The sequence below is a fragment of the Buttiauxella agrestis ATCC 33320 genome (assembly GCF_000735355.1).
Lineage (GTDB): Bacteria > Pseudomonadota > Gammaproteobacteria > Enterobacterales > Enterobacteriaceae > Buttiauxella > Buttiauxella agrestis.
Window position 1 is genome coordinate 1 of sequence record NZ_JMPI01000036.1, and the last position, 57,671, is coordinate 57,671.

The window sequence follows — 57,671 nt, forward strand, 5'->3', positions numbered from 1 at the left end:
CTCCTGGGGGAGAGGGTTAGGGTGAGGGCATAATGCGTTGCCGAATAACCACTGCCGGATTTCCCCGGCAAACGGCATTTGCCGGTAACGATTTATAAATACTGCTGCGAGCACCGACGACGGTGCCATTTCCAATCGTGACGCCAGGTGAAACAAAGACATCCGTGGCAAGCCAACATTTCTCACCAATAACAATTGGCGTGGCAGTAATATCGAAATGTTTGCTCATATAATCGTGACTGCCGGTACATAAATAACATTTTTGTGAAACGACAGAATTTGCTCCAATCGTTATTTCACCCAGCGTATATAACACGGCGTCATCGCCTACCCAGGCATAATCCCCGAGGGTTAATTTCCATGGGTAAGTAATTTTCACTGACGGACGAATCACAACACCTTTACCGATTCGTGCGCCAAACAAGCGTAATAAAAATGCCCGCCAGCGATATAACACTTGTGGTGACCAGGCAAATAATGTTGCTTGTACTGCCCACCAGAGTTGAACCTTAATAGAGTTTGCACCCCGAAAACCTTTCGGCACCGAGAAGCCATTCAATTCCTGCATAATATTTCCTACTTTTTCGTCGGATGTCGCTGACGCTAATCCGACCTACAGAATCAGGCTTTGTTATATAATGCTTTTGATTTTCCGGTGGTGCGTAAGCGGAGCTTATAAGACAACTCCGCAATAAAGCCTGGGACGTGTAATATTCTGCGCTGCACGCTTCTCGCATCACGGCACAACTCAATATTATTGGTGGTAGAAACACCGCCCATTGAAAATTCGGAGACAATCCCCTTGACGCGTTTAAATGCATAACCGCCTTTATACATTTTGGCCGCCAGGGCGTAATCCGAAGATACTTTGTATTGCAGGTCATACGGGTATTTGAGCAGACCATCCATAGGGAAAAATATTGCCTGATGGCTTGCTGGCAAACTGTGGTAAATATACCAACCCTGCTTTGCCCGACGCTCTATTTTTGTGCCGTCGCCAAAGTCTAATAATGCATCGCCAATGATCATGGCATTTTCTGTCAACGGCCTTTCAGCAAGCTGGCGGGCGACATTTACGATATCCTGATGGAAAACATCACCTGAGTTAAGGAACAACGCATAACGGCCCTGAGCCATATCAATGCCTTTGTTCATCGCATCATAAATGCCGTTATCTTTCTCACTCACGAACCGTAAGTTGTACTGCCCATTCAGGTTTTCCAGAAACTCGGCGGTACCATCTTGCGAGCCACCATCAACCACAATCCACTCAAATGTGATACCAGGCGCCTTCGCTAAATGGGCCAGCGACTGCCAGGTTTTTTCTATTCCGGCAAGATTTTTATAAGCAACCGTGATGACACTTAGCAGCATTGTTATTGACCTCAGGTGTTCGTAATATTGAGTGCTTTACGTAAAATAAACGGGCAAACAATTAAGAACGCATATTCAGGGCTAAAAATTGAACCGGTAAAAAACAGTGATACAGGGGTAAAGAGCCATAATTGCACACGGTAATTTTCATTATTACCAAATGCCGTACGCATCATTTTAATGACTTTCCACATATACCAAATTGTTAGTAATACCGCGAGCCATGAAAAATAAATAATTAGCAGATACAAACCATTGTCTACTGTTTTACCGACATCCGCACCGTTAAAGATTCCGAATGATGCGACATATTCATATAAAGATCCGAACCGCACTACCCCATCAATATTGGTCAATGAATGCCCGACCATCGCCAGAGGGCCAATAATACGATAATACGATGACGAACCTTCCGTTCCCAAATCACCGAGGCGTGTGGCGATATAAGGGAATGCGAATATTAACCCTACTAAAAACACGGAGAGAGAAATTATCGCTAATGGTAACTTCTTCTTTATTGCATTTTTATTAAGGTATTGAAATGCCCACTCAAGCAAATAGAACAGGATAAAAGTCATTACCCCTGAAAACGATCCGGAAAGCACTATCCCCAAAAGAATCATACCATCAGTTTTTGGTGTTTTGATACCGAACTGTTTGATACTGAGCCAAATTGAGATTAACGCCAGAGCGAAGAACGCCGGTTCAAAATAAAGAGCCGTGGTACGCTTACCGCCGAAGCTAATAAAGTTCAGAACATAGCTGTTACTGTATATAAGAAACTTCGAAATTTTCTCAATCAGGCTACTGCCACCAGTAAGGATAATCTGAGCCATTTCTGCTGCTGCCAACATCACAATAATGCCGACGACACCATAAAATAACCTTAATAACTTACGGTGATTACGTTGGGAAATAGTTTTGAAGCGGCAGCTCCACGTCATCGCCATGATCAGCACGATATAAACAAACAATAATGTCGAGGTGACATATTTGCTGGCATCCAGCGATTGACCAAAGATGTAGTTAAATGCGGTGAGTCCCGCACCGATGCCCAAAGCAATCATCAATTTTTTGACGCTAATGCGTTCAATGTACAAAAAGAGAATGGCGGGCAAGAAGGTGACTATCGTTATCGGGAAACTTTCTCCGAGTGAGGCCAACTTGACGTTGACCACCAGATAGATGAACGGCAGCAGCAGATAACTACAGATTCTGATAGAACGAGACATATTCCTCCAGCATCTGTTGTCCACTGAACGCCTGGCGACTCGCAGTTTTGAAACTCTGCAAATCCTTGCCAAACACCTGCTGGGCGAGCGCTTCTTTTGGCATTTTCACCAGTTCCAGCACGCGCATATCGCTAAAGGTTTTACCGTCGACTTTGCGCAGCACTTCATCGGCGGCGTCACTTTGTGTGGCGATAACCGGCACGCCAATCGACAGCGCTTCGCACAAAATCAGCGGGTAGTTATCCACCTGCGAACTGAACACCAGCGAGTCCATTTCATTAAGCTCACTCATCAGCGCTTTTTTGTCGCTCATGTAGCCGTGATTCACGACGTTCGGGCCATTAAACGGCGAGAATTTCCCGAAGGTGTGCAGTTCAATTTCATCCCCCAGCGCCATAATCGCCTGCACCAGCTGCTGGTTGGTTTTACCGTCATAACGTAAATCGTGTGCCACCACGGCCACTTTGGGCTTGTCACCCGCCGCACTCGTCAGCGGCAGTTCAGCCAGAATCGCTTCAGTTGCGACGTCGATTCCGTTGTTGATAATTTTGCAGCGCCCTGCCCCGTAGATACGATTAAAAGCATCAGCCACATGCTGGCTCGGGGAGATAAACTGGCAGCCCAGCGCTAACATTTCGCGGAACAACTGGCGTTTGGTGTCCACCAGCAAATGGGCGCGATCGGTTTTCACCGGCGGATAGTTATTTAGCGTCGGGCATTTCTGACAGCCGGTTTTCCAGCCATCGCATCCATCGAGGAACGCACAGCGCCCGGTAATGCTCCAGTGGTCGTGTAGCGTCCAGACAAAAGTGACATCTGCTTTATGGGCTTTCACGCGCTGGCAAAACGTCACCATCTCTTCCAGATTCAGCCAGTAGCTGTGGACCACATGGAAATGCAGAACCACCGGGCCGATGCTTCGGGTCACTTTGCGATACAGGTTATTGAGGTTGCCAAACGGGTCGCGGTTGAAAAAGCGGAACAGAATAATGTTGGCAATCGATGTGAGTCGCGGCGTGTGTTTTACTACGCCCGGGAATTTATCGTGGCTGGCGCTTTTCTTTCCGCCTTTGCCGTAACCATAGATAAAACGGGAGCTAAAACCGGCGGCGTTGGCGCGCTGATGAAGATCCAGCGCGACACCTGCCGCCCCGCCTTCAGCCAGGCGCACGTTGAATTGTAAGATATTCATTTTATAACCTTTACTTGCGCTTTCTGGCCGACGACCAGCGCATTGTCCGGCACGTTGTCCAGCACCACACTTCCTGCACCGACCACCACGTTATTACCCACCGTGATATCACCAATAATCACCACATTCGCGCCGAGTTCGACACCATTGCCAATCACCGGGCAATCATTGCTTTTGCTGCGATTGCCAATGGTGACGCCGTGGCGAATAGTGAAATCGTCTCCGGCAACCACGAACTTATTGATGACCACGGCATAACCGTGATGAATAGTAAAACGACGCCCGATGGTGGCGCCTGCCTGGATTTCATAGCCAAACAGGCATTCGGTGATAAAGCGATAAAGCAGGATGACCGGTGCCGCCCAGAGATTGTTGATGACGCTTTTTTTGCGCCACACCGAGCAAAAATGCGCGATGCGATAAGCCATCACCATGCAGCACGGGCGCAGGCTCCAGGAATTTGCGCGCAGATCTTCAAGCACGGTTATTTCCCCCGTAGTCCGTCGGCAAGACGTTTGGTGTTACGCACGCTCAACAGCGCTAATAACGTGCGTAAAGACATGCGTTTATTGCGGATTTGGTAGAGGGTAAACAGCTGGTATTTCTTGCTGGCCCGATCGAATTTATCTTTGTGTTTTCGGTAGAAGTGGAAGTACCCGGCGAATTTTTTCGGCGATTTGGTGATCTGCATTTCACCGTGATTAACATGCAAAATTTGCGTGGCTTCTTCCACTTTCCAGGGTTGACCGTACTCGACCACCATTCGCAGGAAGATGTCGTAGTCCTGAGCCGCAGCCAGTGTGGTATCAAACAGGCAAGCCTTGAAGCGACTGGCGTAGGTAAACACCTGATTACCAATAATATTTCGCTTATAAAACAGCTTTAATGAAAACGGTGATTTTGGGTACAACGGCAGACTGGCGGGCTGGGAATAAACCTGCCCTTCGCAGACGTAGTCGTTGGCGTATAAAAAGGCGTGTGTCACCAGTTGGTGTTTGTGCTCCAGAAAAACGGACAGGCGATTAGGCGTCCATTCGTCATCATCATCAATACCCGTGATCAATTCGCCCGTCGCCTGGCTGATGGCCTGGTTACGCACTGAACACGCGCCGGAGTTGAAATCATTGCGGGTGTAACGCACGCGCGCGTCACCGAGTTCTTCCACAAAGCGTTGGAGCTGTTCGTAGGATGAAGAGCAGTCGTCAACGATTAACATTTCCCAGTGTTCATAATCCTGGCGCAACACGGATTTAATGGCGCGGATTGCCAGCTGCTGACGATTCCATGTCGGCATATAAATAGAGATAAGTGGGTTATTCATGGCGCTCCCCCGAAAATCGTTTTTATTTATTGGTGGATGACGCTATCGCTTATCCACCCTACAGGGCGTGAAATGTAGGGCGGATAAGCAAAGCGTCATCCGCCAGCTGATGCCTGACTATTTCGCATCGGACTTATATTCGTATTCGTAGTAACCGTAATCTTCATATCCCGCCGCACGGCGGAAGATGGAGTTCAGGATAACGCCGCGGACGTTGATACCGTTTTGTTCAAAGCGGCTAAGGCTGGTTTCGACTTCTTTGAGCGTGTTCACCGCATAACGCGCCACCATCAAAGTGGTGCCTGCGTGGCGGCCCACAACGGCAGCATCGGTCACCGCGAGAATTGGCGGGGTATCGATCAATACCAGGTCGTAGTTCTTGCTTGCCCATGCAATCAGCTCGGCAAAGCGCTCGCTCATCAGCAGTTCAGAAGGGTTTGAAGGCACCACACCGCGCGGGATGAGGTCGAAATTAGGCACTGACGTTTTTTGCGCACAGCGGGTGATTTCCGCCTGCCCGGTCAGCACTTCGGCCAGGCCATTGTTGTTGGTGGTTCCGAGCAGTTCGTGGGTGTAGCCTTTGCGCATATCGCAGTCGATAAGCAACACGCGTTTGTTGGTCTGGCTAATTACGGCGGCCAGGTTGGCGCAGACAAAGGTTTTACCAATCGACGGGCTGACACCGGTGAGCATCAGAACATTGTTCGATGCCTGCATCATGGCGAAGTGCAGACTGGTGCGCAGGCTGCGAATGGCTTCGATGGCGAGATCCGTGGGATTGCCCACCGCCAGCAGTTGGCTTTGTTTATTGCGCTTCGCCGCTTTCACACCGCGAACCGTGGCGTTATCACGAGATTTCTGCCATTCGGAAAGTGGAATGCTGGCGTAAACACCAATCCCCGCCTCTTCCAGCACCGCCGGGCTTTCGATGCCACGGTTGAACAGCGAGCGTAGCAGCACGCCCATAATAGAAAGCATCAGGCCAAGAATAATGCTGCCGAGAATAATCAACGCCCGTTGCGGTTTAACCATTCCAGGCTGCGCAATCGCCGCATCAACAATGCGTACATCGCCCACGGTGCTGGCTTCGGTGATTTTCAGCTCTTGCTGTTTGTTCAGCAATTGCATGTAAACCTGCTGGCCGGATTCCACATCACGCGTCAAACGCACGATTTCTTGTTGGGTTTTCGGCATGGCCGTCACACGACCATTCAGACGCGCTTTCTCATCTTCCAGCGTTTTACGTTTTTCCAGCAGCGTGCGGTACGCCGGGTGAACTTTGGTATATAGCTTGGAAATTTCAGCTTCTTTGAAGGTCAACTCGTTAAGCTGCGCGTCAATGTTCACCATGGTGTCGAGCACAGATTTCGCTTCAAGCGACAAATCAACCGAATCTTGCTGTTGGCGATAGGCGTTGAGCTTGTTTTCAGCGGCATCCAGACGCGTGCGCACTTCTGGCAATTGTTCGGCAAGGAACTTCAGGCTTTTCGCCGCTTCTTCCGATTTGCGCTGTACGTTCTGCTCAAGATAATTGCGCGTGATGCTGTCGAGGATATCGCGAATTTTATCCCGGTCTTCACCGGTGTAAGAAAGGCTTAATACCCCGGTATCTTTACCGTTTTCAGCGACCACCAGGTTGCCCTGTAGCTGGTTGATCATGCCAAGCGTGGAATATTTTGTGACGGTAAAGGTATCGCCCACTTGCGCTTTAATCGCACTCACGTTCATGGTGATGCCATCTTTGCTGAGGGTTTGCCCGACCTGCCCTTTGGCGCTAAATCCGTTATCACTGGTGAGCTGATATTGCGTTGGGCTAGTGACTTCGACGGTGAAGATATTTTTGCCCTGCCCCGCTGGGAGGTTAAAAGTATCGACCACAACGGTGTCATTTTGGCGACCCTGCAAGCGGTCCCAACCCGCGCCCAATAACCAGAAGCTGTTTTTCTCCACCGCAATATCAAGGTTGAGATCGTCAACCGTTTTGCCTAATACCAGGCGCGATTGAATCAGCTGCATTTCCGCAGCAGATGCTGGCGGTTTGTTTGAGAGCGCGGAGCTGATGTCGTTGACCAGCGAGTTACCGGCGTTTTGTTCAATTTGCACCAGCGCATCGGCTTTATAGATGGGTGTGGCAAACATCGCGTAGACGGTGGCAAGAATGGCGAAGACGGCGGTGATCCCCAAAACCCACCAGCGGGCTTCGAGAACCGTGCCAAACAATCGGCCAATATCAATTTCGTCATTGCCCTCAGTCGGGGCGCTCGGACGGCGTGATTTTTCTGTCATTGTTATCCCTGATGAGCGTTGAGTGCGTTAGCCCATTTCTGAGCGCTCTGGTCCAGAAGACCGTAAACCGCTTCAAAAGCGTCGTGGCTTTTGCGATACGGATCGGGAATTTCCCGTTCCGCATCCCAGTGACCGAACAGCATCACTTTGCCGCGCATCTCTGGAGCCATTTCGCAAATTGCGGAGATATGGCGTTTTTCCATGGCGAGGATCAGGTCGTATTCGCGGCACATTTTTCCGGAGACCTGCTTCGCACAATGCCCCTCAAGCGAGAGGTTGTGCTGCTCGGCCACGCGGATAGCGCCCACATCCGCCCCTTTTCCCACCAGCGCCCCAAGCCCTGCGGAAGTCACAGTAAGCTGCGGATGGTAATTTTTTAATAACCGCTCAGCGGTTGGGGAACGGCAAATATTCCCCACACAAACAACCAGAATTTTGTTGAACATAGCGCGTTACCAGGTATGGATATCTTTGGCGGTATCCGTCATATAACGAACGCCACTGATGGTTGGCAGCAGTTGGTTGATCAGGCGATTCCAACGCGTGACTGGTGCGGTGGTCACATACACCACGTCGTAAGGTTGCAGCTGGAATTCGGTGCCCATCACCAGCGAGGTCGCATCGGACATATCAAGCTGATAAATGTTGGCGATTTTGCCGCCCTGCTTCTCTTTGATTGGGCGAATAACGAAGATGCCGCTGGCATTAGATGAGGTCATATCCAGACCTTCGGCCTGGCCGAGCGCTTCGGTCAGCGTCATGCCGCTGAAGTCCATTTTGAGGGTGGTTTGTTTCTTCACTTCACCCATCACGAACACTTTCAGGTCGTCATTGCGCGGCACGAATAAAATGTCGCCAGGGTACAGAAGATGGTTCTGGCTCAGGTCGCCGTTTTGCATCAGGGCTTGCAGAGAAATGCGCTTTTCCTGGCCGTTGTGCGTCAGCACCACGTTGCGCCAGTCGGCGGCATCCGTCAGGCCACCTGCGGCATTGATCGCATCCAGAACGGTAAGCGGAACGTTGGTAATCGCCTGTTGCCCTGATTTGTTGACCTGGCCCGAGACGTAGGCTTTTTGAGATCTGAACCCAGCGATATTAACGTCCACCTGCGGGTCTGCGATGTACGTCGCAAGGCGGCTGGTAATATCACTACGAATTTCAGAAAGGGTTTTACCCGTGACTTTTACTTTGCCGACATACGGATAGAACATCGTGCCGTCAGACTGCACCCAGTTACCGGCATCGCTTGAGCTACGATATTGGCCCGCAGGTGTGGTGAGTTCCGGGTGATCCCAGACGGTGACGTTCAGGACATCCCCTGGGCCAACACGATATTGGTAAGCTGCAATCTCCTGGTCCAGAGACATATTTGGCTGTGCCACCGCAGGGCGTACGCGTAATTGTTCAACCAGACGCGGCGTTAACGGATAAACGTTAACCATGCGATCCAGATTGAAGTCTGAATCCTGTTGCTTGATAACATCTTTCCCCATCGTAGACATATTGCTACCGGGGAGCACTGTGCAACCACTCATAAGGGTTACTGACACCAATAAAGGCATCAATTTAAGTTTGTATTTTATCATTGAGTATTTATCACTATGGCAGAGTAATTATCCTGAGCGAATAAAATAAGTGACTCGTTAGGTATTTGAATGAGGTCTGAATTTAAACCTGGTTGCCGCAGAAATATCTGGCATCAATCCTAAAAAAACTCTTATTTCCCGACATCCTATTGACAGAATAATTGAGGCTTATTCTCTGGCCTTCGGGCATGCTACCGCCCCTGGCTTACAGTCACCAACCTACTGAAAAAAGACAAGTTATAATGGGCAATCGTTACAGAAATTAAATTCAAAGAATTATCTTAGAAAATAAAACCTGCGGTGCCAGGTTAAATATCATGGCTTCAGCGAATATAAAAAATACATCTAATATCAGACACCGATATCGATTGTTACAGCTAACCCTATATCAGGCAAGGTTCCGCAGAAGGAGAACCTGACTTTTAAGATTAGTATTAACAGCACATTTACACGCGTTTAGGATTTTCTTTATATTGACAGAAAATTAATAAGTGATACGCCGAAAGGGAATATACAGAACTATCTCATGTAATTTTTAATATAAGAAAAGGCAATTACCCTTTATTTAGCAAAATATTAATTATTTACCCTGGTGATTAAGTGGAATTAAGCGAGGCAGGCACAATAATTCAGCATGAATGGATTATTCCCGCATCTGGCATTGCAATTTCCCCGGTGAGTATCCATCATTTCATTGTGACATTTGTCATCTTTAATGAGGTACTGACCGGCGTATGGAATGGATTGTCGACCCCTCAATCTGGGCAGGACTGGTGACTCTGGTCGTTATTGAATTGGTTCTGGGTATCGATAACCTGGTGTTTATCGCAATACTTGCCGAAAAACTTCCCCCGGCTCAGCGCGACCGTGCTCGTGTCACGGGGTTGATACTGGCGATGTTAATGCGTTTGCTGTTGCTGGCTTCTATTTCCTGGCTGGTAACGCTGACCCGTCCGCTGTTTCATCTCGGTGAACTGGCATTCAGCGCCAGGGATTTAATCATGCTGTTTGGCGGCCTGTTCTTGTTATTCAAAGCTACCGTCGAGCTAAACGAACGCCTTGAAGGTAAAGACAGCGAATCCCACACGCAGCGACGGGGGGCGCGCTTCTGGCCAGTGGTCGCACAAATCGTCGTTCTTGATGCGGTGTTTTCTCTCGACTCAGTGATTACCGCTGTGGGGATGGTCGACCATTTGCCCGTCATGATGGCTGCGGTGATCATCGCCATTTGTCTGATGCTGCTTGCCAGCAAAGCCCTGACGCGCTTTGTGAACAATCACCCAACCATCGTGATTTTGTGCCTGAGTTTTCTGTTGATGATTGGCTTTAGTCTGGTGGCCGACGGTTTTGGTTACCATATTCCGAAGGGCTATCTGTACGCCGCAATTGGTTTCTCGGTGATGATTGAGAGCCTGAATCAGCTCGCCATTTTCAATCGCCGTCGCTTCTTATCAGCCGACCAGTCATTGCGCCAGCGCACCGCCGAGGCTGTTTTAAGGCTCCTTAACGGTAAAAAGGAAGAAGCGGAGCTGGATGCGCAAACGGCATCGTTGATTGCTGACCACTCGCAACAGGATGAAATTTTTGAGCCTCAGGAACGATTGATGATTGAACGAGTGCTCAATCTGAACCGGCGTACCGTCAGCAGCATCATGACGTCACGCCATGATGTCGAGCACATCAAACTTGGCGATCCAGAGGAACAAACGCGCGCGTTGCTGGACAAAAATCAGCATACCCGCGTGGTCATTACTGGTGAAGGCGATGAAATTTTAGGTGTGGTGCACGTCATTGATTTGCTCCAGCAGTCGCTGAAGGGCGAGCCGCTTAATCTTGAGGCATTGATTCGCCAGCCACTGATATTCCCGGAAACGCTGCCGCTGTTGGCCGCGCTGGAACAGTTTCGCAATGGGCGCACGCACTTTGCCTTTGTGGTCGATGAATTTGGTTCCGTCGAAGGTGTGGTGACATTAAGTGACGTGATGGAGACCATCGCCGGTAACTTGCCCAACGAAATCGAAGAGATTGATGCGCGCCATGATATCCAGAAAAACCCGGACGGCACCTGGACAGCCAACGGGCATATGCCGCTCGAGGATTTAATCCAGTATGTGCCGCTGCCGCTTGATGAGAAACGTAACTATCACACCATCGCCGGTTTGCTGATGGAGTTACTGCAACATATTCCGGTTAGCGGGGAAGCAGTCCAGGTGGGGGATTTTCTGTTGCGCACGCTGCAAGTGGAAAGCCACCGGGTGCAGAAGGTGCAAATTGTGCCGCTCGAGGATGATGAAGAGATGGATTACGAAGTGTAAAACAAAAGAGAGAACCTTTCGGTTCTCTCTGAGGGTGATGACAAACTTGTCGTAGGTCGGATAAGCGCCAGCGTCATCCGACAAAAGCCGACATACATGGTGAATGACGTCTACGACTTATCCACCCTACAAAACAACGCTACAGATTATTTAGCAACTCTTTCACGTCTTTCGAATTTTTGCTGTCTTTGTGCTTATCCAGCCAGTCATTCAACCGACGTTTCGCTTCGCCCTGCAACTGCTTGCGCAGTGCCTGATCCACTTGCAGAGAGTAATTTAGCTTCTGCCACGGGCCGTAAACCCGAAGCGGAATAGGCGTGGTTTTCAGCACTTCAATCAGCTTGCTGTCCCCTTCCCAGCCTCCCAGCACCGTGACGTTAAACCGCGTGTCGCACTGCTGCTTAACCAGGTCCAGCGTCCCTTTGCCAGTGAGTTCCAGCATTGAAGACTTGCCCGACATGTTGCCGAGGGTGAGTTGACCGTTATCAAGGCTCGCCTGCGCTGCAAAACTTTCAAGCGTGGTGACGTTGTCATAGTTTTGCTGGGCCTGCACATCGCCATTACTGCGGGCAACGGCCTGCTGAATCATTTGCTGGAAGTTCATCCCCTGCATTGTGGTATTCGACATGGTGATGTTCGCATCGCCCTGCCAGCTGCGGCGGAATGCATCAGCATTGAGCTTGTCACCGCTAAAGTCGCCCTCCATCGACAGCAATCCTGTCAAAGCAATCGGATAATCGAAGGCAGTGAGGATCGGCCCAATTTCGATGTCAGTGACTTTCGGATTGAAGTTTAAACTCGGCTCGTTTTTACGCGCATCCAGAACGCCGGGGAATGACATGCTGCCTTTACCAAACTTGCCTGCCAGCTCTGAAACTTTCAGCAAACCATATTGGTTAGTCATCGCCGACTGAACATCGGTGAAGTCCAGCCCGCGCCAACGCACATTTCCCGCAGCAATTTTCACCTGTGCGCTGAAACCGCGCAGGCTCTGATAAGTGTTATCGTCTACGCCGGAGGCAATCACCGGGCGTGGCAAACTGCTTTGCTGTTGCGCCTGCTGCACGACTTTTGTGCTGGTCACGGCATTTTCAGCAACCAGCGCATCAAGATTCAGTTTACTGGAGCGCAGATCGAGCTGCCATTGAGGCTTATCTTCGAGCACTACACGCCCGTTACCTTGCAGGTCGCTATCGTTTGCCGTCAGTTGCAGCTGGTTAAATTCAAGAAGATGTTGCGGATCAGACCAACTGGCTGCGAAGGTCGCATTCCCGGCAATGCCACTGACCGGAAGGTCGGCACCGCGTAACTGGTAATCCAGCTTCGAGATATTCGCCGTGAGCTGTTGAGGGTAATTACTGGCGTCGAGGTCAGCCACCATAGAAAAATTCAGGTCGCGCTGATCGCGGTTAATGCGGCTGCTAAGCTCAATGTGCGCCAGCTTTCTGTCATTTTGTTCCATTTGCAGATTGATATTGCGCACGGTGATTTGTTCATCGCCGTCATGCTGAAACACCAGCACACTATCGGCAACTTTTAGCTTCGCAATATCAAACGACCAGCCACGGTCTTCAGCTGGCGGGGTAATGCCGGTTGATGGCCCAACGGGCGCATCTTTCGGACGACGCTCTTCAGTTTGCGGAGTGAGTTGAATCACCGCACCTTTGAGCATCACCTGCTGGACTTTCAACTGATGGGATAACAGCGGAACTAAAGCCACGTCGAGGCGCATGTTATCGGCACTGACCAACGGCTGGCTTGCCCCTGGAGCCGTCAGCGACATACGCCCTGATAAAATACTGAGCTGCGGCCAGACATGCCAACGCAGCGGGCCATCCAGATGAAGCTGATAACCGCTACGGGTTTCAACCTGGCGCACCATATATGCACGAAAATCATTGGGGTTAACCAACAATACCAACGCAGAAAGGCCGGCCACCAGCACGACCAGCAATATCATCAGCGTGGTTATAAATCGTTTCATACAGCCCTCATACAGATGGGAACTCAGTCCTTATCAATACGGCTTGCAACCGCACCTTGCTGATCGCGATACTTTGCATCCTGGCGGCTGTTGTAAGGACGTGCAGCCGGGCCAGAAAGGGGTTCAAAGCTTAGCGCGCCAATCATCATACCAGGACGTAAAGCCAAAGGCAGTTTACCGGAATTAAAGAACTCCAGTACGATGCAACCATGCCAGCCTGGGTCGATGCGGTGAGCCGTAACGTGAACCATCAAGCCTAAACGCGCTAAAGATGAACGGCCATCTAACCAACCGACTAAATCAGCAGGAATGGTCACGGACTCAAGCGTTACCGCTAAAGCCAGTTCGCCTGGATGCAGATAGAAAGCATCGCCTTCGCGGAGAACAATTTCGTCACTCATCACGCGCTCTAATGCTTCGCTCACTTCATCTTTAGGTCCGCTTAAGTCGATAAACGGAGCAGTATGGCCGCTGAAAGTACGGAATTTATTCCCCAGGCGCACATCAACGGTAGCACCGCTAATGCGTTCAACTGGCGGACGAGGGGTAATCGTTAAGCGCCCGTCATCAAGCCAGGCCTCTATATCGCGGTCACACAAACGCATTTCAGATGCTCCTTATCTCAAGCTCAGTTTTGTTTACCCTGCCACAGCGCGGCGCAGATAGCCACGCAACGACGGGTAAATAGCGGAATTTCATGATACCCGTCGTCTTTCACATTGCAGGTGCGGTGGTTTTTACGCCTGGAGATTACTCAAAGAACTGACTGATTTTCGCCTTAAGAATATCAATGGCAATACGGTTTTTACCCCCGCGCGGCACGATGATATCGGCATACTGCTTAGAAGGTTCAATGAATTGCAAGAACATCGGGCGAACGGTTTTCTGATATTGAGCCATAACGGAGTCCATGGAGCGGCCACGTTCGTTAACGTCACGCTTCATGCGGCGCATCAGGCAAATATCCAGCGGCGTATCAACAAAAATGGAGAAGTTCATCTCTTCGCGCAGACGGGCATCCGTCAGCAACAAAATCCCTTCCAGAATGATGACTTTCTTCGGCATTAAATGAACAGTGTTACCCGTGCGGGTGTGTTCCACGTAGCTGTAAACCGGGAGTTCAATTGGGTTTCCGGCTTTAAGCATTTGCAGGTGTTGGAACAACAAATTGTGATCCATCGCGTTAGGATGGTCATAGTTGGTCTTAACTCGTTCTTCCATCGAAAGATGGCTTTGGTCTTTGTAGTAACTGTCTTCTGGAATGACACCAATGTGTTCATCACCAACCTGATCGCGCAGTTCGCGATACAGTGTGCTGGCAATAAGACTTTTTCCTGAAGCCGACGCACCGGCTATCCCGATGATGACGCATTGATGGGACTTGTCAGTCATGTTGTAACGAGCCTTGTTGACTTAAATGTTGAGGAAGGGGGACGCAGATGCGTCAAACGCGGCAATTATAGGGAGATCCGCCCGCTGATACCAGAGCAATGCACGTTGGCGGGTGATTTTAGCTTTCAGGGTTAATCCAGCAATGCCCTTCCAATAACAGGGACAATTATCAAGAGATGAAAATAAGTATGTCTAATATCACTTTTTATTACCTCTTAATGTTAAATTATGACCAACCGACATAGGAAATGTAAATTGTTTGTACTAGCATAAACCGAAACTTATCTTTTTATTTGCATCCGGGCATGGCACCTGGCGGCACGCCTTAACGGATTTGCGGTAATGATCAAACAAAACACAAAAGAATTAATCGCAATGCCTTCCTTCATACTGCCAGTGGTATTAGGGTTTCTCAGCTTTATATTTACCCTGTATTCACTCGAATTATCCCTGGTTGGAACTGTTTTAGCGCCGCTTTGGTTCCCGACATCTCTCATGATGGTGGCTTTATTCCGCAATTCACTCCGTCAGTGGCCCATGGTTATTGGGGTTTGCGCTGTGGGGAGTTTATGCGCCACAGCAGTATTATTTCCCCTAAACGAAATTAATTTGGGCTATACCGCTATCAATATTATTGAAGCGGTGCTTGGTGCAACATTAATGCGCCGCCTGCTGCCACAGCATAATCCTCTCCAAAATTTGCATAATTGGGTTCGGCTGGTGATGTGCAGTGCCGTCATCCCGCCGATTGTCGGCGGTATACTGGCGGTATGGTTAGCCGGACCTGATGGCGGAAGCGTTGCCAAAACTTTTTTCGTCTGGATGCTATCCGAAATGATCGGCAGCCTGGCGCTGGTGCCCACCGCTTTATTGTTTAAACCCAGCACCCTTTTACGCCATAAAAATCCAAAATTATTATTAGAAACAATATTCACTTTTGTCATTACCCTGACGTTAAGTTATCTCGCCCTGCGTTATATGCCGTGGCCATTTACCTTTATTATTGTTTTCCTGATGTGGAGCGCTATTCGCCTGCCCCGCCTCGAAGCCTTTATTGTTTTCCTCGGCACGCTGATGGTGGTCTCATTAATGATGACCACCAACGGTCACATCGCGATGCAACAACCCCACACAACCGTCATGGATAATGCACCGTGGCTGCCGTTCCTGATGATTCTATTGCCTGCCAATGTGATGACCATGGTGATGTATTCATTTCGTGAAGAACGAAAACACATCACCGAAAGCGAAGCACGTTTTCGTAATGCCATGGAATATTCCGCTATCGGTATGGCGCTGGTTTCGACCGACGGGCAATGGTTGCAGGTGAATAAATCGCTGAGTAAATTCCTCGGTTACACCTCAGAGCAACTCCGTTCGCTCACCTTCCAGCAAATTACGCACCCGGAAGATTTACACGCCGACTTGCACCAGCTCAATATGTTGGTCAGCGGCAGTATCAATAGTTATTCAATGGAAAAACGTTACTACACCAGCAAAGGTGATGTGGTGTGGGCGCTGCTGGCGGTTTCCATTGTGCGAGATATTGACGGCACGCCACTCTATTTAATCGCCCAAATCGAAGACATTAACGATCTCAAGCACACCGAATGGGTGAACAAACGCCTGATGGAGCGCATCACGCTGGCCAATGAGGCCGGCGGTATTGGTATCTGGGAATGGGATCTTGGGACTGATGTGATCAGTTGGGACAAACGTATGTTTGATCTCTATGAGGTTCCGGCGCACCTGAAACCTACCTACGCATTGTGGCTGGAGCGTATTGTCGCTGATGATGCGCCTGCGGCTGAGAAAACGGTGCGCGATGCCTTGCAGGCTCGCGTGCCATTTAAGATGGAATATCGCATTCATGTCAAAGAAGGCATTCGCCATATTCGCTCTCTCGCCAACCGCGTACTGAATAAAAATGGTGACGTCGAGCGTTTGCTGGGCATCAACATGGATATGACCGAAGTGAAACAGCTGAACGAAGCGCTGTATCAGGAAAAAGAGCGTCTGCACATTACGCTGGACTCGATTGGCGAAGCGGTGATTTGTACTGATGTGGATATGAATATCACCTTTATGAATCCGATCGCCGAAAAGTTGAGCGGCTGGCCGCAGCAGCAAGCGGTTGGTCAACATATTCTGGCAATCCTACACATTACCTTTGGTGACAACGGCCCGGTAATGGAAAACATTCATAGCGGTGATTATTCCCGCGCGACGATTGAACACGATGTGGTTCTGCATTGCCGCAACGGTGGCAGCTACGACATTCACTACAGCATCACACCGCTGACCACACTTGATGGGCAAAGTATTGGCTCGGTGCTGGTTATTCAGGACGTCACCGAATCGCGTAAAATGCTCAAACAGCTGAGCTACAGCGCCTCACACGATGGGCTGACTCATCTGGCAAACCGGGTCAGCTTTGAAAACCACCTTAAACGCCTGCTGCAAAGTGCCGGAGAAAATCGTCAGCGCCACGCGTTAGTGTTTATCGATCTCGATCGCTTTAAAGCGGTGAACGATTCCGCGGGTCACGCGGCGGGCGATGCGCTGTTGCGTGAGCTTTCTTCTTTAATGCTCAGTATGTTACGCACTGGCGATTTCCTCGCGCGCCTGGGCGGCGATGAGTTTGGATTGCTGCTGCCGGATTGTTCGTCTGACAATGCGCGACATATTTCGGAACGGATTATCCAAAGCATCAATGATTACCACTTTACGTGGAACGGGCGTTTACATCGCATTGGTGCCAGCGCCGGGATCACGCAAATTGATGCCGATAATCGCCTGGCATCTGAGGTGCTTTCCCAGGCAGATATCGCCTGTTATGCCTCAAAAAATGGTGGCCGTGGCCGGGTAACAGTCTTTGAATCTTCCCAGCATGACATCCGCAAAGATGGCCAAAACATCACCCTTGCCGAGCAAAAATCTATCATCAATGATAATCCGATCTTGATGATTGCCCTTGGTGTAGCACCTCCGCGCATCCCGGAGACAACCAGCTTCTATCTGCTTTCGCTGCGCTTCTGGGGCAACGACGGCGTGGTCATTGACGAGAAAACGTTCCGCACAGCCGTCACCGATGCTGAGTTGCACTGCGCGCTCGATCTGCGGATCTTCAACGAATTCTTCAGCAAGTTTTCTCAGTCCGTAACCAACAAAGGCTTTGGCGTCGCCCTTGCCCTCTCCTCTCACAGCCTGCCGTGTGACAAGGTCGTTGACGAATTGCTGGCACTGTTCGCACGAAGCGCGCTCCCAACCCGCTTGTTGCACCTGATGGTGCATTGCGAAGTACTCCAGAACGACGATGAAAAAATCGAAAGAAACCTGAAAAGGCTGCATGACAGCGGCTGTCAGTTGATTCTTAGCCATGTGGGGCGTGACCTGGATATCTTTAAACGTGTTGCGCGCCAATACTTCAGTTACATCATTGTCGATGAAGAACTGATTCAGAACGTGCATTGCAACCTGATGGACGAAATGATGGTGACGATTATTCAGGGTCACGCACAGCGCCAGACGCTGCAAACTATCGCAGGCCCGGCGGATATCCCGATGGTGATGGATACGCTGTCAGGAATTGGCGTCGATCTGATATTTGGCGAAGCAGTCACTCAACCGTTACCGCTGGAGATGCTGCTCAACTCCAGTTATTTCGCCATCAATTGACGGGAACCCAGCCGTCGCTATACCAGATATGCAACAGCGCGTATGAGCGCCAGGGTTTCCAGCGCTCCGCATAACGGCGGATTTGCGCGGGCGTCATACCAGGGAAGCGTTGTTTAATCAGGTAATCATCGGGCAAGAAAACATCTTTGGCTTGCCAGCCCCGTAGCGCAATGTAGTTTGCCGTCCAGCGCCCAATCCCCGGATACGTGGTTAACACTTTAACGCCCCTCTCAACATCCACAGGGCTGTTAAGCGGAAACTCACCATTCACCATGAGTTGCGCAAGATGAATAATGGCTTCGCCGCGTTTTAACGGCATTCCGAGCTGTTTTAGCTGCTCAGGTTGTAACGCGGCCAGCTTTTGGGGCGTGGGAAAAACAAACCACTCAGGATTTTCCACCAGCGGTTCGCCAAAAGCCTGCGCCAGTTTACTGGTAAGTTTCGCCGCCATCGCCACACTGACGAGCTGCCCTAAAATCGCGCGAATAGATTGCTCGAAAGTGTCCATACAACCCGGTAAGCGCAAACCGGGACGTGCCGCCGACAATTCCCCCAGGCTTTCCAGAATGGTGTGCGGCTGGCAATCGAGATCCAACAGTTGCCTGATGCGTTGCAAAACTTCCTGCGCCACCGGCTGCAACCCTTCGCTTAATGTCACGTTTAGCTGGCAGCGTGCTTCATCAGGTTCCAGCGTGAGCAGACCCTGATGATCCCCCAAAGCAAAGCTGCGGCAATACTGCTCTTCGGTAACAATCTCTATGCCGTTAACCGCACGCCCGGCAAGAAAACCAAACATCCAATTCCAGTCGTACGGCGGGTTGTAGTTCAGTTGATACATTTTCTTGTCCTATTGTTTAGTCTTAGTAATTCCGCTAAAGTCGCCCCCCTTCTTCACCGGCATGGGGATTTTATGCAATTTATAGGCTTCGATTATGGTACTGCAAACTGCTCTGTGGCAGTGATGCGCGATGGTGTTCCGCAAGCACTGGAGATGGAAAACGGCTCGACGCTGCTTCCTTCAATGTTGTGCGCCCCGACGCGTGAGTCAGTCAGTGAATGGCTATATCGCCATCATGAAGTCCCGGCTACCGGCACTGAAACTCAGGCGTTGTTGCGCCGTGCAGTCTCCTTTAACCGCGATGAAGACATCGACGTTTTGCCAGGCAGTGTGCAATTCGGGCTGAGTTCCCTGCGCCAGTACATGGAAGATCCTGAAGAAGTTTACTTCGTTAAATCACCTAAATCTTTCCTCGGTGCTACCGGTTTAAAACCGCAGCAGGTCGCCGTGTTTGAAGATTTGGTTTGCGCCATGATGCTACACATTCGCAAACAGGCACAAAGCCAGGTTGCCGAGCCAATTACCCAGGCCGTGATCGGCCGCCCGATAAACTTCCAGGGCTTAGGTGGCGATGAAGCAAACCAGCAGGCGCAAGGTATCCTTGAACGCGCTGCACATCGCGCAGGTTTTAAAGACGTGGTGTTCCAGTTCGAGCCCGTCGCCGCAGGGCTTGATTTTGAAGCGACGTTAACCGAAGAAAAACAGGTACTGGTCGTCGATATCGGCGGCGGGACAACCGACTGTTCAGTGTTATTGATGGGGCCGCAATGGCGCGCTCGTCGCGACCGCGAACAGAGTTTACTCGGCCACAGCGGTTGCCGCGTTGGCGGTAACGATCTCGACATTATGCTGGCGTTTAAGCAGCTTTCTCCGTTGCTGGGAATGGGCGGCCAAACCGAAAAAGGTATCGCGCTGCCGGTATTGCCGTGGTGGAATGCGGTGGCAATCAACGACGTGCCTGCGCAAAACGATTTCTACAGCAGCGCCAACGGTCGCATGCTAAACGAGTTGGTACGCGATTCGCGTGAACCCGAGAAAGTGGCATTCCTGCAAAAAGTGTGGCGTCAGCGACTCAGTTATCGCCTGGTGCGTGCTGCTGAAGAGAGCAAAATTGCGCTGTCCGACAGCAAACAAGTCGCCACTATGTTGCCGTTTATCAGCAAAGAGCTGGGTTGCGAAATTACCCAACCAGAACTGGAAATGGCGATTAGCCAGCCGCTGCAACGCATCATGGAGCAAGTCACGCTTGCGTTGGAAAACAGCGCCGTGAAGCCTGATGTCATTTATCTGACCGGGGGAAGTGCGCGTTCGCCGCTGCTTAAACACGCTCTGGCACAGCAGTTACCGGGCATTCCATTAGCCGGAGGCGATGATTTCGGCTCCGTAACCGCAGGCCTCGCCCGCTGGGCTGATGTGGTGTTCCGCGATTAATCAATGCGCCGTGGGGAAACTCACGGCGTTTTAAATCTTGAAGACTTTATTGCCTTCCGGCAGTTGTACCAGCAAGGAAAGTTTCCCCCCCATAGCCTCGATATAACGTTTCAGAGTTAATACTTTTAGGTCATTGCCGCGTTGTTCAATGGCAGTGATCGCAGGCTGACTCACCCCCATTTTTTCCGCTACCTGTTTTTGAGAAAGTGAAAGCTCTTCACGCATCAATTGCAAGCCTGTTTCCAGAACCAGTACCTGGGCCATGTGCCAGATATCAGCCTGGTCTTCAGCTGAAAATTCGGATATCACGTCCTGTAATGTCTTCATTTATTTTTCTCCAGTTCAGCTAAATGCCGGGAAAACTGTTCATCCGCTTTCCTGATCAAGTCAAAATAAAAATACTTACGTCCGGATTTATCAGTGTCGCAGTCAACCTTTTCTTCAAACTGGCAGGCTGCTCGTGATACCAAAGATAAAAATCCTGAGTAAAGATTACCGTCCATGTCATACATTCACCTCATAAACTATAGTTTATATTTAAAGTATAAACCACAGTTTATTAGCGAAGATTCAAACAGGAAATTATTTAGCCGCATTCCTTCGAGGATGTACGCAAAAAACCGCCATCTAAGACTTATCCATACAGTACTTCATATTTCCTCCATTTTTCCGCCGCTCTCACTCTCTACACTAGTATCATTAGGCCGAATGGTTTCAGGATGAGAACAAATACAACTATGAAAGGCACTTTCACCACACGTGGGTTTGCGATTGCAGCCGCCGTCATTGTCGTTATCGCCGCCATTTTTTACTGGCGTCATTCGAGCACGGACAACGAAACCGCTGGTTCGCAGTCAACACAACAGCGCCCTACTGGTTCACGACAGGGAATGCGTGGTGCATTAGCGCCTGTCCAGGCCGCAACCGCGACCAGCGAATCCGTTCCTCGCTATCTCACCGGTCTTGGCACCATCACCGCCGCCAATACTGTTACGGTGCGTAGCCGTGTAGATGGGCAACTGCTGGCGATTCACTTCCAGGAAGGCCAACAAGTTAAAGCGGGCGATTTACTCGCAGAAATCGACCCAAGCCAGTTCAAAATTGCCTTAGCCCAGGCTCAGGGACAACTGGCAAAAGATCAGGCCACGCTTGCAAATGCGCGCCGCGATTTGGCTCGTTTTCAGCAGTTAGTGAAAACTAACCTGGTTTCACGCCAGGAAATGGACGCACAACAGGCGCTGGTCAACGAATCAATGGGCACCATTAAAGCCGACGAAGCCGCCGTCGCCAGCGCGCAGTTGCAGCTCGACTGGAGCCGGATTACCGCGCCCATTGATGGCCGCGTGGGCCTGAAACAGGTGGATGTCGGCAACCAGATTTCCAGCAGCGATACCGCCGGAATTGTCGTATTGACGCAAACACACCCTATCGATTTGATTTTCACCCTGCCGGAAGGCGATATTGCCACCGTGGTGAAAGCGCAGAAAGCGGGAGCAACACTGGCTGTTGAGGCCTGGGATCGCACCAACAAGTTGAAATTAAGCAGCGGTTCACTGCTGAGTCTTGATAACCAGATAGACGCCACTACTGGCACCATTAAACTCAAAGCGCGTTTTAACAATGAAGACGACGCCCTGTTCCCTAACCAGTTCGTCAACGCGCGAATGCTGGTCGATACCCAGCAAAATGCGGTTGTCATTCCAACCGCTGCGCTGCAAATGGGCAACGAAGGCAACTTTGTCTGGGTGCTTAACAGCGAAGATAAAGTCAGTAAACACCTGGTGACAACCGGTATTCAGGACAGCCAAAAAGTGGTGATTACCGCTGGGCTTTCCGCCGGGGATCGTGTGGTGACTGACGGTATCGACCGTCTGACAGAAGGTGCAAAAGTTGAGGTGGTCGAAGCGCAATCAGCGACCGCCGCTTCCCCATCGAATGAAGCTGAACACCCGCAAAAACACAAACGTAACGGAGCGACTTCCTGATGCAGGTGCTACCACCAAGCGCCACGGGAGGCCCATCACGCCTGTTTATTCTGCGCCCCGTGGCGACCACATTATTAATGGTGGCTATCTTACTTGCCGGGATCATCGGCTATCGTTTCCTGCCCGTTTCTGCGCTGCCGGAAGTGGATTACCCGACGATTCAGGTCGTCACGCTTTATCCAGGTGCTAGCCCGGATGTGGTGACATCGGCGATTACCGCACCACTTGAGCGCCAGTTTGGGCAGATGTCCGGCCTGAAACAAATGTCGTCGCAAAGTGCCGGCGGCGCATCGGTGGTGACGCTGCAATTCCAGCTCTCTTTACAGCTGGATGTCGCCGAGCAGGAAGTGCAGGCGGCGATTAACGCCGCAACCAATTTACTGCCGACCGATCTGCCCAACCCGCCGGTTTATAGCAAAGTGAACCCGGCCGACCCGCCGATTATGACGCTCGCCGTGACCTCCTCCGCCATGCCGATGACGCAAGTTGAAGACATGGTAGAAACGCGTGTGGCGCAGAAAATTTCCCAGGTTTCCGGCGTCGGGCTGGTCACGCTTTCCGGCGGCCAGCGCCCGGCGGTACGCGTGAAGCTGAATGCGCCCGCTATTGCCGCACTTGGCTTAACCAGCGAAACCGTGCGCACCGCAATCACCAGCGCCAACGTCAACTCGGCGAAAGGCAGCCTGGATGGCCCCGAACGCGCCGTCACGCTGTCCGCCAACGACCAGATGCAGTCGGCCGATGAATATCGCAACCTGATTATCGCCTATCAGAACGGTGCGCCGATTCGCCTTGGTGATGTGGCAACCGTTGAGCAAGGCGCTGAAAACGCGTGGCTCGGGGCCTGGGCAAACAAACAGCCCGCGATTGTAATGAACGTGCAACGCCAGCCGGGTGCCAATATCATCGACACCGCCGATGCCATTCGTGCGATGTTGCCCGCATTAACGAAAAGTTTGCCGAAGTCGGTCGAAGTAAAATTACTCAGCGACCGCACCACCAATATCCGCGCCTCGGTCAGTGACACGCAGCATGAGCTGATGCTCGCCATCGCCCTGGTGGTGATGATTATTTACCTGTTCCTGCGCAACGTTCCGGCGACCATTATCCCTGCTGTCGCGGTGCCGCTGTCACTGATTGGTACGTTTGCAGTGATGGTGTTCCTCGACTTTTCGATAAACAACCTGACGCTAATGGCATTAACCATCGCCACCGGTTTTGTGGTCGACGATGCGATTGTGGTTATCGAGAACATCTCGCGTTATATCGAGAAAGGTGAGAAACCGCTCGCCGCCTCGCTCAAAGGGGCAGGAGAAATTGGCTTCACGATTATCTCGCTGACCTTCTCGCTGATAGCGGTACTGATTCCGCTGCTGTTTATGGGCGATATCGTCGGCCGCCTGTTCCGCGAATTTGCCGTCACGTTGGCGATTGCGATTCTGATTTCAGCCGTGGTGTCACTGACGCTGACACCGATGATGTGCGCGCGCATGTTAAGCCACGAATCGCTACGCAAACAGAACCGTTTTTCCCGTGCCAGCGAGCGCTTCTTTGACCGGGTCATTGCCGGTTACGGGCGTATGTTAACCCGCGTATTAAACCACCCATGGCTCACGTTGGGTGTGGCTTTTGGCACCCTGGCACTCACCGTTGTGCTGTGGATTTTCATCCCGAAAGGCTTCTTCCCGATTCAGGATAACGGCATTATTCAGGGTACGCTGCAAGCGCCGCAGTCGGTTTCCTTTGCCAATATGGCGCAGCGCCAGCAGCAGGTTGCCGACGTCATATTGAAAGATCCAGCGGTAGAAAGTCTGACTTCGTTTGTCGGCGTTGACGGCACTAACCCTTCGCTTAATAGCGCGCGTTTGCAAATCAACCTCAAACCGTTAAGCGATCGTGACGACCGTATTCCGGCGGTGATTGAACGTCTGCAAAATGGCGTGGCGAATGTCCCTGGCGTCGAGCTGTATCTGCAACCGGTTCAGGACTTAACTATTGATACCACGGTCAGCCGGACGCAGTACCAGTTCACATTGCAGGCCACATCGCTCGATGAACTCAGCACCTGGGTGCCGCAGTTAACAGAAAAACTGCGTACCTTGCCGCAACTGGCAGATGTCAGCAGCGACTGGCAAGATAGAGGCCTGGTGGCCTATGTGAATGTTGACAGAGCCAGCGCCAGCCGCCTTGGCATTTCGATGTCAGATGTCGACAACGCCCTGTATAACGCCTTTGGTCAGCGCCTGATTTCCACCATTTACACCCAGGCCAACCAGTACCGAGTGGTGCTTGAACACGATACCAGCACCACACCGGGCCTGAGCGGGCTGGATAATATCCGCCTCGCCAGTACAGAGGGCGGCAGCGTGCCGTTAAGTGCGATTGCCAAAATCGAGCAGCGTTTTGCGCCGCTGACTATCAACCATCTTGACCAGTTCCCGTCGACCACATTCTCGTTTAACGTCACAAGCGATCACTCGCTCGAAGACGCGGTTAAAGCGATCACGGCGGCGGAAAAAGATCTGGCGATGCCTGCGGATATCACCACCCAATTCCAGGGTAGCACCCTCGCCTTCCAGAATGCCCTGGGCAGCACTATCTGGCTTATCGTCGCCTCCGTAGTGGCGATGTATATCGTGCTCGGCGTGTTGTACGAAAGTTTTATTCACCCGATAACTATTCTTTCCACACTACCCACCGCAGGCGTCGGCGCACTCATGGCATTAATGCTGGCGGGAGCGGAACTGGACGTGATTGCCATCATCGGCATCATCTTGCTTATCGGTATCGTGAAGAAAAACGCCATCATGATGATCGACTTCGCGCTGGCGGCTGAACGTGAGCAAGGCATGAAACCGTATGAGGCCATTTACCAAGCCTGTTTGCTGCGTTTCCGCCCTATTCTTATGACCACGCTTGCCGCCCTTTTGGGTGCGCTGCCGCTGATGCTTTCAACCGGTGTCGGTGCTGAACTGCGCCGCCCGCTGGGGATCGGCATGGTCGGTGGTCTGCTGGTGAGCCAGGTATTAACGCTGTTTACCACGCCGGTTATCTATCTGCTGTTTGATAACCTGTCGCATGCGGTGCGCCGCCGTTTCGGTCGTCGCGATGAGGAAGTGCTGTGAAATTCTTCGCACTGTTCATCTACCGGCCCGTCGCCACCATTTTACTGACCGTCGCCATCACATTGTGCGGTGTGCTGGGCTTCCGCCTACTGCCTGTGGCCCCGCTGCCGCAGGTGGATTTCCCGGTGATCATGGTCAGTGCGTCACTCCCTGGTGCATCGCCTGAAACCATGGCGTCATCGGTGGCTACACCGCTGGAACGCGCACTCGGGCGCATTGCTGGCGTGAACGAGATGACCTCGTCGAGTTCACTCGGCAGCACGCGCATCATTCTGGAATTTACCTTTGACCGCGATATCAACGGAGCCGCGCGTGACGTACAGGCCGCTATCAACGCCGCGCAAAGTCTGTTGCCCAGCGGCATGCCAAGCCGCCCAACGTATCGCAAAGCCAACCCTTCCGATGCGCCCATTATTATTCTGACACTCACCTCTGACACATTTTCTCAGGGGCAACTTTATGATTTCGCCTCGACGCAACTGGCGCAGACTGTGGCGCAGATTGATGGCGTCGGTGATGTGGATGTCGGCGGCAGCTCGCTCCCGGCGGTTCGCGTCGCGCTTAACCCGCAGGCGCTGTTTAACCAGGGCGTTTCGCTGGACGCGGTTCGCAAGTCCATTAGTGATGCCAACGTACGCCGCCCGCAGGGTGCGCTGGAGGATGGCTCCCAGCGCTGGCAGTTGCAGACCAATGACGAGCTTAAAACCGCCGCCGAATACCAGCCGCTGATCATTCACTACAACAACGGTGGCGCGGTGCATTTGAGTGATGTCGCCACCGTAACCGATTCCGTGCAGGACGTGCGCAACGCCGGGATGACCAACGCCAAGCCCGCGATTTTGCTGATGATTCGTAAATCCCAGGAAGCGAATATCATTGAAACGGTTGACCGCATCCGGGCGAAAATCCCCGAGCTGCGTGAAACCATTCCGGCATCAATTGATTTGCAAATAGCCCAGGATCGCTCGCCGACTATTCGCGCCTCGCTTGAAGAAGTCGAACAATCGCTGATTATCTCCGTCGCGCTGGTCATTCTGGTGGTGTTCTTGTTCCTGCGTTCCGGGCGCGCCACGCTGATTCCGGCCGTTGCCGTTCCGGTGTCGCTGATTGGCACCTTTATCGCCATGTATTTGTGCGGTTTTAGCCTGAATAACTTGTCATTAATGGCGCTGACCATCGCCACCGGTTTTGTAGTGGATGACGCCATCGTGGTGCTGGAGAATATTTCCCGCCATCTCGAGGCGGGCGTTAAACCTTTGCAGGCCGCGTTACAAGGCGTGCGTGAAGTCGGTTTTACGGTGCTTTCCATGAGCCTGTCTTTGGTGGCTGTCTTCCTGCCATTGCTGTTAATGGGCGGTTTGCCGGGGCGACTATTCAAAGAGTTTGCCGTCACGCTTTCCGTCGCTATCGGTATCTCGCTGGTGGTGTCGATTACGCTCACGCCGATGATGTGCGGCTGGTTGCTCAAGAACAAACCGCAACATACGCCAACGCGCCAGCGTGGTTTTGGCCGCTTGCTGATTGCGATGCAGCAAGGCTATGGGCGTTCGCTGAAATGGGTGCTGAACCATACAAAACTGGTGGGCATAGTGCTGCTGGCAACCATTGCGCTGAACGTCTGGCTCTATATTGCCATTCCAAAAACCTTCTTCCCGGAACAAGACACCGGGCGGTTAATGGGCAATATCCAGGCCGACCAAAGCATTTCATTCCAGGCGATGCGCGGCAAACTTCAGGACTTTATGAAGATCATTCGTGAAGATCCGGCGGTGGAAAACGTGACCGGGTTTACAGGTGGCTCGCGGGTGAACAGCGGCATGATGTTTATCTCGCTCAAACCGCTTTCCGAGCGCAAAGAAACCGCGCAGCAAGTGATTGACCGTCTGCGTAAAGCTCTGGCAAAAGAGCCGGGAGCCAGCCTGTTTTTGATGGCGGTGCAGGATATTCGTGTCGGTGGTCGCCAGGCCAACGCCAGTTATCAATACACTTTGCTTTCCGATAACCTGGCCGATTTACGCACCTGGGAGCCAAAAATTCGCCAGGCGCTGGCCAAACTGCCGCAGCTTGCGGACGTGAACTCCGACAGCCAGAACAACGGCGCAGAAATGGATCTGATTTATGATCGCGAATCCATGGCGCGGCTGGGCATTAGCGTGGAAGATGCCAACGCCCTGCTCAATAACGCCTTTGGTCAGCGGCAGATTTCCACGATTTACCAGCCGCTTAACCAGTACAAAGTGGTGATGGAAGTTGACTCGCGTTATACACAAGACATCAGCGCGCTGGATCAAATGTTTGTTATCAATAAAGAAGGCAAGGCGATCCCGCTTTCCTGGTTTGCGAAATGGCAGCCCGCAAATGCGCCGCTTTCGGTCAACCATCAGGGGCTTTCAGCCGCGTCTACCGTGTCGTTTAACCTGCCGACTGGCGTGTCGCTTTCCGAAGCCAGCGACGCCATCGACCGCACCATGACCGCGCTCGGCGTGCCTTCAACGGTGCGCGGCATGTACGCCGGAACCGCGCAGGTGTTCCAGGACACCATGAAATCCCAGGTGCTGCTGATCATCGCGGCTATTGCCACGGTTTATATCGTGTTGGGGATTCTTTACGAGAGCTACGTTCACCCGCTGACGATCCTCTCCACGCTGCCTTCTGCGGGGGTGGGCGCATTGTTAGCCCTGGAAATATTTGGTGCGCCGTTTAGCTTAATCGCGCTCATTGGCATCATGCTCTTAATTGGCATCGTGAAGAAAAACGCCATTATGATGGTGGACTTCGCCATCGACGCGCAGCGCAACGGCAACCTGCAACCTGAAGAGGCCATTTTCCAGGCCTGCCTGTTGCGTTTCCGCCCAATCATGATGACCACGCTGGCGGCGCTATTTGGCGCACTGCCGCTGGTGCTGACCAGCGGTGACGGCGCAGAGCTACGCCAACCTCTGGGGATCACCATCGTTGGCGGGCTGGTCGTCAGCCAGTTATTGACGCTGTACACCACACCGGTGGTTTATCTTTTCTTTGACCGTTTGCGGATGCGGTTTGCGCGTAAAGCTCGTAAAGATGAGGTATTGAGTTAAATGACCGAATTGCCTTCAAGTGTACGGTGGCAGTTATGGATAGTCGCCTTTGGCTTCTTCATGCAATCGCTCGACACCACCATCGTCAACACCGCCCTGCCCTCTATGGCGGCGAGCCTGGGGGAAAGCCCGCTGCATATGCACTCGGTTATCGTGTCGTATGTATTGACGGTGGCGGTGATGTTACCCGCGAGCGGTTGGCTGGCGGACCGTGTCGGCGTGCGCAATATCTTCTTCACCGCCATTGTGCTGTTTACCCTCGGTTCACTGTTGTGCGCCCACGCGTCCACGCTGAACGAACTGGTTATGGCGCGAGTGGTGCAAGGGATTGGCGGAGCGATGATGGTGCCTGTCGGGCGCTTAACGGTGATGAAAATCGTCCCGCGCGAACAATATATGGCGGCGATGACCTTCGTCACATTGCCGGGGCAAATCGGCCCATTGCTTGGCCCCGCGCTCGGCGGCGTGCTGGTGGAATACGCCTCGTGGCATTGGATCTTCCTGATTAATCTACCGGTGGGCATTATCGGCGCCATCGCCACACTATGGCTGATGCCGAACTACACCATGCAGACGCGCAAATTCGACATGATGGGCTTTGTCTATCTGGCGTTTGGCATGGCAGCATTGACCATTGCCCTTGATGGCGCAAAAGGTTTAGGCGTTAGCCCTTCCACCGTGTGGCTGTTGGTAGGCGGCGGTGCGGCGGCAATGGCGCTCTATTTATGGCACGCCAAAGCCAACGATAATGCCCTGTTTAACCTCAATCTTTTTAAGACTCAGACGTTCTCTCTCGGCCTGTTGGGTAGTTTTTGCGGACGTATCGGCAGCGGCATGATCCCGTTTATGACGCCGGTATTCCTGCAAATCGGCCTCGGTTTTTCGCCCTTCCACGCGGGCCTGATGATGGTGCCGATGGTGCTCGGCAGTATGGGCATGAAACGCATTGTGGTGCAGGTGGTTAACCGCTTTGGCTATCGCAACGTACTGGTTGCCACCACGCTCGGTTTAGCGGTGGTTATCCTGCTGTTTATGGCCACCGCGCTTCTAGGCTGGTATTACGCGCTGCCGGTGGTGCTGTTCTTGCTCGGCATGGTGAACTCCACACGCTTCTCGTCAATGAACACGCTGACGCTCAAAGACTTGCCAGACGACCTCGCAAGCTCCGGCAACAGTATGCTTTCTATGGTGATGCAGCTTTCCATGAGTATCGGCGTCACCATCGCTGGGCTACTGCTCGGCATGTACGGCCATCACCACCTGGCGGCCGATCCGGCGGTTATTCACCACGTATTTATGTATACGTATTTGAGTATCGCGCTGGTTATCGCCCTTCCCGCGCTGATTTTTGCTCGCGTCCCGAAAGACACCACCAAAAATGTCGTGATTGCGCGACGCAAAAGGAGGAGCTCATGAAGCTCTGGCGGCCTGGTATTACCGGCAAATTGTTCCTCGCGATTTTCTCGACCTGCCTGCTGGTGCTGGCAATCATGCACTGGGGTGTGCGGCTCAGTTTCGAACATGGGTTTATTGATTACATCAAGCGCGGCAATGAACAGCGGCTGGAAATGTTGAGCGACGCGCTGGGCGAACAGTACGAGCAGCACGGCAACTGGCAGTTTCTGCGTAATAACGATCGCTTTATGTTCAAGCTGCTGCGTTCATTCGAGCATGGCGATGTGGAAAACAACAACCTGCCGCCGCACGGCTGGCGCACCCAATTCTGGGTCGTCGATCAGGATTACAAAGTGCTGGTCGGCCCACGTGGCCCGGTGCCGACCGATGGCATGCGCCGGGCGATTAACGTCAACGGGCGTGATGCGGGCTGGGTTGTCGCCTCCCCGGTCGAGCGCCTGACGCGCAACACGGATATTAATTTCGACCGCCAACAACGGCGCACCAGCTGGATAATCGTCGGCCTGGCGACGCTGCTTGCCGCGGCCGCCACCTTCCTGCTGGCGCGTGGCCTGCTGGCTCCGGTCAAACGGCTGGTCGACGGCACGCACAAACTGGCCGCCGGGGACTTCTCCACTCGCGTTGACTCCACGAGCCAGGATGAACTCGGCAAACTGGCGCAGGACTTTAACCAACTCGCCAGCACGCTAGAGAAAAACCACAATATGCGCCGCGCCTATATGGCAGATATCTCCCATGAATTGCGCACCCCGCTGGCGATTTTACGTGGAGAGCTGGAGGCGATTCAGGATGGCGTACGCAAATTCACACCGGAATCTGTTGCATCTTTGCAGATGGAAGTGGCGACACTCACCAAACTGGTTGATGACCTGCATCAGCTGTCGATGTCCGACGAAGGCGCGCTGGCCTATCAGAAACAGTCTTTGGATATCATCAACCTGCTGGAAATTGTCGCCGGGGCTTTCCGCGAACGTTTCAATTCGCGCGGTTTGAAAATCAGCCTGGCGCTGCCAGATAGCGTGACTATTTTCGGTGACAGCGACCGTTTAATGCAGTTATTCAATAACCTGCTGGAAAACAGCCTGCGTTACACCGATACAGGCGGCCAGTTGGTGATTTCCGGAGAACTGGTCAATCAGCGATTTATCATGCACTTTGCCGATAGCACGCCGGGCGTGAGTGACGAGCAATTAACCATGCTGTTTGAGCGTTTTTATCGCGCTGAAGGTTCGCGCAACCGCGCCAGCGGCGGTTCTGGCCTCGGTTTGTCCATCTGCCAGAATATCGTTGCCGCCCATAACGGCAAGCTTTACGCCACGCATTCGCCTTTCGGCGGGGTTAGCATTACAGTAGAGTTACCGCTGGAGCCAGAATCGTTGAGACCCGTATGACCGAATTACCCATTGACGAAAACACACCGCGCATCTTAATTGTTGAAGACGAGCCGAAGCTCGGGCAACTGTTGATTGATTACTTACGTGCTGCGGGTTACGCCCCGGAATTGATTACCCACGGCGACAAAGTGCTGCCGTTTGTGCGCCAGACGCCGCCGGATTTAATCCTGCTTGATTTGATGCTTCCAGGCACCGACGGCCTGACGCTGTGCCGCGAAATCCGCCGCTTCTCGGAAATTCCGATTGTGATGGTGACGGCCAAAATTGAAGAAATCGACCGTCTTTTAGGGCTGGAAATTGGTGCCGATGATTACATCTGCAAACCCTACAGCCCGCGAGAAGTGGTGGCACGCGTGAAAACGATTTTGCGCCGCTGCAAACGCCAGCGTGACCCCGTGGCGGCAGACGACATCAGCCCGTTAATCATCGACGAAGGCCGCTTCCAGGCAAGCTGGCGCGACAAGCTGCTGGATTTAACGCCTGCGGAGTTCCGTTTGTTGAAAACGCTGTCCCATGAACCGGGCAAAGTGTTCTCTCGCGAACAGTTATTGAACCAGCTTTATGATGATTACCGCGTCGTCACAGACCGCACCATCGACAGCCATATCAAAAACCTGCGCCGCAAGCTCGAAGCGCTCGATGAAGAACAGTCGTTTATCCGCGCCGTTTATGGTGTGGGTTATCGCTGGGAAGCAGACGCCTGCCGTATTGCGTAAAGGTAGTTTCTGGAACTAATAAGCGCTACAATTCCCGCCCTAAAATTGTGCCTTATGCACGCGCTTTTAAACCACCGCAGCCTATGCGGTGGTTTCTGACCTGAAATCAGACGAGAATCCCCATGTTTAAACCAGAACTTCTATCCCCAGCCGGAACGCTGAAAAATATGCGTTACGCTTTTGCCTATGGTGCCGATGCGGTTTACGCGGGCCAACCGCGTTACAGCCTGCGCGTGCGTAATAACGAATTCAACCACGAGAATCTCCAGCTCGGCATCAACGAAGCCCATGAGCTGGGCAAAAAATTCTACGTGGTGGTGAACATTGCTCCGCACAACGCCAAGCTGAAAACCTTTATCCGTGACCTGAAGCCGGTTATTGATATGGGGCCAGATGCGCTGATTATGTCCGATCCTGGCCTTATCATGATGGTGCGCGAAGCGTTCCCGGAAATGGACGTTCACCTGTCTGTACAGGCGAACGCCGTGAACTGGGCGACGGTGAAGTTCTGGAAACAAATGGGGCTGACGCGCGTGATTTTGTCCCGCGAGTTGTCTCTGGAAGAGATTGCTGAAGTCCGTGAGCAAGTACCGGATATGGAACTGGAAATCTTCGTGCACGGCGCATTGTGCATGGCTTATTCTGGCCGCTGCCTGCTTTCTGGCTACATCAACAAGCGTGACCCGAACCAGGGCACCTGCACCAACGCCTGCCGTTGGGAATACAAAGTTGAAGAAGGCAAAGAAGATGATGTCGGTAATATCGTGCATCTTCATGAGCCAATTCCGGTGCAAAACATTGAACCAACTTTGGGCGCAGGCGCACCCACTGACCAGGTGTTTATGCTGGAAGAAGCCAAGCGTCCTGGCGAATACATGACGGCGTTCGAAGACGAGCACGGCACGTACATCATGAACTCCAAAGACTTGCGCGCCATTGAACACGTTGAGCGCCTGACCAAAATGGGCGTCCACTCGCTGAAAATCGAAGGCCGCACCAAGTCTTACTATTACTGTGCGCGTACCGCTCAGGTCTATCGCCGCGCGATTGACGATGCCGCCGCAGGCAAACCGTTCGACCCTACTCTTTTAACCACGCTTGAAGGCCTGGCACACCGGGGTTACACCGAAGGTTTCTTGCGTCGCCATAATCATGATTCTTATCAGAATTACGATTACGGTCACTCCGTTTCGGAAACTCAGCAGTTTGTTGGCGAATTTACCGGTGAACGCCGTGGCGACCTGGCAGCGGTAAAAGTCAAAAACAAATTCTTGTTGGGTGACAGCCTGGAGATGATGACGCCGCAAGGTAATGTGACTTTCACGCTTGAAGTGCTGGAAAACACCAAGGCGCAACCGATTGACGTTGCACCGGGCGACGGTCACACCGTATGGATGCCTGTGCCGGAAGATGTCTCGCTGGATTATGCGCTGCTGATGCGCAATTTAGCCGGTCAGACCTCACGCGATCCGCATGCTAACTAGTTAATTTGGGGTATTTTTTCACGCCAGGACATTTCTTAGAAACCGATCACATACCGCTTCGCTTGTTGCGGTTATTATCGCCGGGCTGAAAAACATAACCCATAAATGCTAGCTATATCCTGATTATTCAATTTGAAGCATCATGATATATACCAAGAACCACCTCATTGGCCTGTGGAATCTCCCTTCCGCAGGCCTTCTTTTTTGGTAGTAAACAATTGAAATAAAAGGATTTATTTCAATCAATGTCCACGCATTGACCACATCGATAAAAAAGGCACCTTTTAAGGTGCCTTTTTTTACATCCAGTGTATTTGTTGCTGACCACCGGGCATCGGGTGAGGCAGCACCGGCGTTCTCTCACCAGGCTTAACGATGTAGTGCTTCACGGTCTCCAGCGTCACAAATGTCGCACTGCAATTCACATTCTGGCACTGGTGATAACGCTCTTTTGTTTCCGTGGAATGATAGCGGCTGGTTCGAGCGTGGGCGGCGGTCTGACACAATGGGCAATGGAACATTTCAACACCTCGACTAAGTTCGTTTGATGTTGATATTTTACCCATCAAATCATTTATTAACAATGACTTATAACCATTCATTTACTTCCCCCCTCCTCCTGATACTCCACATCTAAAAGCCGTACCTCAAGCTCTAAGGACGTCGTGAAGCCGCTATTACTGAGCGAGTGCATCACCTTTGTGATTGTCCATGCCCGCTCGTCTATGACGCGCTTAAAGCCTGACACTCTGACCGGTGTTTCCGGGTAAAGGTCTGCGCGACCCATGGCAAGGCTGATGGAAAACTCCGCCACCCCGCGTTGCAGTTTGTCCCATTTCGCCTGAGCCGCACGCATGGCCTGCGCTTTACTGGCGTAAATGGTGGTCAGCGCAAAGACATTATCTTCCTCACCGACCATGTACTCGCCCTCGCGCGCTTCCTTTTCCTTTGGTGCTTTCTTTGCTTTTACCTGTTTTGCCTTCGGGTGCTGGAGTGCGCGCAGGTGCTGCGGCTTGGCCTTACGTTTGAGTTTCACCTGCTGCTTTTGTTCTTTCGGCTCTTTGGTATGCAGCCATTTCACCGTTACACCGGTATAAGCACCCCGGTCAGCAATCGCAAACTGGTGCCGGTCACCGTCACGGCGCTCGATGGTCATCTGTGGAATGGGTCTGCCGCTGGCCGTAACACCGGCACCGGCTTTGATGAACAGCAGTTTACCCGCCTTGACCGATACCTCAGCGCCGTTGCGCTCCGCCAGGCGGGTGAGGAATTTCGCGTCGGACTCCTGCGTCTGGTCGATATGCGGGATAGCTATCGCAGCAAACTGCGGGGCAATGCTGGCCGTCAGTTTGTTGCGGCTGGCAATGGTGTTCAGCACTTCACCGAGTGTGGTGTCGTGATACGACGCTTCACGACGTGAATTGAGCGTGCCGCGAAAATCCGCACTGCGCGCCCGGATGGTCAGCGTATCCGGTGCACCCCGGTGCTCGATTTCATCCACTGTAAACTGCCCTTTACCCAGCAGCGCCGAACCCTGCCAGCCGAGAAACAGTGACAGCACCGCACCGCGCACCGGCAACTCAATCAGGCCGTCGGTGTCGTCGAGTTCGATATCGAGCTGGTCAGCCTCAAAGCCCCGGTTATCCGACAGACTGAGGCTTATCAGGCGGTCGCTGATATTGCGGGTGATGTCCTGATTATTCAGGGTGAGCATAAACGCCGGTGCCATCGTTGCGCCAGCATCGAGTGTCATTCCGGTCAGCATCAGAATAACCCTCCGATTTTGCTCTGCACGTTTCCGACCAGGCTGTCGGCCTGTTTCTGGATGTCGCCAAACATCGCCGTCAGCGACTCATCCACACGCGTGAGGTTGACGGTGAAATCAATTTTGCGCGCCGAGCCGTCGGCAAAAAACTCGGTGTAGGTCTCACTCACCGAATTAATCACAAACATGCCGTAAATGGTGCCACTGCCATCGAGCAGCGGCCAGGCGCGCCCCTCATCGGCCATCAGATTGAGTGCCAGCAGTGACAACCTGCCGCCGGTGATTTCCGGCAACAGGCTTCCACTCAGGACGATTTTTTCCTCATTCACGCCAAGAAACTGCATCGCCGGTCGCTGGCCGACGCGACTGTTTGACGGCCAGCGGTAATCCACATCGCGTTGCAGGCTCTGGTAAGGCAGTGTCTGTAACTGAAAAACAAACATGCCAAGAACAAGCATCATGGTTCGGTCTCCTTAGTCGTGCATCATGCTGCCGCGTTGTCTGGCACGCTTTTCACGCTCGTATTTTTCCAGGCTGTCACGGAGCTGGCGGTCAAGCTCGCTGCCGTTCTGCACCCCGCCACCAATGGCAATGTGATACTCGTTGCGGCTCTGGTCGGTATAACTTTTACCCGCGTTTGCCGTCACCGGCTGATAACTGCCATAACCGCCGGTCAGCACGCCACCGGACGGGGAATAGCCGCCACCGGAACCGTTAGCGTATGCATTAACCTTCTCGGCTTTCGCATCAAGCTGACTGGATTCCTGATTGATGATGCCGAGCTTGTCGAGCACCCACTCGATACCGTCACGCAGCGCGGTAAACGGTGTCATGGCCAGCCGGAAAGCACCGGCCAGTGCCTGACCAAACGCCACGCCAGATTCTTTGCAGCTGTCGAGCGTGTCCTTGCTGGCTTTAACCGGGGCGATCAGCTCTTTAAACCACTGCCAGACCAGTTGCACCTTCTGCCCAATCGCCTCAAAGAGCGGGGCCAGTGGCGCGAACATCTCAGTCACCGGTGCAAAGGCGGCTTTCAGTCCTTCCACCACACCGGAGAAAAATGCGCCCAATGGCTCCCAGTATTTGCGGATGAGTATCACACCCGCGACAACCGCCGCCCCGACCGCAACTATCGGCCAGGTGAGCGCCCCGAGTACCGTGATGATGGCACTGCCTGCCACGGTAAATGCCGTCCAGAGCAGACCGACGGCGGCAATAATGCCATTGATGCCCGCAATCACCGGCCAGGCGACCAGACCAATTGCGCCGACCATGCCAATGACTGCCAGTGCAACACCGCCAACCTTGAGCAGTGTCTGCGCCAGCCCTTTGTTCTGCACAATCCAGTGGTCGAGTTTCAGCACATATTTGGTGGCGGTCTGTGTCAGTTTGCGCAGGGAGGATTCCTGCTGGTCAAACAGGTCGGTGCCGACCGCTTCATACGCCGACTGAAACTCTTTAAAGTCGCCGCCGAGGTTGTCCTGCATCACCTTGACCAGTTCGGCGGTTTTGCCGTCCGAGGCTTTAAAGGTGGCGGTGAGTTTGTCGAGTTTGCCGGTCATGGCATCGGTCATCAGTACGGCGGCTGCGGAGCTGGCTTCCTCACCAAAGATGACCTTCATGTACTCCGCACGCTGCGCCGTACCGAGCTTGTTTTTCTCAAAGCTGCCCTGCATTTCTTTGAGGATGGTAAACAGCGGGCGCATGTTGCCCTGGCGGTCAGACGTGCTGACTTTTAGCTCACTGAGTGCGGTTTTTGCCTGACCGACCGGAGCCTGCAACCGGCTGATAACCGCACGACTGCCAGTGCCTGCCATTGAGCCGGTGATTTTGGCGTCATGTAGCGCACCGGCCATCGCGGCGGTTTCTTCAATGCTGATACCGGCATTTTTCGCAACCGGTGCGACATAGGTGAGCGCATCACTCAGCCCGTTAAAGTCGGCGGCGGTTTTGTTCATCGTGCTCGAGAGTACATCGCCGATGTGCGCGACTTTGTCGTTGGAAAGCTGAAAGGCCGAGCGCATCCCCATCAGCAGCGCGGCGTTTTCTTCCATGGTGCGCTGGTTGGCGAGTGCCATATTCAGCGTGACCGGCGTTGCCGCCTGGATAGCGGCACTGTCCCCGCCGGATTTGGCGATAATAATCTGCGCCCCGGCGGCGTCATCGGCTGAGGCGGCGGTGTTATCCCCGAGCTGGCGTGCCTGTTTGCGCAGGGCTTCCATTTCCGGTGAGGTTTTTTCCACCCCGAGCACGGCCTGTAACTCAGAGTTTTTCTGCGCAAAGTCATAGCCGGGTTTGAGGATACCGACACCTGCCGCCACACCGGCGGTTGCCATACCGACACCGGCGGCACCCACGGCACCGGCTGTCCCGGCCAGCTCTTTACCGGCCTGATAACGATTTTTTACCGCGTTGAGTCTGGCCTGTTTCGCGCTGACCTGCTCGAGTGCCAGCTTCTGCCGGTTAAGCTGACTGGTGGTTTCGCTGATGCGACCTTTCAGGCTCTGCTCGTCGCGGGTGAGATTACGGGTATTAATTCCCGCCTGCCCGAGTTCGCGCTGCTGACGCTTCACCGATTCGGTGAGGCTGTTATATTTGGCCTGCAATCCTTCGGCGGCTGCCTTTGCCGCTGCCAGGGCTTTCGCCTGCTCGCGGGTCGGGCGTTCGGTGTTCTGAAACTGTCTGGCAAGTGCTTCGGCTTCGGTCTTCGCTTTATTCAGTGACTGACCGGTGACGGCAAGCTGCGCGCTGGTTTTACGAAAACCCTCAATGCGCGATGCCTGGCCGTTTAACTCTTTAAGGGATTTTTGCGTATTGCGGATATCACCCGACAGCGTCTTGCTTGCCGTCTGAATGTGTTTAAACGGGCGCGTCGCCTGGTCAACGGCTTTTAACAGCACTTCGATTCTGACGTTATTACTCATGAGAATTTCCGCTCCGTTTCAGCGCCATCGCGCGCCAGGTGATGAGGTCGCTCAGGCTCAGGGCGTAGAGTTCTGACGGCGGCCAGTGAAAAATCACCGCGATATCCGCCATCAGGTCGTCGACCGATAAACCCGGCGGGAAACTTAATCCGCCGAAGCCGGAGCCAAAAAACCAATCACCTTTGCGGCGAGCGTCATCATATCCGGCAGTTCCAGACGAATAATTTCGGCCTCGGTCAGCGCCGGATACGTCATGCGCGGCAGCACCTTAATCAGGGCGTTCACGTCAGAGCTGGCGACATCGGCGAGGCTCACCCCGCGTAGGGTGCCTGCATTGGGTTTGGTGAACGTCAGAGTTTTAATGACTTCTTCCCCGCGCTTAACCGGTGTTTCCAGGGTGATGAGGTTCGGGTTTTCTGCGGTTTTCTTGTCGGCTTTTACTTTGCTCATGATATTTATTCCGTGGTTTTATTCAGGGTTAACCGGCCAGCAAACCTGACCGGCAAGTCCATTAAGACAGGCCGATATTGCGGCGGCGCTGCTCAAGACGGTCGACGCCGTTGACCTTCTCAATCATGTTGATGGTGTCGATTTCAATCAGCTCTTTGCCGTTCATCGTCAGCTTGTAGTAGGTGCACACCGTGGTGATTTTGGTCTCGGTGTCCTCACCCTGCTTGCTGTCGCCGCCGTCAAATTCCTTGTGACGGCCACGCACTACCACCTCGACAGCGGTTTCTTCTTCGGTGTCATCGCGCTGATAAGAGCCTGCAAAACGCAGCGGTACAGCAGAGGCACCCGGCAGCGCGTACTGCGCCCAGAGTTCCTCATCCGGGAAGCCGCCAAGCGTCCATTCAAATGTCAGCGCGTCATCATCGAGACCAAAATCCACATGCGCGGCACCGTTCATCCCGGCACCGCGCCAGGCTTCCAGCTTGCGGGTGAGTTTGGGCAGCGTGACAGAGGACGCCACCCCCATGTAACTGAGGCCGTCGTTAAACAGGTTCAGCGATTTAAGTTTGCGGGGCATTGCCATGTTTCTGGCTCCTTATCCGTTAACCGACGCAATCAGGTTCACCAGGTATTTATCGGTGATGCGCTGACGCAGGGTGAGGTTTTCAAGTGGCGGCACCGGCGTGTAGTCGTAATCGAGATACAGCTTCCCGGCTTTCAGCGACTCTTTATCGTTGGCCGTTTCATCAAACCAGCAGTCCGCATCCACGATATAACCGGCGGTTTTCAGCTCGCGGAATTTGGCCTTGATGCCGTCAACGATGTCGCGAATAAGCACCGGGGTGATCGGTTTATCCACCGCCCACATATGCCCTTCGGCCATGGTGTCAGCGATGACCTGTGCGGTGCGGGTGTAGTTTTCAAACAGGAATAACGGGTCATCAGAACAGGTGCGGTTACCCCAGAAGCGGAAGCCATCCTTGCGGATAAGTGTCGTGACACCCGCCTCATTAAGCAGGTCGGCATCGGTGCCGGGTGCCTGCAAATCCCAGAATACGGAGGCGCTGATGCCGGTGACACCCTGCACGCCGACATTGGACAAAGTTTTATGCCAGCCGACGGTCTGGTCGATAAAGGCACGCAGGCCGAGTGCACGTGCCGTGGCATACGCCGGAGCACTGGCATTTTTCACCGTATCCCAGGCGACAAAGTCCGGCCAGATCACCATCAGCTCGCGCTGGCTGAAATTGTCGCGGTACTTGATGGCATCGCTCAGGGTTTTGCAGTTCCACGCACTGACATAACCAAAGGCACGCAGGCTGATGCAGACCGACGCCAGCGCGACTGCCACCTCCTGCGAATCCAGCCCCGGCACGCCGAGAATGCGCGGTTTCACACCCGTCACCGCTTCGGCAGTGAGCAGCGCTTTAATACCGGTGTATTTGCCGGTCGCATCGGTGCCGCCGATGATGTTGGATACCGTCAGCGCGTGCGCCACTTCTTCATCGTCGTCGACACCTTCGGCCACGCGCACGACAACGGTGACGGGTTTGCACTGGTCGGCAATGGCCTGCAAGGAGGCGGCCAGGGTGCCACTTTTTCCGGCCTTGCCGATGGCGGCCTGCACGTTGGTAATTAAAACGGGTTCATTCAGGGGAAAGGTCGCCGCATCGGCATCGCTGGCGGTACACACCATGCCGATAATTGCGGTGGAGACCGTGGAAATAACACGCGTGCCGTCGTTGATTTCAACAACCTGCACGCCGTGGTGATAGTCACTCATCCGGTTAACTCCGTGGGTTATGGGTGAGTGTATTTTCGGGGGTACGGGGAAAGCGGGCTATTGATGCGAGATGGATGAGGAGTGACACAACCACGGACAAAGAAAAGGCGGGCAATTTGCCCGCCTGCATGATTACGGCATCTCCGGCCATTCAATATCCGGTGCCATTTCCGGCTCGACCCGGCTCAGTAACACCCGGTATTTTTTCCAGGCCATCAGCGAGGCGGTCTCCTCTTCGGTCGCCATTTCAAAATCCACCGCATCCTGCAAGGTGGCAATCACATCCCCGGCCTGTTTCATCTGGCCGTTTTTCATGCCCTGCGCGTCGCTCACCTGAGCCGCGTGTTCGGCCTGTGCATCCGCCACCCACTGGCTGCCGTCCCATCTCTGCCAGGCCGTATCCGGTGCAACAGGGGTTGTTTCTGGCGGATACGCACCCGGCTCGGTGATGTACTGCTGCCTGCCGGTGGTGGTGCTGTAAACGACTTCGCCCCGGTGATCTTCGGTAAGCTGCCAGCCCTGTGTTTCACTGTCGAAAACAGGGATGAAACCTGCCACCGCTTCCGGGGGTTTGACCGTCGTACAGTGAGCGGGCAGTCCGGTAAAGGCCGGGATTAGGGCATCCCCCTGACCAATAAATTCACGGGTATCGGCACGCAGGTTATAGACGGTTATCGTTCTGTTTTTACTGGTCATAATGAATGTCATCAGGCAAGTCTCACAATGTAATTAATCGCGGTATTCTTGACGGTATTCTCGGCATTTCCCGTCGCATTCACGGTGATGGCGTGTCCGTGTGCACCCATCACGACCGTGTGGTTGTGCGCCCCAATCGCCACCCAGTGATCGTGCGCGCCAATACCGACCGAGTGCGCGTGATTGCCGCTGCCGTCGATACGATCCCCGGCGGCCCACGAAATATTGGAGGCGTGCATCCCAAGCCCGGTGCCGGGGGTGTCCCGGTAGGCTGAGGTGCTGCAATAACGGAAGTTATGCGCGTGCCATCCCCCTTCGGTGGTGGATTTGGTGCCATAGTCAAAACTGGTGGCTTGCTTAGAGCCGTAGTCAAACTGACTCACCGCTTTGGTGCCTAAATCGGTCTCAGAAGCACTGGCCGTGTGGGCGTGTGACTTAATGCCGTCTTCTTCGTAAGACAGGACGCCGCGACCTTCGGGCTTTCCTTTGAGGGTCATGCCGCGCAAATCAGGCAGCACGCCTGACGGGTAAACCTGCGCAAGCTGCGGATACGCCGCTTTGTCAAAACCCTGACCGTGCAGGAAGGCGTAACCCGCCGGGGGCGTATCCGACGGCCACGGAATGGGTGCGCCGACCGGGAAAGTCATGTCGGGTTTATTGGTGGTGTTGTAGTCGCGCCGCCAGCCTGGCGAATAGTCATCACCGTGGTGAATATAGGTAAACTGCGCGCTGGCGACCCCGCCACCGGTGGTGGTGGTCGGTGTGGTGATACGCAGCGTCAGCGACCCCTTTGAACCCATGACTTCGACGACCGCCCCGGCAAGACAGATATGGCCGCAGCCGGTATCCGTGATGATTTTATTCCCGGCGTAACTCCATGAGCCTTTGACCATCCAGTAAGGGTGAGCAAATGCGCCTTTTTCCTCCAGCCAGGCAAGAAACTCGGCGGTAGTCCACGGATTGCTGTCCCCGCCAATATTCATGCTGCCCGCACTTCGCCCGGCACCAATGTTTCTGACAAATAAATCCCGGTCAGGAATGTCCGCGCCGTTCTGGTCTTTTTGCAGACGCGACTGCGCATTATCATTCGCCGCTTTGACGGCTTTCGGGGTGGCAGCCAGCACCTCACTGACGCTGTCCGTCGCACTGCTTAACTGCACAATGCCCTTGCGTCCGGTAGTCGCATCCTGTGCGGTGTATTTTCCGTTTGCCAGGTCATACGCGGCTTTCACCGCTTTCGGCGTGGCGGCCAGCACCTCACTGACGCTGTCGGTGGCACTGCTTAACTGCACAATCCCTTTGCGTCCGGTGGTCGCATCCTGTGCGGTGTATTTGGCGTTAGCCAGGTCATACACGGCTTTGACCGCTTTCGGCGTGGCGGAAAGCACCTCGCTGTCGCTGTCAGTGGCGCTGCTCAGTTGCGTCAGACCTTTGGCGGTCAGTGTCGCATCCGGGTGTCTGCGTGAGCGCTCATGCTCCGCGAGTTTATCGTCGACATAGTCCTGGGTTGCCATCACGGTAGTGGTGTCGATAACCAGCTCCACAGACTCCAGCGCACTGACAATAATCACCATCCGCAGCGTCTGCGCGCGTCCTGAGCCTTCGGCCAGCTCCGGCTTGTAGCTCTCCGCCATATTCGCCACGGCAATCAGCGTACCGTCAGTGTCATACAGTCCCATTTCGCGCAGCCAGAATCCGCCCACCTCCGGCGGGATGACCAGCTCGGCCACCACATAATTTTTATTCTTCGCATCGACACTGATTTTATTGAGTGCGGCACGCCATTTCTCAGCGATGAGTTTTGTCTGGCCGACATCCGGCACCGGCAGTGTGCCGCCACCGTCACCGACGGCCATGTGCGTGAGAGTGATTTTTGTGCCGCTGGCCGTGGCGGCGGCCAGTTTTGCCGCCCCGGCGGTGGTAATGAGTGTTTTATATTTCACGGTCATGATGGCCTCTTTTATCCGGGGTAAACGGTGATAATGTCGCCGTCATAGCTGACGCCGCCGGTGTACAGATTGCCGGGGATATCCTGAATAATATTCAGGCCGGTCAGGTGACGACTCGCCGCTTTTGCATCCGCAATCAGCCGCTCCATCTCGTAATACATCTCCTCTGTGATGCCGCTTTCCAGCACGCCGATATCGAGGCGAAAGGTGCCGGGTGCATCATTGGTCTGCCACCATTCGGTGACGTTAATCAGGTAGCCGAGCGGCTCCACCACGCGGCGAATGGCACCAATCGTCCCTTTATGCTTATGCAGGTATTTGGCGGCCTTAATTACGCCGCGCTTGATTTCATCCGGCCACGTTTCATCCCAGCGGTCGACGGAAAATGCCCAGGCCAGATACGGCAACAGCGGTGCGGGACAGGTCTCCGGGTTCCAGAGCTGGCGCAGTGGCACCGGCACGCGGTTAAGTTCCGCGCAGGCTTTCGCCGCCGCCAGCTCAAGCGGTGAGGAGCCGACCGGTAGCAGCCGGACGCTATTCATCGGAGCCTCCGATAACGAGGCGGTAATCGGTGCAGTACGAGGCCTGCGTGTCATCAAGCACGATATCGGCCAGCGGTTTTGCCAGCTCGACGCGCTGTACCCCTTCCACATGCAGGGCGGCATAAATGGCAGATTTGCGGATATCCCGCCCGAGGCGGTGCTGCGCGGTGATGTAGGCTTTTAACTTTGCCTCGGCGGCCTGCCTGACCGGCTCCATTTCAGGACCAGGGTAAAGGTACAGGGTCGCATCAATTTCATAGTCGACGATGGCCGCCGACTGCACCGTCACCCGGTCGGCCACCGGGCGCACGTTCTCATCATTGAGCGCCAGGCAGACAATATTCACCAGCTCGGCGCTGGCGGTGCCGTTGCCTTCACGCGACAGCACCGAAATGGTGACGCAGGCCGGTGACGGGCTGATAACCGACACATCGGCGACCCGTCCGTCGGCACTGCGGCCATGGAACTGATACGCCCCGACCGGACCCGCAACACTCAGCCCTTCAAACGACTGCTGAATACGCAGCCGGAAATCACTGTCGGACTCCATCACCGCCGCCACCGGCGGGATGGCGTTCTCATCGGCAGGGATAATGACCAGGCGCTCAACGTTATTGTTTGCGCCGAGCACATCAAGGTCATTTGCTCCGGAAAATGCCAGCATCACTGCCAGCGCCGACTCGTTAACACGCTGGCGCAAAATCAGCTCACGATAGGCGTTTTCTTCCAGCAGTTTCACAATCGGCTCGGATTCGAGCGACAACGTGCGCGCAACGGCTTCCTGCTCCTCTTCGGGATAGAGGGAAATCAGCGTCGCTTTGCGTTCAGAAAGCAGGGTTTCATAGTCCAGCACCTCGACCACATCCGGTGGAGGTAACTGGCTCAGGTCGATGGTTGCCATAGTCTCAGCTCAGGGGGATGGTTAAGGAAAATGACGCACCACCGGTGCCGGTACGCACGCCGGTGATGTCGACAAATAACGTGCCAGCGGTGGTGCTCTCAAAGGTGATGGCCGTCAGCCGGATGCGTGGCTCCCATTTCAGGATCGCCATGTAGCAGGCCGACATAATTTGCAGGCGTAGCGCCGGGTTATCGGGCTGGTCAATCAGTGCCGACAGCAGCGAACCATAATCACGGCGCATCACACGCGAGCCAATGGGGGTGATAAGAATGTCGCGCACGCTCTGACTGATATGTCCGGAATCGGACACACTCAGACCAGTGGCACGATTCATGCCGAGATAACGAACGGTCATTGCGTCCCCTCCGTCTGGCTTCCACCACGCTCGACGCCACCGTGCTTATGGTCATCAACCTGCACGCCGTTGGATTTAAAGGTGCCGCCGCTGTGCTCAATGTTGCCGCTCATGCTGCCGCCCTGTTTCACTTCCAGCGTGCCGGTGGTCAGCTTACTGGTGCAGACCACTTCCGGGGTATCGAGGGTGATTTTCTGGCTGGCCTTCACCGTCACAAGCGGCACCGTGACGACAACAGATTCAGACGCCGTCACCGAGGCGGTTTTAATGCCCGACACGGTCAGTGCGCCGGTCTCCGGTTCGTATTCGATAACGGCACCATCAGGAAAGGAAATGTGCAGCGCATCGGCAGACGCTGACGGTGCAGGGTTATCGTCGGAATAGATGCCAGGCAGCACAAAAGCGGTATCCAGCTCGCCGCCAATTGCCAGCAGCAAAACCTGCTCACCGACAGAGGGTGCCCACCATGTACGCGAACGACCCGCGCGGGGCGTCAGCCAGTGCAGCCAGTCGGTTGTGATGCCGCCCGTTTCCACACGACATAACGCCCGCGTGGTGTCGACTTCGGTCACGATGCCGGTGCGGATGAGGTTGCGCAGAAGACGCGCGAGATCCTGGAGTGATGAGAAAGTATTCATGGAGAAATAATGCCGCCCAGAACAAGGGGCGACAATCAGACAGAGATTTGTGGTAAACGACACAACATTGTGATTGTCGTATACTCAACACAAATCTCGTCAAACAAGGAAATTGAAAGATGACACAGGACGAATATAATAAAAAATTTGGTATTGATATAAGTAACGAAACAACTATCAACGCAGATGCAAAATTATTTCGAGCGTTCGAGAAAGCGCACGACATAAGAAAATTCGAGATAGAGCTTTACTGGAAACGAACAGCATATTTCTGGACTTTAATTGCAGCTATATTTACTGGTTACTTTCTACTTCTCACAACAGAAACAGCAAAGTTACCACTAAAAGAATTTTATCTTATTTTAGTTGCATCAATTGGCCTGGCATTTTCTTTTGGATGGTTTTTAGCTGCCAAGGGCAGCAAATTCTGGCAAGAAAACTGGGAGGGCCACCTTGATTTACTTGAAGATAAAATCACTGGCCCATTATATAAAACGGTACTAATGGATAGAGAACCAGCTAAGCGCCTCACTGCATCATCAGCACCATTCTCCGTTACTAAAATTAATCATTGGATTGCAGTAATGGTAATATTTATCTGGTTTATTCTTTTGCTCACCCCTTTAGTCAAACAAATACTCCCTATTTTGACCATAATCAAAAACATCACTGGTATTAAGATGATTGTTATTATCTTTTTTGAGATGGCGATTATTATTTGTACTTTTATTTTTATACGCCAAATGTATCTCAAAACACGCACAAAATTCAAATCAAAACCCGACATAAGAAATGTAAAGGCTATTGACCGAGAAGCAACATTAGATAAATAGCACGGGCAAAAACCAGCTTTCGAATATCACTTCGAGAGCTGGTTAATTATAATTTCTTCAATAGTTTTCTTTTCATCTTGGCCGAAACCCAACAACTTGCGCGCATCATACTGCACACTCTCACTATAGCGGTTTGGCTTGTCCCGTAACCCATCCTGATGCACCCGCGCCATACGCTGTACCCTCCCGACAAACTCCACAGCCGCAGCATCATTAGTGCCTTTCGCTTTCATATATCGGTTAGTGCGCAGTTTGGTAAACATTTCACGCTTTACACGACCCTTTTTACCTTTCACCGGCTGACGCTTTCGGGCGGCGTACGGCGTGCCGTCCGGTGCCTGCTGGCGCTTGATGCGTTGCTGCTGCGAGGCTCTGAGCTGTTTTGCAATCTCAGCGGTCATTCTGCGGCGCGCAGCAGGTGACAGGCTGGCAATCAGCCCGGCGAGCTTGTCCTCAAAGGGTCTGAACTCATTCATGCCACTGGCTCACCAGCTCGCCGTGAACATAAAGCTCCATAGGCCGCGTGACATTCTCCGGTAACGGCGGCTCGGCGGCATGCTTCACGTGCAGGGCTTCACCTTCCTGCCTGACCAGTGTGCGCTCAGTCAGCAACAGGCTGATACTCACGTCGACACTCTCGTCATCGTTAATATCGGCGATATAGGTGAAGCCCTTTTTGCGCCCTTCATCGGTAGTCATGATGTCGGGCTGGTTCTCACGCAGCCAGGCATTGACCGGCACGATAAGGTAATCCAGATCGCCGTGATAATCCGTGACGACGATGTTGAGCGTGTACTGATTTTCAAACGACAGCGAGGTCGCAAGTGTTGCGGCAATTTTCCCGCTGTCGATAAAAATGCGCAGCATATCCGGGTTATTACGCAGCACCGGAGCCGCATCACATAGGGCTTTGCGTAAACTGGCGGGCTTGAGCATCGAGTTCGTCCTGGCAGTGTCTGATAGTTTCAGTCTGGGCGGCACAACTGACTAGTGCCGCCTCAAGCTGGCGAATATCCGCGCTTAAATCGCCGTTAGTGCGCGGGCTGCTTGCCGGTATCGGACACAGCGCCACTTTCGGACAGCCACTGTAAATAATCGGCGGTGGTGGTGAATGCGGGGCGGGTGTGCAACCGGATAATGTCATCAGGCAAATCAGACTCATACCACTCACGCAGCGCTTTATTTTCATTGAGTAACCTCGTCACGGTGTTGCCACGATTCGCCGCCAGCGCATTAGCCGTGGCGAGTTTATTGCGTAAATCGACCTGCGCCTGCTCGTTGCGCTGCCGAATACTGGCGGCAACATCGAGTTGATTGCGCTGCATGGTTATCTGGGTTTTCTGCTCTCCGGCGACACGGTTGGCCTTTTCAAATGAGCGGGTCAGCGTGCTGTTTTCGCGCTTCATCCACACCAGACCGGCGACGGCCAGCAACAGCAGAATAATCAGCGTTTTCATTCAATCCCCCTGAGACAGTAAGCGCGCTCACGTGCGCGGCGGTTTTCCAGCCCGGTATTTTTCTGCCCGTTGACGTATACCCAGCGGGGAAGCTGGTTGCACGCCTGCCCCCACTGCTGGCGCTTGATAAACGAGACCAGCGTCGAGCGACAGGCTGCACCGGTGCCGACGTTAAACGCAAAACTGACCACCGCGTCATACACCGGCTGCGGCATGGCAACCGGTGCGCAGACCGCAAGACGGCGCTCAACATTCAGCACATCGCTGACCAGGTTCTGCGCGGCCTGGCGTTCGGTAATATCGCCTTTCGGGGTGACGCCTGCTGTATGGCCGATGCCTGACGTCCAGACACCGGCGCTGCACTGGTACGGTTTGAGGCGGCACCCTTCGAGGTCAGCAATCAGCGCCAGCCCGTCGGGTGAGGTTTTCAGTAAGCGGAAATCCGGCATCAGGACGGCAAGCGCCAGCACCACGGCCACGCTGCAACGTTTAACGATTGATGCCACGCACCACCTCCTCATTCAGCCCCATGGCGCGCAGATAGCGGAAGGTCTGGCGGCGATACCAGAAATTGACCAGCGCGGTGAAAATCGCACAACCTCCGCCGACATACAGCGCCATTTTTTCCGGCGTCTGCGTCCCGAAATACGCCAGCGCCACCGACAACCAGTAGGTGACAAACGTCGTGATTTTTTCCATTGTCAGTCCCATAAGTTCAGCGTCTCCGCAACAGGGGAAGAATCGATATCCGGTAGCTCAACAGCGGTGCCGTGGGGCATTTCCTCGCCCAGCTCGGCGAGACCCGGATTCGCCAGCAGCACCGCTTCGACCACGCCCCCGGTGCGCCCGTAATGGCGCGCGCACAGTGCATCCAGCGTGTCACCCTGGAGGGCAATCACCTGCATCAGATTTGCCCGATGATGCAGCGTGATTTCCCCTGCAAGCGGGACACCGCCCAGCGCATATCGCGCCACAGCTCATCAATGGTGCTTTCTACGTCGTCAGCTTTCTTGTCGCCTTTGGCACTCGCATCCACGCCGCGATAACGCTCGTAAAGGGTTGCGGTGGTCATCGCCACAACCGCGCGCAGGTAGTAAAAACAGCGCACGCTTTCCCCGTCGAGTATTTCGGCAGGTACATCGGCCAGGTGCTCAAAACCGAGTGCCATCTGCACGCTGCGGTACTCGAATAACTCGGCGTTGGTCTCGGCGATACCGTCCTTAATCGCCACGCGCAGCCGCTCCGGGGTGACGGTGTGCTCAAGGCGCATCAGCTCCCGGACGCGCACCGGGTCGACCGACGGGAAAAAGAAGGTGTTGCTGATAACCGGCTCGCGCACCGGCTGCGGGGGAATAACCACACCCGGCGAAACGTCGGGTTTGCTGATAATCACTGTCGTCATGACAACCTCTGAAAAGGTGGACGGTGGACGCCGGTATCGATGAGGAATTAATCCAGTCTCAACCGGCGTGCCGTCCGGCGCGGGGCGCATTCTTAACCGGTGGTTTTATCCACTTTGCGGGGGCGACCGCGTTTGCCTGGTGTGGTCGCAGGTTTACGCGCTCTGGGTTTTGTCTTTGGCTTTTTAACCGGTGCAGGTTTCGGCTTAAGCGCGCTTTCGAGGCGCTCAATATCCTTTTTCACACCCGCCTGCGCATCGAGCTGCATCGCACGCTTGAGGTGCTCCAGCGCATCTGCCAGCCGTCCCGCGTCACGCAGTACCAGACCGGTGATTTTGTGCAGGCGTCCGCGCACTTTGTCGGGCATATCGGCGGCGCTGGTCAGGGTCTGGGTGGACAGCAGCAGACCGATATCCACCGGTTCACCGGCGGCGTGAGCACGCATGGCCGCCAGTGCCACATCTTCGGCCAGCATGTAAGGCGTGGTGCGCTTATGTAGCGCGGGCATGGTGAGACCGTACTGCATGGCATAGCGGGCAATTTCCAGCGCACCGGCAATGTCACCGGCATCGAGCTTCCACAGCATGACGGTCATCACGATGTCATCCTGCGCGCCTTTGCCCTCACTCAGCACCCCGGCAACCCACGGCGCATAGGACGGCAGCAGCGCACGCTTTTTGTCGGCCTTGCGCTCAATGGAGTGAATGGTTTTTAACGTGCGTTGGTCGGCGGCCAGCTTGACGAGCATCTGCTCATAAGCGCTTGCATGGCGCAGCGGGTTATCGACCCGCTGCGCGGTCACAATGGCCGAGACCCGCATCATGTGACGTGCGGCGGGACTCGTCATGGCTTACGCCTCCTGCACCGGTTCATCTTTCGGCGGCTCAGGGAACTCACCGAGCGTGATGTTTTCCACCAGGCAACCGGCGGCGTAGTCTTCAATGACGTAATCAATGTTCATTGATTCGTAGTTTTCGACGCGGTCGAGCTTGCCGTTCTCATCAATGATGCGGCGGTGACTGTCGTCCATGTAGTAAATGGACAGGTTTTCGAGGGTGGTGACCATCAGGCCGTTGGCCGGGAAATACGGCACGCGCACCGCTGGCAGGTTGCCGATGCGCTTCTGGCTGACAATCACGTCGGCGGCCATCGCTTCGGTGTTGGCCTGCTCCTGGTTCACAATTGGAAAATACTTATCCGCCAGCAACTGACGGCCACAGATGACCACAAGGTCAGGGTCTTCCTGATACCACGGCGCAATCAGGTTGTTGGTCGCATCCATCACCAGCGCGTCGAGGTTGGCAAAATCGCCGTTTTTACCCACGCGGATCACATCAGAAATAATGCTGCCATCATCTGCGGTGACTTTATCCATCACACGCGCTTTGGCTTCGTTGCGGTACTTCTGCAACCAGCCGACCGCCACGTCCTGCAACAACGGGTTTTTGCTGCGGTCAGAGGTCGCCGCACGCTTGATACCGTTAAATCCGGCCATCATTAAATCGAGCGACTGACGTTTGATAATGGCGTTGCGAATACGGAGCTGGAAGTCCTGGAAACGCGCCCATAAATCGAGGGTGCGGAAACGAATATGGAAGTCGAAGTTAATCTGGTCACATTCGTATTTGTTGGACTCCAGTGCCGCGAAATCTTCGGTCTGACGTTCATCACCGCTGGCGGTATCGGCGGTACTGGCAATTGAGCCGGAGACACCCACACCGATTTTTTCACCCTTCATTTCAGCGACCGGCACCATGTTAATGCGGGTCAGAAAGTCGGATGACTCCTGCATGGTGTTCATCAGCGTCTGCGTGACGGTCGGGTCGACGCTGAATTTTTTGGTCATATCACCGGCGTCGACGTTATTGAGCTTCGCCACCTGGGTGAGATAGGCATTAAATTTAAATCGGGTCTGTGGCTTCATAATGATTCCTGAATGAGTTTTGGTTTTGTTCCGGCAGTGCGTCCGGGCTTAACAGTTGGTCAGCATCGAGTCGCCATTACCGCCGCTCGACGGTTCACGGCGGCGCTGCGCAAAGCTCTCGGTCTTATCGAGTGAGGTTTCCAGTGAGGTGAGTTTCTGCTGACTTTCCTCAAGCTGACCGGTGAGGTCGTCTTTGAGGGTTTTGAGAGATAATTCCATCGCAGAAATGCGCTGCTCGGTGCTTTCGTGGTTAGCCTGCACCTGCTCAGTGACCACCGTCACCGCTTCATGCACATCGTTAAAACGTGCATCGTCATCGGCCTGTTTGCGGCTGAAAATGCCTTTCACGGTGTCGGTCAGTTTGGTCAGCAGGGTGTCGGGCTGGTCTTCAAATTCCAGCTCGGCCAGAGTGGCGACAGAAAACAAATCTTCCGGGCGCTCTTTGCGGCCAGAGAGCGGATTGGTTTTCGCGCGGGAGCAGAATTCCAGATATTCCGTGCCGAGGCTTGCCGGGTCGTCAGTGACCGCGAGGCCAATCAGATAGCATTTGCCCGAGTTGGAGAAATTCGGGCGAATTTCCATGGAGGTGTAAACCTTCTGGCCCTTGCCGACCATTTCCACCAGGTTCGCCAGCGGAGTGATGCGGGCAAACAGCGCCAGCTTGCCGTTCAGCGCGGAATCATCATCAATGATTTCAGCTTTCAGTTCGGTGACATCACCGTAACGGCAGAATGGGCTGTCGGGTAACACACTGGTGATGTGTTCGAGATTAATGCGGGCGCCATAAACACGCGGGTCGAATGAATCGGCCATTTCCTGAATATCGGTGCCGCTGATCACGCGACCGTCGCAGGTGTCACCTTCGACGCCGATGCGGAACCATTTAGAAACTTTTTTTGCCATGGTCAGGAGTCCTGAGTGTGGGGTGATTGGGTCAGGCTTAGTTTCCAGACTCCGCACCCGGCCTGCCATTCATCCCGGATGGCTTACCCCTGACACAACAGCACCTTAGCGCACATCACCCGCCGCTTAAGTAGCCTTGCCTTTATCAAATAATGCGAGGCAATCATGACCATCATCACAGACACCTCCCTGACTCTTGACCCACGTCGACAGGCGTCACTGCTTTACTGGCAGGGGTTTTCCGTGCCGCAGATTGCTGAAATGCTCGGCCAGAAACGCCCGACGGTGCAGAGCTGGAAACAGCGCGACGGCTGGGATGGCATTGCGCCCATCACCCGTGTGGAAAACAGTCTTGAAGCGCGATTAATTCAGCTCATCACCAAGACGAAAAAAGACGGCGGCGACTTCAAAGAAATCGACCTGTTAGGCCGACAGATTGAGCGGCTGGCGCGGGTGAACCGCTACAACCAGACCGGCAGTGAAGCGGATTTAAACCCCAACGTCGCCAACCGCAATAAGGGCGAGCGTAAGAAGCCGAAAAAGAACTTTTTCAGCGACGAGGCTATCGAAAAGCTGGAGGAGATTTTCTTTGCCGAATCCTTTGAATATCAGCTCGGCTGGCACCAGGCGGGACTGCAACACCGTATCCGCAATATCCTCAAATCCCGCCAGATTGGCGCAACCTTTTATTTCTCGCGCGAGTCACTGCTGCGCGCCCTGAAAACCGGCCATAACCAGATTTTCCTCTCGGCCAGTAAAACGCAGGCGTATGTGTTCCGCGAGTACATCATCCAGTTTGCCCGCCTTGTCGATGTTGACCTGACCGGTGACCCGATTGTCATCGGTAACAACGGGGCAAAACTGATTTTCCTCGGCACCAATTCCAACACCGCGCAGAGCCATAACGGTGACCTGCTGGTCGATGAGATTTTCTGGATACCCAACTTCCAGAAGCTGCGCAAAGTGGCATCGGGCATGGCTTCGCAACAGCACCTGCGCTCGACCTATTTCTCGACACCGTCCACGCTGGCGCATGGGGCTTACCCGTTCTGGTCAGGCGAGCTGTTTAACAAAGGGCGTGCGGATAAAAGCGAGTGCGTCGACCTGGATATCAGCCACGCGGCATTAAAGAACGGCATAGCCTGCGCGGATGGTCAGTGGCGGCAGATTGTCACCATTGAGGACGCACTCGCCGGGGGCTGCGACCTGTTTAATCTCGACACGCTGAAACGCGAAAACAGCGCCGATGATTTCCGCAATTTATTCATGTGTGAGTTTGTCGATGACAAAGCCTCGGTGTTTCCGTTCGAGGAGCTGCAACGCTGCATGGTCGACAGCATGGAAGCCTGGGCGGATGACTGGCAGCCGTTCGCCACGCGTCCGTTTGGTTATCGCCCGGTGTGGATTGGTTACGACCCGTCACACACCGGTGACAGTGCCGGGTGTGTGGTGCTGGCTCCGCCGGTGGTAGCCGGTGGCAAGTTCCGCATTCTGGAGCGCCACCAGTGGAAGGGCATGGACTTTGCGACACAGGCCGAGTCCATCAAAAAACTGACCGAAAAATACCACGTCGAGTACATCGGTATCGACGCGACCGGTATCGGCCAGGGGGTTTACCAGCTCGTCAGAGCGTTCTACCCGGCAGCGCGGGAGATCCGCTACAGCCCCGAGGTGAAAACCGCGATGGTGCTCAAAGCCAAAGACACCATTGCGCGTGGTTGCCTGGAATATGACGTGAGTTACACCGACATCACCGCCTCGTTTATGGCTATCCGCAAAACCATGACCGGCAGCGGTCGAAGTGCCACCTATGAAGCCAGCCGCAGCGAAGAAGCCAGCCACGCCGATGTCGCGTGGGCGACCATGCACGCGCTGTTAAATGAGCCACTCACCGCCGGAAGCGGTCAGGCATCCACCTCAATTCTGGAGTTCAACTGATGGCGAAGAAACGCAAACATCACACAGCAAAAAACACATTCGCGGCACCGGCTGCGGCACCGCAAAAAATGGAAGCTTTCACCTTTGGTGAGCCGTCGCCGGTGCTCGACCGTCGTGACATTCTCGATTACACCGAGTGCGTCGGTAACGGCAAATGGTTTGAGCCACCGGTCAGTTTTACCGGGCTGGCGAAAACGCTGCGTGCCGCCGTTCACCACAGCTCGCCGATTTACGTGAAGCGCAATATTCTCGCTTCGACCTTTATCCCGCACCCGTTGCTTTCACAGCAGGACTTCAGCCGCTTTGCGCTGGATTTTCTGGTGTTTGGCAATGCCTTTTTAGAAAAGCGCATGAGCGTCACCGGCAAGCTGTTAAGGCTCGAAACCTCACCGGCCAAATACACCCGCAAGGGCACCGGCGAGGATGCGTACTGGTTCGTGCAGTCGTTTGTCACACCGCATGAGTTCGCGCCCGGTTCCGTTTTCCATCTGCTGGAGCCGGATATTAATCAGGAGCTGTACGGCCTGCCGGAATATCTCAGCGCACTTAACTCTGCCTGGCTGAATGAATCGGCGACGCTGTTCCGGCGCAAGTATTACCAGAACGGTGCACATGCGGGTTACATCATGTATGTGACGGACGCCGCGCAGAGCAGCACCGACGTGGAAGCGCTGCGCGAGGCGATGCGCAGCTCGAAGGGATTAGGGAACTTCAAGAACCTGTTTTTCTACGCACCGAACGGCAAACCGGACGGGATTAAAATCGTCCCGCTCAGTGAGGTGGCGACCAAAGACGATTTCTTTAACATCAAGAAAGCCAGTGCCGAGGATTTAATGAGTGCGCACCGCGTACCACCTCAAATGATGGGTGTTATTCCCAATAATACCGGCGGGTTTGGTGACGTGGTCAAAGCTGCACAGGTGTTTGTGCGTAACGAGCTGACGCCTTTGCAGGAGCGAATTAAAGAGGTGAATGAGTGGATTGGCGCCGAGGTGATCCGCTTTAAACCTTACGAGCTGACTACCGCCGAATAAATCTGATTGAAGCCGCTCACGAAGCGGCTTTTAACACCCTCACCTTACTTCCTCAGACGCTCCACAAAGCAATCTGCTGATAGCTACAACCAAACGCAGCAGTATATTTAAAAAATCCCACGACGATGCAATGAGACAATAATAATCTGTAGAAGCCGAATCCTTTTCTGACTGTGTGATACGGCAATGCGAGATTAGAATTACAGTCGGCTAAGAGCGAGGAACGGACGTGATACAAACCTTCTAGCTAAGAGGATTTAAACTGGTAGGGGTTGGCTCTCACTTCACGTCGACATCAACAGGCGCAGGCCCTCGAAAAGCTCTACGCCATTCGCTTGGACTGACGCTGAATCTCGCTTTGAAGCTCTGACGAAATGAGACTGGCGACTGAAAACCCACCATTTCGGATACACGTTCAATACTAATGTTTGTCGTTTCCAGTAACTCCTGACTTCTCTGAAGGCGTTCCGCGTTCAGCCAGTCGCCAAGCGTCGTTCCGGTTGCCCTGAAAAAATGACGCGTTAACGTTCGTCGACTCATGCTGACAAACCCGGCAAGTGAGTCGAGATCATGAGGCTTGTCCAGGTTACGGCGCAGATACTCTATCAGTTCATTCATTTTGCTATCCCGGGTCGATACCGGGACCGGGCGTTCAATAAACTGGGCCTGGCCACCTTCCCGGTAAGGTGGAACAACCATTCTTCTTGCCACCCGGTTAGCTATAGCAGAACCGTAATGGTCACGGATAATATTCAGGCAGCAATCAATACCGGCGGCGGTGCCCGCTGAGGTAATCAGACGTTCATCACTGGTATACAGCGAGTTGCTGTCCAGATGGACAGCAGGAAATCGTTCAATAAAGTCCTGTTCGTATTCCCAGTGTGTGGCAGCACGGTGCCCATCCAGTAAGCCGGAATAGGCAAGTACGTAAGCACCGAGACAAAGTCCCACCACTTCTGCACCACGCTGCCATGCTTTTATTAACCCATCCAGCAGGGCCTGAGATGGTTTTTCTTCCGGATGATTCCAGTAAGGCACGATAATAATGTCTGCGGTGTCCAGCAGCTCAAGTCCATGCTCCACGTTGATGGACAGGCCCATATCAGACATAACAACGCCAGGGTTTTCAGCGCAGATTTCGACGCAGAATAAATCCGGTTGCGGCATAGACTGCCCGAAAATAATACAAGGGACTGAAAAGTGAAATGGGCTAAATCCGGCCGTGGCAATCACGGCGACCGTCAGTGCAGACATAACGTTAACCTTACCGTAAATGATAGCCACCGGCTTACCGGCGGCTAAAACGCTTATTTTAACTGACCAAACAATAACAGGTGACCAGTAGTAATGGCATTCCTCATCAGGTCAGGTGGGATGGCCTGTCAGAAAGCCATTGTCTCGCCGTCTGCGGGAATCAGAACCTTATCTTCAATACCATGTTCAAGCGTGAACTCGCGAAGTTCCGCACGGGTAAGAAGGCAATGATTAATCGATTCCATATGAGACGCCACGACGGTGGCATTGGGCAACATTTTCAGTGTGCGCAGTGTGTCCTCTTTGCCCATGATAATCGGACCGTAAAGGTCATTTACCGCATAACCGGTGTTCAGCACCACAATCTCCGGTTTGAAACGTTGCAGGTTTTTTGCGTAAGGCTTAACCCAGACAGTATCACCCGCGATATACAACGTTTTTTCATCATGGTGAGTGAAGACCAGCCCACATGCATCACCGAGTAGCTCACCCCACTGGGCATCAGCGTACAATTCGTTGCTGCCATGCTGGCCGTCGGTTTTGTAAATAGTCATGCCGTCTACGAAATGATTTTCCTCTTTCAGAACGCGAATGTTGAGAAAGCCCTGAGAGCGGAGAAGTGCCGCATCTTTTTCATCCTGCGTGTAGATAAGCATGTCTTTGGGAATAGCCTGCTGGGCAGCCTCATCCCAGTGATCGGTATGGGTGTGAGTCAGGATAACGGCATCAACCGTCAGTAAATCCTTAACGGCCACAGGCAAGGCCACCATTGGATTACGCAGATGTGGGCGTGCACTTCCAGCAAAGCCGTCCCAGGCTTCTTTTTCGGCCAGCATAGGATCGATAAGGAATTTTTTACCGGCATATTCCAGTACCAGCGTGGCGTTGCGGATTTGCGTTAATTTCATTTATTGCTCCAGTCATTAATCAGATTTATTCACCCACCGTATTGGCTGTTGTGCTGCCGGGGGGATGCGAGTGGGCTTACTATAAAATGAGGAAGGGAGAGGTCGTGACATGCTCTCTGGTCATTAACCGATGAAATCAGGTCAATCGTAATGCGCAGGGTTTAGTGGTATTCCGTTACAACCCAATGACG

The 57,671-nt window shown here is 53.5% G+C and carries 55 protein-coding genes; 13 read left to right on the forward strand and 42 right to left on the reverse strand.

Features of this window, described 5'->3' with window-relative positions; translation table 11 throughout:
- Positions 1-16: 16 nt before the first annotated feature.
- From wcaF to GBAG_RS12900, 9 genes are all read right to left on the reverse strand, one after another.
- Positions 17-568, reverse strand: coding sequence for a colanic acid biosynthesis acetyltransferase WcaF (gene wcaF, locus GBAG_RS12860; RefSeq protein WP_034496637.1), 552 nt, complete (start codon positions 566-568; stop codon positions 17-19).
- Between the two features lie 53 nt (positions 569-621).
- Positions 622-1,374 carry a colanic acid biosynthesis glycosyltransferase WcaE gene (gene wcaE / locus GBAG_RS12865; RefSeq protein WP_034496640.1) on the reverse strand — a complete coding sequence of 251 codons (753 nt, stop codon included), beginning with the start codon at positions 1,372-1,374 and terminating at the stop codon, positions 622-624.
- Between the two features lie 11 nt (positions 1,375-1,385).
- A complete protein-coding gene (gene wcaD / locus GBAG_RS12870) occupies positions 1,386-2,606 on the reverse strand; it encodes a colanic acid polymerase WcaD (protein ID WP_034496642.1) in 1,221 nt (406 codons plus the stop codon).
- Positions 2,581-3,798: a glycosyltransferase gene (locus tag GBAG_RS12875; RefSeq protein WP_034496643.1), complete on the reverse strand. Its 1,218-nt coding sequence runs from the start codon at positions 3,796-3,798 to the stop codon at positions 2,581-2,583. Before GBAG_RS12875 ends, wcaD begins: the two co-directional genes overlap by 26 nt.
- Positions 3,795-4,280, reverse strand: a complete 486-nt coding sequence (gene wcaB, locus GBAG_RS12880; protein ID WP_034496645.1) for a colanic acid biosynthesis acetyltransferase WcaB — start codon at positions 4,278-4,280, stop codon at positions 3,795-3,797. Before wcaB ends, GBAG_RS12875 begins: the two co-directional genes overlap by 4 nt.
- A 2-nt stretch (positions 4,281-4,282) precedes the next feature.
- The gene (gene wcaA, locus GBAG_RS12885; RefSeq protein ID WP_034496648.1) at positions 4,283-5,119 is read right to left on the reverse strand and encodes a colanic acid biosynthesis glycosyltransferase WcaA; all 837 of its coding nucleotides are present in this window, start codon (positions 5,117-5,119) and stop codon (positions 4,283-4,285) included.
- Between the two features lie 117 nt (positions 5,120-5,236).
- Entirely contained in the window at positions 5,237-7,405 is a 2,169-nt protein-coding gene (gene wzc, locus GBAG_RS12890) for a tyrosine-protein kinase Wzc (RefSeq protein WP_034496651.1), read from the reverse strand.
- Positions 7,406-7,407: 2 nt separating this feature from the next.
- Positions 7,408-7,851, reverse strand: a complete 444-nt coding sequence (gene wzb, locus GBAG_RS12895) for a low molecular weight protein-tyrosine-phosphatase Wzb (RefSeq protein ID WP_034496653.1) — start codon at positions 7,849-7,851, stop codon at positions 7,408-7,410.
- A 6-nt stretch (positions 7,852-7,857) separates the two neighbouring features.
- Positions 7,858-8,991: a polysaccharide export protein gene (locus GBAG_RS12900; RefSeq protein WP_034496656.1), complete on the reverse strand. Its 1,134-nt coding sequence runs from the start codon at positions 8,989-8,991 to the stop codon at positions 7,858-7,860.
- A gap of 734 nt (positions 8,992-9,725) precedes the next feature.
- Between GBAG_RS12900 and GBAG_RS12905 the strand changes: the two genes are divergently transcribed.
- Entirely contained in the window at positions 9,726-11,306 is a 1,581-nt protein-coding gene (locus GBAG_RS12905; RefSeq protein ID WP_034496659.1) for a TerC family protein, read from the forward strand.
- 139 nt (positions 11,307-11,445) lie between these two features.
- Here GBAG_RS12905 and asmA read toward each other — a convergent pair whose 3' ends face one another.
- The 3 genes from asmA to udk all read right to left on the reverse strand — a co-directional run bounded on the left by asmA (position 11,446) and on the right by udk (position 14,682).
- Positions 11,446-13,290 (reverse strand): outer membrane assembly protein AsmA, encoded by a 1,845-nt coding sequence (gene asmA / locus GBAG_RS12910; protein WP_034496662.1) that lies wholly within the window; start codon positions 13,288-13,290, stop codon positions 11,446-11,448.
- A gap of 23 nt (positions 13,291-13,313) precedes the next feature.
- A complete protein-coding gene (gene dcd / locus GBAG_RS12915) occupies positions 13,314-13,895 on the reverse strand; it encodes a dCTP deaminase (protein ID WP_034496664.1) in 582 nt (193 codons plus the stop codon).
- 145 nt (positions 13,896-14,040) lie between these two features.
- Positions 14,041-14,682, reverse strand: a complete 642-nt coding sequence (udk, locus tag GBAG_RS12920) for a uridine kinase (protein ID WP_034496665.1) — start codon at positions 14,680-14,682, stop codon at positions 14,041-14,043.
- A gap of 342 nt (positions 14,683-15,024) precedes the next feature.
- Between udk and GBAG_RS12925 the strand changes: the two genes are divergently transcribed.
- Positions 15,025-18,360 carry a diguanylate cyclase gene (locus GBAG_RS12925; protein WP_034496667.1) on the forward strand — a complete coding sequence of 1,112 codons (3,336 nt, stop codon included), beginning with the start codon at positions 15,025-15,027 and terminating at the stop codon, positions 18,358-18,360.
- Here GBAG_RS12925 and alkA read toward each other — a convergent pair.
- Complete coding sequence (alkA, locus tag GBAG_RS12930; protein ID WP_034496670.1) at positions 18,353-19,198, reverse strand: DNA-3-methyladenine glycosylase 2; 846 nt, start codon at positions 19,196-19,198, stop codon at positions 18,353-18,355. The two genes, GBAG_RS12925 and alkA, sit on opposite strands and share 8 nt — an antisense overlap.
- Positions 19,199-19,270: 72 nt before the next feature.
- On the opposite strand from alkA, the gene yegD reads away from it, so the two are divergent.
- Positions 19,271-20,629: a molecular chaperone gene (yegD, locus tag GBAG_RS12935; RefSeq protein WP_034496673.1), complete on the forward strand. Its 1,359-nt coding sequence runs from the start codon at positions 19,271-19,273 to the stop codon at positions 20,627-20,629.
- A 30-nt stretch (positions 20,630-20,659) separates the two neighbouring features.
- On the opposite strand, the gene GBAG_RS12940 is transcribed toward yegD, so the two are convergent.
- Complete coding sequence (locus GBAG_RS12940; protein ID WP_034496675.1) at positions 20,660-20,956, reverse strand: helix-turn-helix domain-containing protein; 297 nt, start codon at positions 20,954-20,956, stop codon at positions 20,660-20,662.
- Positions 20,953-21,132 carry a hypothetical protein gene (locus GBAG_RS12945; protein ID WP_034496677.1) on the reverse strand — a complete coding sequence of 60 codons (180 nt, stop codon included), beginning with the start codon at positions 21,130-21,132 and terminating at the stop codon, positions 20,953-20,955. The genes GBAG_RS12940 and GBAG_RS12945 overlap by 4 nt, the downstream gene beginning before the upstream one ends.
- 234 nt (positions 21,133-21,366) lie before the next feature.
- Between GBAG_RS12945 and GBAG_RS12950 the strand changes: the two genes are divergently transcribed.
- The 7 genes from GBAG_RS12950 (at position 21,367) to trhP (ending at position 33,826) form a co-directional block, all read left to right on the forward strand.
- Complete coding sequence (locus tag GBAG_RS12950) at positions 21,367-22,614, forward strand: MdtA/MuxA family multidrug efflux RND transporter periplasmic adaptor subunit (protein ID WP_034496680.1); 1,248 nt, start codon at positions 21,367-21,369, stop codon at positions 22,612-22,614.
- Positions 22,614-25,739 (forward strand): MdtB/MuxB family multidrug efflux RND transporter permease subunit, encoded by a 3,126-nt coding sequence (locus tag GBAG_RS12955; RefSeq protein WP_034496682.1) that lies wholly within the window; start codon positions 22,614-22,616, stop codon positions 25,737-25,739. The genes GBAG_RS12950 and GBAG_RS12955 overlap by 1 nt, the downstream gene beginning before the upstream one ends.
- Positions 25,736-28,816: a multidrug efflux RND transporter permease subunit MdtC gene (gene mdtC / locus GBAG_RS12960; protein WP_034496684.1), complete on the forward strand. Its 3,081-nt coding sequence runs from the start codon at positions 25,736-25,738 to the stop codon at positions 28,814-28,816. Before GBAG_RS12955 ends, mdtC begins: the two co-directional genes overlap by 4 nt.
- Positions 28,817-30,232 (forward strand): MFS transporter, encoded by a 1,416-nt coding sequence (mdtD, locus tag GBAG_RS12965; protein ID WP_034496685.1) that lies wholly within the window; start codon positions 28,817-28,819, stop codon positions 30,230-30,232.
- Complete coding sequence (gene baeS, locus GBAG_RS12970) at positions 30,229-31,623, forward strand: envelope stress sensor histidine kinase BaeS (RefSeq protein ID WP_034496688.1); 1,395 nt, start codon at positions 30,229-30,231, stop codon at positions 31,621-31,623. Before mdtD ends, baeS begins: the two co-directional genes overlap by 4 nt.
- Positions 31,620-32,342 (forward strand): envelope stress response regulator BaeR, encoded by a 723-nt coding sequence (baeR, locus tag GBAG_RS12975; RefSeq protein WP_034496689.1) that lies wholly within the window; start codon positions 31,620-31,622, stop codon positions 32,340-32,342. Before baeS ends, baeR begins: the two co-directional genes overlap by 4 nt.
- Before the next feature lie 122 nt (positions 32,343-32,464).
- A complete protein-coding gene (gene trhP, locus GBAG_RS12980) occupies positions 32,465-33,826 on the forward strand; it encodes a prephenate-dependent tRNA uridine(34) hydroxylase TrhP (protein ID WP_034496690.1) in 1,362 nt (453 codons plus the stop codon).
- Between the two features lie 299 nt (positions 33,827-34,125).
- Here the strand turns inward: trhP and GBAG_RS12985 are convergent, their stop codons facing one another.
- From GBAG_RS12985 to GBAG_RS13050, 14 genes are all read right to left on the reverse strand, one after another.
- Positions 34,126-34,347, reverse strand: coding sequence for a DNA-binding transcriptional regulator (locus tag GBAG_RS12985; RefSeq protein WP_034496804.1), 222 nt, complete (start codon positions 34,345-34,347; stop codon positions 34,126-34,128).
- A 77-nt stretch (positions 34,348-34,424) separates the two neighbouring features.
- The gene (locus tag GBAG_RS12990; RefSeq protein ID WP_034496692.1) at positions 34,425-35,591 is read right to left on the reverse strand and encodes a phage late control D family protein; all 1,167 of its coding nucleotides are present in this window, start codon (positions 35,589-35,591) and stop codon (positions 34,425-34,427) included.
- Positions 35,591-36,052 carry a phage tail protein gene (locus GBAG_RS12995; RefSeq protein WP_034496695.1) on the reverse strand — a complete coding sequence of 154 codons (462 nt, stop codon included), beginning with the start codon at positions 36,050-36,052 and terminating at the stop codon, positions 35,591-35,593. Before GBAG_RS12995 ends, GBAG_RS12990 begins: the two co-directional genes overlap by 1 nt.
- Before the next feature lie 12 nt (positions 36,053-36,064).
- Complete coding sequence (locus tag GBAG_RS13000) at positions 36,065-38,515, reverse strand: phage tail tape measure protein (RefSeq protein WP_034496698.1); 2,451 nt, start codon at positions 38,513-38,515, stop codon at positions 36,065-36,067.
- On the reverse strand, positions 38,508-38,627 hold the full coding sequence (locus GBAG_RS13005) for a GpE family phage tail protein (RefSeq protein ID WP_034496700.1): 120 nt from the start codon (positions 38,625-38,627) through the stop codon (positions 38,508-38,510). Before GBAG_RS13005 ends, GBAG_RS13000 begins: the two co-directional genes overlap by 8 nt.
- 32 nt (positions 38,628-38,659) lie before the next feature.
- On the reverse strand, positions 38,660-38,965 hold the full coding sequence (locus GBAG_RS13010; RefSeq protein WP_072011180.1) for a phage tail assembly protein: 306 nt from the start codon (positions 38,963-38,965) through the stop codon (positions 38,660-38,662).
- Positions 38,966-39,026: 61 nt separating this feature from the next.
- Positions 39,027-39,548 carry a phage major tail tube protein gene (locus tag GBAG_RS13015; RefSeq protein WP_034496709.1) on the reverse strand — a complete coding sequence of 174 codons (522 nt, stop codon included), beginning with the start codon at positions 39,546-39,548 and terminating at the stop codon, positions 39,027-39,029.
- 12 nt (positions 39,549-39,560) lie between these two features.
- Positions 39,561-40,748 (reverse strand): phage tail sheath protein, encoded by a 1,188-nt coding sequence (locus GBAG_RS13020; RefSeq protein ID WP_034496713.1) that lies wholly within the window; start codon positions 40,746-40,748, stop codon positions 39,561-39,563.
- A 132-nt stretch (positions 40,749-40,880) separates the two neighbouring features.
- A complete protein-coding gene (locus tag GBAG_RS13025) occupies positions 40,881-41,456 on the reverse strand; it encodes a tail fiber assembly protein (RefSeq protein WP_034496716.1) in 576 nt (191 codons plus the stop codon).
- Positions 41,456-43,393 carry a phage tail protein gene (locus tag GBAG_RS13030; RefSeq protein ID WP_034496719.1) on the reverse strand — a complete coding sequence of 646 codons (1,938 nt, stop codon included), beginning with the start codon at positions 43,391-43,393 and terminating at the stop codon, positions 41,456-41,458. Before GBAG_RS13030 ends, GBAG_RS13025 begins: the two co-directional genes overlap by 1 nt.
- 11 nt (positions 43,394-43,404) lie before the next feature.
- Positions 43,405-43,935, reverse strand: a complete 531-nt coding sequence (locus GBAG_RS13035; RefSeq protein WP_034496722.1) for a phage tail protein I — start codon at positions 43,933-43,935, stop codon at positions 43,405-43,407.
- On the reverse strand, positions 43,928-44,836 hold the full coding sequence (locus GBAG_RS13040; protein ID WP_034496724.1) for a baseplate assembly protein: 909 nt from the start codon (positions 44,834-44,836) through the stop codon (positions 43,928-43,930). The genes GBAG_RS13035 and GBAG_RS13040 overlap by 8 nt, the downstream gene beginning before the upstream one ends.
- Positions 44,837-44,840: 4 nt before the next feature.
- Positions 44,841-45,191, reverse strand: coding sequence for a GPW/gp25 family protein (locus GBAG_RS13045; RefSeq protein WP_034496726.1), 351 nt, complete (start codon positions 45,189-45,191; stop codon positions 44,841-44,843).
- Complete coding sequence (locus GBAG_RS13050) at positions 45,188-45,829, reverse strand: phage baseplate assembly protein V (protein WP_034496727.1); 642 nt, start codon at positions 45,827-45,829, stop codon at positions 45,188-45,190. Before GBAG_RS13050 ends, GBAG_RS13045 begins: the two co-directional genes overlap by 4 nt.
- A 119-nt stretch (positions 45,830-45,948) precedes the next feature.
- Between GBAG_RS13050 and GBAG_RS13055 the strand changes: the two genes are divergently transcribed.
- Positions 45,949-46,662 carry a RipA family octameric membrane protein gene (locus GBAG_RS13055; RefSeq protein WP_051873712.1) on the forward strand — a complete coding sequence of 238 codons (714 nt, stop codon included), beginning with the start codon at positions 45,949-45,951 and terminating at the stop codon, positions 46,660-46,662.
- Between the two features lie 26 nt (positions 46,663-46,688).
- Here the strand turns inward: GBAG_RS13055 and GBAG_RS13060 are convergent, their stop codons facing one another.
- From GBAG_RS13060 to GBAG_RS13105, 11 genes are all read right to left on the reverse strand, one after another.
- Complete coding sequence (locus tag GBAG_RS13060) at positions 46,689-47,138, reverse strand: phage virion morphogenesis protein (protein WP_034496729.1); 450 nt, start codon at positions 47,136-47,138, stop codon at positions 46,689-46,691.
- A complete protein-coding gene (locus GBAG_RS13065) occupies positions 47,131-47,598 on the reverse strand; it encodes a phage tail protein (protein ID WP_034496730.1) in 468 nt (155 codons plus the stop codon). The genes GBAG_RS13060 and GBAG_RS13065 overlap by 8 nt, the downstream gene beginning before the upstream one ends.
- A complete protein-coding gene (gene lysC / locus GBAG_RS23120) occupies positions 47,561-47,806 on the reverse strand; it encodes an Rz1-like lysis system protein LysC (protein WP_246864879.1) in 246 nt (81 codons plus the stop codon). The genes GBAG_RS13065 and lysC overlap by 38 nt, the downstream gene beginning before the upstream one ends.
- Positions 47,694-48,119: an Rz-like lysis system protein LysB gene (gene lysB / locus GBAG_RS13070; RefSeq protein WP_034496732.1), complete on the reverse strand. Its 426-nt coding sequence runs from the start codon at positions 48,117-48,119 to the stop codon at positions 47,694-47,696. The genes lysC and lysB overlap by 113 nt, the downstream gene beginning before the upstream one ends.
- The gene (locus tag GBAG_RS13075) at positions 48,116-48,625 is read right to left on the reverse strand and encodes a lysozyme (RefSeq protein WP_034496735.1); all 510 of its coding nucleotides are present in this window, start codon (positions 48,623-48,625) and stop codon (positions 48,116-48,118) included. The genes lysB and GBAG_RS13075 overlap by 4 nt, the downstream gene beginning before the upstream one ends.
- Complete coding sequence (locus tag GBAG_RS13080; protein ID WP_034496738.1) at positions 48,609-48,830, reverse strand: hypothetical protein; 222 nt, start codon at positions 48,828-48,830, stop codon at positions 48,609-48,611. Before GBAG_RS13080 ends, GBAG_RS13075 begins: the two co-directional genes overlap by 17 nt.
- Positions 48,821-49,024 carry a tail protein X gene (locus tag GBAG_RS13085; RefSeq protein WP_034496739.1) on the reverse strand — a complete coding sequence of 68 codons (204 nt, stop codon included), beginning with the start codon at positions 49,022-49,024 and terminating at the stop codon, positions 48,821-48,823. Before GBAG_RS13085 ends, GBAG_RS13080 begins: the two co-directional genes overlap by 10 nt.
- Positions 49,024-49,521 (reverse strand): head completion/stabilization protein, encoded by a 498-nt coding sequence (locus GBAG_RS13090; protein ID WP_034496743.1) that lies wholly within the window; start codon positions 49,519-49,521, stop codon positions 49,024-49,026. Before GBAG_RS13090 ends, GBAG_RS13085 begins: the two co-directional genes overlap by 1 nt.
- A gap of 92 nt (positions 49,522-49,613) precedes the next feature.
- On the reverse strand, positions 49,614-50,366 hold the full coding sequence (locus tag GBAG_RS13095) for a phage terminase small subunit (protein WP_034496745.1): 753 nt from the start codon (positions 50,364-50,366) through the stop codon (positions 49,614-49,616).
- Between the two features lie 3 nt (positions 50,367-50,369).
- The gene (locus GBAG_RS13100) at positions 50,370-51,443 is read right to left on the reverse strand and encodes a phage major capsid protein, P2 family (RefSeq protein ID WP_034496748.1); all 1,074 of its coding nucleotides are present in this window, start codon (positions 51,441-51,443) and stop codon (positions 50,370-50,372) included.
- A 48-nt stretch (positions 51,444-51,491) separates the two neighbouring features.
- Entirely contained in the window at positions 51,492-52,346 is an 855-nt protein-coding gene (locus GBAG_RS13105) for a GPO family capsid scaffolding protein (protein WP_034496751.1), read from the reverse strand.
- A gap of 165 nt (positions 52,347-52,511) precedes the next feature.
- On the opposite strand from GBAG_RS13105, the gene GBAG_RS13110 reads away from it, so the two are divergent.
- A complete protein-coding gene (locus GBAG_RS13110; RefSeq protein ID WP_034496753.1) occupies positions 52,512-54,284 on the forward strand; it encodes a terminase ATPase subunit family protein in 1,773 nt (590 codons plus the stop codon).
- On the forward strand, positions 54,284-55,318 hold the full coding sequence (locus tag GBAG_RS13115; protein ID WP_034496755.1) for a phage portal protein: 1,035 nt from the start codon (positions 54,284-54,286) through the stop codon (positions 55,316-55,318). Before GBAG_RS13110 ends, GBAG_RS13115 begins: the two co-directional genes overlap by 1 nt.
- Positions 55,319-55,597: 279 nt before the next feature.
- On the opposite strand, the gene GBAG_RS13120 is transcribed toward GBAG_RS13115, so the two are convergent.
- Together GBAG_RS13120 and GBAG_RS13125 are read right to left on the reverse strand one after the other, a co-directional pair.
- Positions 55,598-56,572, reverse strand: coding sequence for a GlxA family transcriptional regulator (locus GBAG_RS13120; RefSeq protein ID WP_034496757.1), 975 nt, complete (start codon positions 56,570-56,572; stop codon positions 55,598-55,600).
- A 128-nt stretch (positions 56,573-56,700) separates the two neighbouring features.
- Complete coding sequence (locus GBAG_RS13125) at positions 56,701-57,480, reverse strand: MBL fold metallo-hydrolase (RefSeq protein ID WP_016246480.1); 780 nt, start codon at positions 57,478-57,480, stop codon at positions 56,701-56,703.
- Between the last annotated feature and the right edge of the window lie 191 nt (positions 57,481-57,671).

Bases quoted from the DNA above. Each gene is read 5' to 3' on its own strand.
- GBAG_RS13020 (WP_034496713.1), bottom strand. From the start codon at position 40,748: ATGAGTGACTATCACCACGGCGTGCAGGTTGTTGAAATCAACGACGGC.
- GBAG_RS13105 (WP_034496751.1), bottom strand. From the start codon at position 52,346: ATGGCAAAAAAAGTTTCTAAATGGTTCCGCATCGGCGTCGAAGGTGAC.
- GBAG_RS13120 (WP_034496757.1), bottom strand. From the start codon at position 56,572: ATGTCTGCACTGACGGTCGCCGTGATTGCCACGGCCGGATTTAGCCCA.
- GBAG_RS13125 (WP_016246480.1), bottom strand. From the start codon at position 57,480: ATGAAATTAACGCAAATCCGCAACGCCACGCTGGTACTGGAATATGCC.
- lysB (WP_034496732.1), bottom strand. From the start codon at position 48,119: ATGAAAACGCTGATTATTCTGCTGTTGCTGGCCGTCGCCGGTCTGGTG.
- GBAG_RS13090 (WP_034496743.1), bottom strand. From the start codon at position 49,521: ATGACGACAGTGATTATCAGCAAACCCGACGTTTCGCCGGGTGTGGTT.
- GBAG_RS13100 (WP_034496748.1), bottom strand. From the start codon at position 51,443: ATGAAGCCACAGACCCGATTTAAATTTAATGCCTATCTCACCCAGGTG.
- GBAG_RS13000 (WP_034496698.1), bottom strand. From the start codon at position 38,515: ATGAGTAATAACGTCAGAATCGAAGTGCTGTTAAAAGCCGTTGACCAG.
- GBAG_RS12945 (WP_034496677.1), bottom strand. From the start codon at position 21,132: ATGGACGGTAATCTTTACTCAGGATTTTTATCTTTGGTATCACGAGCA.
- udk (WP_034496665.1), bottom strand. From the start codon at position 14,682: ATGACTGACAAGTCCCATCAATGCGTCATCATCGGGATAGCCGGTGCG.
- GBAG_RS13080 (WP_034496738.1), bottom strand. From the start codon at position 48,830: ATGGGACTGACAATGGAAAAAATCACGACGTTTGTCACCTACTGGTTG.
- GBAG_RS12995 (WP_034496695.1), bottom strand. From the start codon at position 36,052: ATGATGCTTGTTCTTGGCATGTTTGTTTTTCAGTTACAGACACTGCCT.
- wcaF (WP_034496637.1), bottom strand. From the start codon at position 568: ATGCAGGAATTGAATGGCTTCTCGGTGCCGAAAGGTTTTCGGGGTGCA.
- GBAG_RS12905 (WP_034496659.1), top strand. From the start codon at position 9,726: ATGGAATGGATTGTCGACCCCTCAATCTGGGCAGGACTGGTGACTCTG.
- GBAG_RS12940 (WP_034496675.1), bottom strand. From the start codon at position 20,956: ATGAAGACATTACAGGACGTGATATCCGAATTTTCAGCTGAAGACCAG.
- GBAG_RS13115 (WP_034496755.1), top strand. From the start codon at position 54,284: ATGGCGAAGAAACGCAAACATCACACAGCAAAAAACACATTCGCGGCA.
- alkA (WP_034496670.1), bottom strand. From the start codon at position 19,198: ATGTATCAACTGAACTACAACCCGCCGTACGACTGGAATTGGATGTTT.
- GBAG_RS12875 (WP_034496643.1), bottom strand. From the start codon at position 3,798: ATGAATATCTTACAATTCAACGTGCGCCTGGCTGAAGGCGGGGCGGCA.
- wzb (WP_034496653.1), bottom strand. From the start codon at position 7,851: ATGTTCAACAAAATTCTGGTTGTTTGTGTGGGGAATATTTGCCGTTCC.
- yegD (WP_034496673.1), top strand. From the start codon at position 19,271: ATGCAATTTATAGGCTTCGATTATGGTACTGCAAACTGCTCTGTGGCA.
- GBAG_RS12985 (WP_034496804.1), bottom strand. From the start codon at position 34,347: ATGTTCCATTGCCCATTGTGTCAGACCGCCGCCCACGCTCGAACCAGC.
- baeS (WP_034496688.1), top strand. From the start codon at position 30,229: ATGAAGCTCTGGCGGCCTGGTATTACCGGCAAATTGTTCCTCGCGATT.
- GBAG_RS13035 (WP_034496722.1), bottom strand. From the start codon at position 43,935: ATGAATAGCGTCCGGCTGCTACCGGTCGGCTCCTCACCGCTTGAGCTG.
- wcaD (WP_034496642.1), bottom strand. From the start codon at position 2,606: ATGTCTCGTTCTATCAGAATCTGTAGTTATCTGCTGCTGCCGTTCATC.
- wzc (WP_034496651.1), bottom strand. From the start codon at position 7,405: ATGACAGAAAAATCACGCCGTCCGAGCGCCCCGACTGAGGGCAATGAC.
- lysC (WP_246864879.1), bottom strand. From the start codon at position 47,806: ATGACATTATCCGGTTGCACACCCGCCCCGCATTCACCACCACCGCCG.
- GBAG_RS13005 (WP_034496700.1), bottom strand. From the start codon at position 38,627: ATGGCGGATATCGCGGTGATTTTTCACTGGCCGCCGTCAGAACTCTAC.
- GBAG_RS13015 (WP_034496709.1), bottom strand. From the start codon at position 39,548: ATGGCAATGCCCCGCAAACTTAAATCGCTGAACCTGTTTAACGACGGC.
- GBAG_RS13055 (WP_051873712.1), top strand. From the start codon at position 45,949: ATGACACAGGACGAATATAATAAAAAATTTGGTATTGATATAAGTAAC.
- dcd (WP_034496664.1), bottom strand. From the start codon at position 13,895: ATGCGTTTGTGTGACCGCGATATAGAGGCCTGGCTTGATGACGGGCGC.
- asmA (WP_034496662.1), bottom strand. From the start codon at position 13,290: ATGAAACGATTTATAACCACGCTGATGATATTGCTGGTCGTGCTGGTG.
- trhP (WP_034496690.1), top strand. From the start codon at position 32,465: ATGTTTAAACCAGAACTTCTATCCCCAGCCGGAACGCTGAAAAATATG.
- GBAG_RS12955 (WP_034496682.1), top strand. From the start codon at position 22,614: ATGCAGGTGCTACCACCAAGCGCCACGGGAGGCCCATCACGCCTGTTT.
- GBAG_RS12990 (WP_034496692.1), bottom strand. From the start codon at position 35,591: ATGCTGACCGGAATGACACTCGATGCTGGCGCAACGATGGCACCGGCG.
- wcaA (WP_034496648.1), bottom strand. From the start codon at position 5,119: ATGAATAACCCACTTATCTCTATTTATATGCCGACATGGAATCGTCAG.
- GBAG_RS13040 (WP_034496724.1), bottom strand. From the start codon at position 44,836: ATGGCAACCATCGACCTGAGCCAGTTACCTCCACCGGATGTGGTCGAG.
- GBAG_RS12925 (WP_034496667.1), top strand. From the start codon at position 15,025: ATGATCAAACAAAACACAAAAGAATTAATCGCAATGCCTTCCTTCATA.
- GBAG_RS13045 (WP_034496726.1), bottom strand. From the start codon at position 45,191: ATGACCGTTCGTTATCTCGGCATGAATCGTGCCACTGGTCTGAGTGTG.
- GBAG_RS13065 (WP_034496730.1), bottom strand. From the start codon at position 47,598: ATGCTCAAGCCCGCCAGTTTACGCAAAGCCCTATGTGATGCGGCTCCG.
- GBAG_RS13010 (WP_072011180.1), bottom strand. From the start codon at position 38,965: ATGAGCAAAGTAAAAGCCGACAAGAAAACCGCAGAAAACCCGAACCTC.
- GBAG_RS13050 (WP_034496727.1), bottom strand. From the start codon at position 45,829: ATGAATACTTTCTCATCACTCCAGGATCTCGCGCGTCTTCTGCGCAAC.
- GBAG_RS13095 (WP_034496745.1), bottom strand. From the start codon at position 50,366: ATGACGAGTCCCGCCGCACGTCACATGATGCGGGTCTCGGCCATTGTG.
- mdtD (WP_034496685.1), top strand. From the start codon at position 28,817: ATGACCGAATTGCCTTCAAGTGTACGGTGGCAGTTATGGATAGTCGCC.
- baeR (WP_034496689.1), top strand. From the start codon at position 31,620: ATGACCGAATTACCCATTGACGAAAACACACCGCGCATCTTAATTGTT.
- wcaE (WP_034496640.1), bottom strand. From the start codon at position 1,374: ATGCTGCTAAGTGTCATCACGGTTGCTTATAAAAATCTTGCCGGAATA.
- GBAG_RS13110 (WP_034496753.1), top strand. From the start codon at position 52,512: ATGACCATCATCACAGACACCTCCCTGACTCTTGACCCACGTCGACAG.
- GBAG_RS13085 (WP_034496739.1), bottom strand. From the start codon at position 49,024: ATGCAGGTGATTGCCCTCCAGGGTGACACGCTGGATGCACTGTGCGCG.
- GBAG_RS13025 (WP_034496716.1), bottom strand. From the start codon at position 41,456: ATGACATTCATTATGACCAGTAAAAACAGAACGATAACCGTCTATAAC.
- GBAG_RS12900 (WP_034496656.1), bottom strand. From the start codon at position 8,991: ATGATAAAATACAAACTTAAATTGATGCCTTTATTGGTGTCAGTAACC.
- GBAG_RS12950 (WP_034496680.1), top strand. From the start codon at position 21,367: ATGAAAGGCACTTTCACCACACGTGGGTTTGCGATTGCAGCCGCCGTC.
- GBAG_RS13060 (WP_034496729.1), bottom strand. From the start codon at position 47,138: ATGAATGAGTTCAGACCCTTTGAGGACAAGCTCGCCGGGCTGATTGCC.
- GBAG_RS13030 (WP_034496719.1), bottom strand. From the start codon at position 43,393: ATGACCGTGAAATATAAAACACTCATTACCACCGCCGGGGCGGCAAAA.